This is a genomic window from Streptomyces sp. M2CJ-2 (genome assembly GCF_016757295.1).
Taxonomy (GTDB): domain Bacteria; phylum Actinomycetota; class Actinomycetes; order Streptomycetales; family Streptomycetaceae; genus Streptomyces.
The window spans coordinates 1-48,806 of record NZ_JAESIF010000052.1 but is presented as its reverse complement, the minus strand read 5'-3'; the positions used below and the strand labels follow the sequence as shown (position 1 = coordinate 48,806).

The following is a 48,806-nucleotide window of genomic DNA, read 5'->3' as shown; positions in this document are numbered from 1 at the left end:
GTCCTTCACCAGCCGGGCGCCGGTGATCCGGTTGTTCTTGTCGGCGCGCCTGCCGACCGGCAGGTCCCTGGTCCAACGGAAGTGGACCCGGCCCACCTTGGGGATGTTGACCATGCCCCAGCGGCGGTGCACGCGCACGATGTTCAAATCCCTGCTTTGCGGGATGTCCACGGACATCACCGTGCGGATGCGGGACTTGAAGTTCGGTGCGCCGGTCCGCCCCTCCCAGCAGTTCCTCCACGCCTGGAAGTAGGTCTTCAACACCGCCTGGGCGGCCTGGGCGGGCAGCACGACGCGCCGTGGCCGGCCGCCCTGGACGGCGCCGGGTCCCCGCTCGACGGACTGGCCCAGGTGTGCCGCAGCGCCGGCTGGTGGTGGCCGTTCGAGAAGGTGGCGGTGGTGTGCGAGCGTCCGGTCGCCCCGCACCGTGACGAGGCGGGTCGACTGGACCACGGCGACGGCCCGGCGCTGGAGTTCCCCGACGGGTTCGCCCTGTGCGCCTGGCGCGGCATGCCGGTGCCGCGTGCCTTTCTGAAGGAGCTGCGCACCCTCACGCCGGAGCGGATCCGGGCCGAGGAGAACGCCGAACTGCGCCGGGTGATGCTCGAGTACTACGGCTACGACCGCTGTCTGACCGACTCCGGGGCCGAGCCCGTGCACCGGGACGATACGGGCACGCTCTGGCGTGTCGAACTCGTCGGCGACGAGGCGGTCTTGATGGTGGAGGTCGTCAACTCCGCTCCGGAGCCCGACGGTACCCGTCGCACGTACTGGCTTCGGGTGCCGCCGACGACGCGGACCGCCCGGGAGGGGTGGCCTGGACCTTCGGGTTGGCCCCCGAGGTGTACGAACCGCTGAGGCAGACGTGAGCCCGTACGGGCGTTCGCGGGGCTGATTCCGCCCTCCGGGGGTAGGCGAGGAGAACAGGAACGCCGAGGACGGCAAGGGCGCAGGCCCGTGGAAAGGAGCCCTCATGCCCGGCATCGTGGAGCGCATCAAGCGGTTCGCCAGGAGCCCTCAGGGGCAGCGCGCGACCGAGCAGGTACGACGTGCCGCGGCCGACCCCCGGCGCCGCGCACAGGCGCAGCGCCTGCTGGGCAAGCTCCGCGGCCGTCGCCGTTGACCGTCTCCCCCGCACGTCGGCACGCGCCCACGGCGACGCCCGGCGGGCGGGAGCAGTGGCGGCGGAGCACTGAGCGGGACCCGTGCGTGCCGGGTCGGCCGGTCCGGCATACGATCGGCCGACCCCGATCCCGCAAGGAGCTCTGCCCGGTGACCGCCGTCCTCCCGCCGCCCCGCACCCCCGTCGGGCTGCTGCGCCCACGCTGCCTGACCCGTGTCGAGGACGGCGAACGACTGCACGCCCTGCTGTGGGTTCCGGGGCCGGGCCTGCGAATGATCAGCAGCGCGGTACTGGGCGGAGGTATCGGCGAGCGGGCCTGGGTCCTCAACGCCCAGGTTTCCCACGGTTATCGGCGTACCGACCCCGCCCGGCACCTCGCCGCCCTCGCCTCCGGTGCGGGCGCACGCGGTCCGGGGGTGGGACTGATGACGGCCGCGGACGTCTCGGCGTACGCCCACGCGCACGACGGCGGCGCGGAGGCGGTCGTCACGTCGGGCATCGAGGTACGCGGCTGGGCCGCCGCTCCGGCAGCGGGTACGGACGGCACAGCCGGCACAGACCGCACGGGCGTTCCGGGCACGATCAACATCGTCGTCGCCGTGCCGGTTCCGCTCAGCGACGCCGCCCTGGTCAACGCGGTGGCCACGGCCACGGAGGCAAAGGTGCAGGCCCTTCTGGAGGCGGGGCACGACTGCTCCGGGACCCCCACCGACGCGGTGTGCGTCGCCGCCCGCATCCCCTGCCCCGGCGAGGAGCCGCAAGTCTTCGCCGGGCCCCGCTCCCTGTGGGGTGCACGGTTGGCGCGGGCGGTCCACCGCGCCGTGCGGGAGGCCACGCCCGCACCCTGAGGCCGACGTCCCGGCCGGTCCAGGAGTCACCCGTTCCTCCGGGCGGCCACCCGGTCGGCCTCCCCACCGGCGCCCAGCAGACCCGTGTGCCGCATCGGGTCCTCGGCCTCCAGACGGGCCAGTTCGCGGCGGGCGACCCGCAGCACCACCGGCGGCAGCGCGGCACGCGTCGCCTGAGCCAGGCGCAGCCAGCGGGGCACGTACACGGCCGTACTGCGCCGCTCCACTGCCGCTGCCAGCCGGGCGGCGACCTGGTCCACCGGGTACACGCGCCGGGCTGGCAGCGGCATCCGGGCGCGCAGTTCCCGCAGCACGGGGTACCGGTCGGCGTCGCGGATCATGTCGGTGTCGGTCCAGTTCAGGTATCCGATGCCCACGGCCACGCCGTGGTGCGCCACTTCGGCCCGCAGCGCGTGGGCGAAGGCCTCCACCCCGGACTTGGAGGCGCAGTAGGCGCTCATCAAGGGGGCGGCGCCGATCGAGGCGAGCGAGGCGACCTGCTGGTAGTAGCCCCGGGTCGCCAGCAGATCGGGCAGGAAGGCGCGGGCGGTCGCCGCACTTCCGGTCAGGTTGACGTCGATGACCCGGCGCCAGTCGGCGGGGTCCGAGGTGGCGAACGGGCCGCCTTCCGCGACACCCGCGTTCGCCACGACGACGGACGGTGTGCCGAGGCGCGTCCGCACCAGTGCGGCGGCATCGCCGAGGGCGGCCTCGTCGGTGATGTCGACCTCGCAGACCAGCGTCGCCGTGGGCAGGCCGGCCGCCACCGCCGTCAGTGCCGCCTTCTCGTGGCCGAGCAGGGCGAGCCGGGCCCCTCGCCGGGACAGGTCGCGGGCCAGGGCCGCTCCGACTCCCCGCGCGGCGCCGGTCACCACGGCGGTGCGGCCGTGGAGCGGGTCGGCCTTCATGGCCGTTCCCTTCGGGATGCCCGGGTGCGGTCCGCGCGGTTGCGCTCCTCCGCCCGTGCCCCGGGCTCCAAGGTGGTGTCGGGACGGGCGGTGTGGTCGGGATGCCCGGCGGTACGGCGGGCTTCCTTCATCTCCGCCTCGTAGAGGTGGTCGTGTCCCTCGGCGAGTTCCTCGACGGCGGCGTGTTCGAATTCCCTGAACGGCTCGTAGTACGTGTGGTCGTAGGCCTCGACGATCTGGAACGTCCAGTGGCCGGGAATCACGTTCCGGCCCAGGACCTGTGTGCGCACCGTCTCGGCCCATTCCGGGTGCCCGGCCTCGCGAAGAAGTTCGACCGCCCGGTCCAGTTCGAGGTCGGCGGTGCCGGTGAGCTGGTGGAAGCTGTAGAGGTGGCCCCGGGCGCGCTCGGTGGTCTCCAGTGCCTTCGACAGCGACCCCAGGGCTTCCACGGTGATGCGGCTGACGCCTTCGGGGCGCTGATGCGCGCGGTCGGGACCGTCGTCGTGGCTGGTCATCGTCTCGCCTCCGCCTGTGGTCGTCGGTGTTGCGGTCATCCGCCGTCGGCTCGGTCGCCCGGATCGGGTTGCCTGCGGCCGGTGCGGTCTCGGCGGGCCAGCAGGCGTTGCACCCGTGCCGGACCCGGCGTCAGGTGCCGGCGCAGGGCCACGCGGGCGGCGTTGGCGCCCGGTGCACCGTGGACTCCGCCCCCCGGGTGTGCTCCCGCGGACGCCAGGTACAGACCCTTCACGGGCGTCTCCGGTCGTCCGGTGCCGGGCGTCGGGCGGAAAAAGAGCTGCTGGTGCATGGCCGTGGTGCCGCCGTTGATGGCGCCGCCGTGCAGATTCCGGTCGAGGGACTGGAGCGTCGGCGGAGCGAGCACGCGCCGGGCCCGGATCCGGGAGCGGAACCCGGGTGCGAACCGCTCGACCTGGCGCTCGACGCGGTCGGCCATGATCTCCTGTTCCTCGGCGTCCCAGGTACCGGTGAGTCCCTCGTCGCCCGCGTCGCCGGCGACGGTGTGGGGCACGTGGGTGTAGGCCCACGCGGACTCGGTGCCCCGGGGGGAGCGGGCGGGGTCGGATGTCGTCATCTGCCCGAACAGGCAGAAGGGGCGATCGGGGACCTGGCGCACGGCGAGCTGGGCCGCGAACCGGGTCAGTTCGTCGATGCCGTCCGAGAGGTGGACGGTGCCGGCGCCCGCGGCCTGCTCGGCCTGCCAGGGCACCGGGCCGTCGAGTGCCCAGTCCACCTTGAAGGTGGCGAAGTCCCACTGGAAGCGCCGCAGATCGGACACCAGCTGGGCGGGGAGGTGCACGGCGTCGACGAGTTCGCCGTACAGGGCCGGTACGGACACGTCGGCGAGGACGGCCCGCCTGGCGCCGATCGTCTCTCCGTCCGCGGTGCGCACCCCCACCGCCCGGCCCTCGCGCACGACGATGCGGTCGACCCGCCGGCCGCAGTGCAGCAGGCCACCGCGTGCGGCCAGGCGCCGGGAGAGTGCCTCGGTGAGGGCGCCGGAGCCGCCGACCGGCACGGGGAAGCCGTAGGTCTGTCCGAGCATCGACATCAGCCAGCCGAAGCCCCCGCTGCCCGCGGCCTCCGGTGCCAGGTCGGCGTGGAGCGCGTTGCCGGCCAGCAGCAGCCCGCCGCCCTCACCCCGGAACTCCTCCTCCCCCAGGCGGCGGACGGGCAGTACCAGGGTGCGGGCCATCCGCAGACCGCCCGCGCCGCGCAGCCGGACGACGGACCGGACGACGGAGCGGATCGGCGGGAACGGGGTGAAAAGTGAGTTCAGGAGACTTGGGCGAAGGTTCTGCCACGCGTCGTGCAGCCGCCGCCAGGAGGCTCCGTCGCCCGGCGCGAAGGCCTCCAGGGAGTCGACGGTGACATCGATCCGGCGGTCGAGCACCGCACACCTGCCGTCGCTCAGCGGGTGGGCCAGGACGTGCGGGGCATGGCTCCAGCGCAGCCCGTGGTCCTCCAGGCGGAGCCCTCCGAGCACCGGGGACGCGACGGCGAGCGGATAGAAGGAGCTGCAGAGGTCACTGACGAAGTCCGGGTGGACGCCCCGGTCGTGCCGTACCGCGCCGCCGGGCTCCGGTTGCTCTTCCAGCACTTCCACACTCCAGCCCGCGTCGGCCAGGAGGTTCGCCGCCACGAGTCCGTTGGGACCGGCCCCGATCACTACGGCGTCAGGCACGAGCGCCTCCCTGGCCGGACTCCGGCGACACGACCTGACCGAGGGGGCGGCGGCGCTCCTCCTCGGCGGCCTCTGCCTCGCAGAGCTTCGCCAGCCTGGCGAGCATGGCGCGGTGGCGGACCTGGAACAGGGCTTCCACGGCCGCGTTGTGCAGGCGACCGCCGACTCCGCGCAGTGGATGCTCGTCCACGAGCACCAGGCACTGGTCTCCCCACGGCCGCAGCTCGATGGCGATGCGCGCCGTACCGAGGGGGCCCGCGTCGGCTTCGAGTTCCAGGGCCTCGCCCTGCTCACAGCGTCGGACGATCGTTTCGTTGGACAGGCGGAGGGGCCCCAGCCGCACCTCGTAGCGGATCGCCGCGCCGAGCCGGGGCCACCGGCCCCGGGCCGGCTCCGAGGACGAGGTCCCCACCACCCACTGTGCGTAGCGACGGCCGTCGGCGAGGACGGCCCAGACCGTCTGCGGACTCGTACTGATCAGACGATGACGAACCGCCACTTCGACCTCCCGTGTCCGAACGGCACCAGCCAGCACTGAGTGCCCCGAATCGGATGTGTCAACCGGCGGCGACACCCTGCTCCGGCCCGGGCGGACGGCCACGCCGTCCGTGCTCCGCCCGGCCGGCGGGCGGGGCCAGCGCCCAGCGGATGCCCGCGGTGACGGCGGTGCCGAACGGACGGACGAGCATGCCTTCGGCCGGTGCCGCCCTGGGCAGCCACAGCGCGCGGGACGCCCAGTTCGGCAGCAGGGACACGGCGCCGGCGGCGAGGGCACCGTAGGGCAACCGGGCGAGGACCGGAACGGGCGGGTTGAGCAGCAGGAAACGCGCCGCGCCGCGTGCCTCGGGGGTCGACCGCAGTTCCCCGCGGTAGTCCGCCAGCCGGTCGGCGAGTTCGGCTCGGCTCCTCGGCGGGTCGGGCACGCCGAGCGCGGTGGCGATGTGCGCCATGTCCGCCACGTAACCGTCGCAGCCCTCGTCGTCCAGCGGGCGGGCACCGTAGTGCTGGTGGGCGCGCAGGAACATGTCGACCTCCGCGATGTGCACCCAGCACAGCAGGTGGGGGTCGGCGGCGTGGTACTCGTGGCCGTCCGCGGTCGTGCCGCGCACCGTCTCGTGCACGGCCCGTACCCGGTCGACGGCCTGCTGGGCGCCGTCGGCCGGGCCGTAGGTGGTCATGGCGAGGAAGGTGCTGGTCCGCTGCAGGCGGCCCCACGGGTCCCCGCGGAACCCGGAGTGCCCGGCGACGGCGGCCATGGCCAGCGGATGGAGCGACTGGAGCAGCAGGGCCGACAGTCCGCCGATGAACATCGAGGCATCCCCGTGCACCCGCCTGACGGGCCGTTCGGGACCGAACCAGCGCGGACCGGGCGTGCCGTGGATACGGGCACGGTTGTCGCGGCCGTCCGGTCCCGCCACCCGGGAGAAGATCGCGTCACCGATCCGGTCGCGCACCATCCAGCCGCCCTCCGAAAGGAGTCCCATGGCTCACTCCCGCCTCCTCACGCCCGCGCCGGCCGGCCGGCGCGGGCCGCGTGTTCAGGGAACATCACCCTTCCAGTCGAACACACGCCCGCCCCTGTCGCGGGGCACGTACAGGGCGCGGCCGCCCGCGCCGTAGCGGCCTATCTCGGTGGGCAGCCCGACGCCGCCCCGCAGTTCCGCCTCGGAGCGGTCCGTGATGTCCAGCAGGAGACCGTCCAGCGGCCCTCCTGCCAGCTCCGCGTACGACCGCCCGTCGCGCGGCCCCGGATCGTCGTGGTCCGCTCCGTAGACCCTGCCGCGCATGAACTCCAGCTCGTCCATACCGGCAGGGTGGCATCCACCACTGACAATCGCGTTCAGCTCGTGTCCGTCCAGCTGTGGGCGACGTCGATCACGAGACGGTCCGGGAGCTGCAGCACCCTGAACGGCAACCGGGCGCGCACCCCGAGCCCGATCTGGGTGTCGCCCTCGAAGCCGGCTGCGAACCGCGCGTCCCTGAAGGTGCGGTACCCGGTCAGGTCCACTCCCGGCAGGGGTTGTCCGGCACGGGCGGGGTAGGTGGGCCGGCCGGTCTCGGGGTCGTACGGCGGAGCGGCCACCCGCACTTCCAGGACGGCGCCGCCGGCGACGGAGACGGGCCGGCCGGAGCCGTCCTGGTACAGCCGGTCGACGTACCGGACCGTGTACCCGATACCGCTGCCGCCCGCTCCCGGCAGGTCGACGACCATCCGGTCGTAGCAGGTGTGGTGTCCGGTCCTGACGTCCCGGACCGGTGCCGTCGTGGCCGTGGGAGCGGTTTTGGCCAGGCTGCCCCAGCCGGTGGGGCACGCCGTGGACCGGGACGTCGCGGCCTGGAGGGCGACGGCGGGTGTGGCGGCAGCGGGGACCGCCGCCACACCCAGCGTGCCCCCCAAGAGCGCCAGAGTCATACAGATTGCTCTTGTTTTCATCATTTACGCCCCCAAGGGTCGCCTCCTGCTGATATCGGGTGAGACGACCGAGTTGGACAAAAGGTTGCACCGGGAGGAGGCGAGAGGGAGGAAGTCGCCGCCCGGGACGGAGCCGGGGTGACCGGCCGGACGACGAGGCGCTGCCGCTCACGGCGTTCCGTCGGGCGGCCGGGGCCTGGTCTCCGTGCCCTCGGCGTCGGGGGCATCGCCCCGCCCCTCGCCCGGTTCCGTGGCCCGCAGGAGGAGGACGGTGATGTCGTCGTCGGACTGGCCGGTGCGCTCCGCGGGGTGCAGGAGGCGGTCGATGAGCCGGTGCAGGTCCAGGTCGGCACCCGCCGCCAGACGTTCGGCGAGCCGCTCGGTGGCGTGGGTGGTGTCGGTGCCGGGAGCCTCCACCAGGCCGTCGGTGTAGAGGGCGAGGACGGCGCCCGGGGGAAGGCCGACGGTGGTGACCGGATAGTGGCCGCCGGTGTCGATGCCGAGCAGCGGTCCGGGGTCGAGGTGCACCACGTCGGCCCGTCCGGGGGCACGGCGCAGCAGCGGTGGGACGTGGCCGGCGTTGGTCAGGGTCACTTCGTGGCGTGCCAGGTCGATATGGGCGTAGAGGCAGGAGACGAGCAGCTCGGAGTCCAGGTCCGCGAGCAGCCGGTTGGTCCGGGTGAGGACCTTGTCCGGTGCCGCGCCGGCCGTGGCGTGCGCGTGGACGGCGAGACGGACCTGGCCCATGAGGGCCGCCGCGGTGACGCCGTGGCCCTCCACGTCCCCGATGACGGCGGCCACGGTGGTCTCGTCGAGGGGCAGTACGTCGTAGAAGTCGCCGCCGACGTCGAGGCCGTGCCCGGCGGGCAGGTATCGGACGGCGACGTCGAGGCCGGGCGCGGTGGGCAGGGCGCGTGGCAGCAGGGTGCGCTGCAGGGCGGTGACGAGGTGGTGCTGGGCGTCGTAGAGGCGGGCGCGGTCGAGGGCCTGGGCCATCAGGCCGGCCAGGGAGGTCAGGACGGCCCGTTCGTCGGCGGTGAAGGTGTGCGGCCGGTCGTAGGACAGGACGCAGCAGCCCACCGGTCGTCCCGAGATGGTCAGCGGGAGGAAGGCCCAGGCCGTCTTGTCGCTGAGGTGGACGGTGCTGGGATACCCGGCGGCGATCTCGTCCCGGCTGCCGAAGAAGGCGGCCGTGCCGCCGGCCAGGACATCACCCGCGGGGGTGAGTTCCGTGTCCAGGTCCAGGGCGTCGAGCCGTTCCACGACGTCGCCGGGGTAGCCGTGATGGCCGACGATCTGCAATCGGCCGGCCTCGGCCGAGGCGAGCATCAGGCCTTGGGCACCGAAGGCGGGCAGTATCTGGTGGGCGATCAGGTCCACGAGGTCCCGCACGGTCACCGTCTCGGTGAGCGCGGCGGCCAGATGGACCAGCTGGTGCAGGCGCCCCATGGGGGCCGGCTCGGGGCGCGGCACGTCCGCGGGCGTCGGCAGGACCGCGGTGTACCCCTTCCGGGGGGTGACACGGACGCTGATGCCGCTGCTGCCCGGGTGGAGTTCGAAGGTCAGCCACTGGTCCGGGGGGCGGCGGGCGGCATAGGTCACGGGTACCCGGCTGACCACCGCCGTGCGGTAGTGGTCCTCGTAGACCGGGTCGTCCAGCCAGGGCAGGGACTGCCAGGGCCTGGTGCCGAGGAGCTGTTCCGTACGACGGCCGAGCAGGCGGGCGGCGTCGGTGGTGAGGAAGGTGATCCGGCCCTCCAGATCGAGGGACACCGCCCCTTCGGGCAGCCGCTCGAGATAGTCGGAGGCGGCCAGCCCGGTCTGCGCCGGGCCGGCCACGGCGTCCGGGGTGACGATCCGCGGCCGGTCGTGGAGGGTGGGCGGCCGGGAGCCGTCCTCCAGGAGACGTGCGAGCTGACGCGCGCTGGTCGTGATGTTGTGCCGTTCACGGGCCGTGACGTGCTGCGGGTGGTCGGCGGGCCACATCAGGCCGACGGCGCCCCAGCACCGGCGGGCACCGGTCAGGGGCATCGCCGCCATCGCGAACGGGTACGGCAGGACCGCGGCGATCCGGGGGTATCTGCGCACCATCTCGTCCTGACCGCCGACCCAGACCAGCCGGTCCTCCCAGACGGCGTCGGTGACGGGCGTCGGCGAGATGGGGGACAGCCGCTGCCACGGGGTGCTGAAATCCTCCGGGATCCCGCTCAGCCATCCCAGGCGCAGCACCCCGTCCGCCGCGTCCAGCAGGTAGAGGGCGCCGACCGAGGCTCCGGTGCGCCGCACCGTGGCGGCCAGGCCCGCACCCAGGGCGTCGTCCAGCGACGCGGCGCCCAGGAGCGGCTCGTTCATCCTGGACATCACGGCCTCCGGTCCCGCGGCAGGAGGGCTGCCCGCCCGTCGGAGAGGGTGCGCAGGTGCCCGCTGTTCCCTCAGGGACGTACACGTTCCACACCCCGGACGGTACGCCCGACCCGCTCCGCGAGCATGTCCTCGCGGCCCGCCCCGCTCGGGGCCGGCGGGACGGGCACGCCCGGGCACCGGGCCGCCACCGGCTGTGGCCACCGTCGCGCAGTCCGAGATGCCGGGGTGATCCCCGCCGCATGTAATGGAGGCGAGGCCAGGACCGGCTCGGCCTCGGCACAGGAAGGGGCGGAGAGCCGGGGCAGAGGAGAACACGCCCATGCCTGCTGAGCACGGAGGAGACGAGGCACGGGGCGGACGCAGGCCGGGGATGCTGCGGCGGCTGGGCGAGTGGTGTGCGCGGCACTTCGTGATCGTCGTCGTTGCCTGGCTGGTGGCCCTGGTGGCGCTGCAGGTGACGAGCCGTTCCTTCGGGGGGACGTACTCCGACGACTTCACGCTGCCGGACGCCCAGTCCCAGCAGGGCATCGAGGTCCTCCGACGACACGATCCACAGGCCGGCGGCTACGGCAGCCAGATCGTGCTGCACGACGAACAGCGGCCACTGACCGCGTTCGGTTCGCAGATCTCCACCGCGGTGGCCGAGCTGGAGAAACTGCCGCATGTGCTGTCGGCACAGAATCCGCTGTCCGCCGCCGGGTCGTCCACCGGCCGGTCGCAGCCCGACGTCGGTCCGCTCTCCTCCGACGGGAAGACGGGCTACATCACGGTCCGCTTCGACGTCCAGCCCTCCACCCTGGGCGACGACTACCTGGACGGGGTGGACGACGCCGTCCAGCCGCTGCGGGCGGCCGGGGCGCAGGTCGAGTACGGCGGGCCGCTCGGTGAGCTGGCCAGGCCCGCGCCCAACGACCGGGTGAGCGAGCTGATCGGTTTCGGCGTGGCGATCGTCGTCCTGCTGATCGGGTTCGGCAGTGTGCTCGCCGCCGGCATTCCCCTGCTGACGGCGCTGATCGCGGTCGTCGGCGGTCTCGCCGTGCTCGGGCTGCTGGCGGCCGCGTTCACCTTCGCGACGGTCTCGCCGACACTGGCGACGATGATCGGCCTCGGCGTCGGCATCGACTACGCCCTCTTCCTGCTCACCCGCTACCGGCAGGACGTCATGGACGGCGAGGACCCGGTACGGGCCGCCGGTCACGCCACCTCGACCAGTGGACGGGCCGTCGTCGTCTCCGGCTGCACGGTGATCATCGCCCTCGCCGGTCTGTCCGCGTCCGGTGTCTCCTTCATCGCCAAGCTGGGGCTCGCCGCCGCCGTCACGGTCGTCTCCGCCGTCATCGGCGCGCTGACCCTGGTTCCCGCCCTGCTGGGGCTGATCGGCCGGCACATCGACCGCTACCGGGTGCGCCGCCCGGTGGCCGAGACCGACGCCGAGCCGGGTGCCGAACCGCAGGGCACCTGGCACCGCTACGCCCGGCGGGTGGAACGCAGGCCCTGGCGGTATCTGGCGGCGGGCGTCGCCACGATCGCCGTCCTGGCGACCCCGGTGTTCTCCCTCCAGCTCGGCCACATCGGCGACGGCGCCGACCCCACCTCCTTCACCGACCGCCGGGCCTACGACCTGATGACCGACGCCTTCGGGCCCGGCTCCAACGGCCCGCTCACCGTCGTCATCGACCAGTCCCCGGTACCGGACTCCGACCGGTCCGGCCTCGCCTCACAGGCCCAGAAGACCCTGGACGCGGTCGGTGACACCGCCGCCGTCACACCACTGACCGCCACGCAGGACGGTGACGTCCTGGTCGGCACCGTGTACTCGACGGCCTCCCCGCAGAGCGCCACGACGACGGACCTCACCAACCGCCTGGTGGACGACACCCTGCCGGACGCCGTGCGGGGCACGGAGGCCAAGACCTACGTCACCGGTACGACGGCGGCCCAGGTCGACTTCCGCGACCTCATCGCCGACCGGCTGCCGCTGATCATCGGCGTGGTGGTGGCGCTGGCCTTCCTGGTCATCCTGGTGGTGTTCCGGGGACCGCTCGTCGCCCTCAAGACGGCCGTCCTCAACGTCCTGTCCATCACCGCCTCCTACGGCGTCGTCGTCGCCGTCTTCCAGTGGGGCTGGGGCGGGCCCGCGCTCGGCGTCTCCGGCACGGTGCCGATCGAGAGCTACGTACCGATGATGATGTTCGCCATCATCTTCGGCCTCAGCATGGACTACGAGATCTTCCTGCTCTCCCGCGTCCACGAGGCCTGGCTGCGCACCGGCGACGCCAAGGACTCGGTCGCCCACGCCCTGGAGATCACCGCGCGGGTCATCACCTGCGCCGCGCTGATCATGGTGAGCGTGTTCGCGGCGTTCATCATCAGCGAGAACATCGTGGTCAAGATGCTGGGTCTGGGCCTCGCCGTCAGCGTCCTCATCGACGCCACCGTCGTACGCCTGCTGATGGTGCCGGCCGTCATGACCCTGCTCGGCCGCCACGCCTGGTGGACACCGCGATGGCTGGACCGGATCCTGCCCCACATCGACACGGAGGGCGAGGGCGCGCCGGGGCCTTCGGGAAGGCCCGGATAGCGGGACGTACGCACGACGGCGGCAGGCCCCGCGCGGGGCCTGCCGCCGTCGTGCGTACCCGCGCCTCGCCGCGCGGGACGTTCGGGTCAGGTGCGGCGCACCCGGCGCAGCAGCACGAAACCGGCGATGACCAGGACCGCGCCCGCGGCCGCCGGCCAGAGCTGGGCGCCCGTCTCGGCCAGACCGCCGCTCACGGTCTGCGGCTCGGTGGCGTCGGCCGCCGCGGCCTGCCGGCCGGCGTCGTCGGTCGCCGTGCCGATGCCCGGCGTCTCCTGGCCGACGGCGTCGCCCTGCTGGTTGCCCGCGCCTGCCGCGCCGTCACCCTTGGGCGCGGCCGAGGCGCGGACCTCGGGCTGCTTGTCGCCGGGCGGGGTGGTGGCGTCGTCACCCGCGGGCTCCTCGGTGGCCGGGGCGTCGGCCGGGGGCTCCGAGGGGTTCTCCTGGCTTCCGTCACCGGCGCCGGGCTTGTCGCCCTTGCCTCCCTTGTCACCCGGCTGGGCGGCGCCGTCACCGGGCTGCTCGGCGCCGTTGCCGCCGTTGCCTCCCCCGCCGGGAGCCTCGGTGGGCTCCTCCTTCGGGTCCTCACCCGGCTGTTCACCGCCGTCGCCGGCGCCGACACCGCAGGTGCGGCCGCTGTTGATGCAGTCGACCATCTCCTGCATCAGGTCCTCGTCGAAGACGTTGATGAAGTCTCCGTGGTCGGTGCCCGGCTTGTGCAGCTGCTCCGGGAAGGAGTCCACGGCGAACAGCGGGGTCGTCGCACCGCCGTCGTTCAGGCTCGGCGCGTCGACGTCGTAGACGATGCGCTGGACCAGCTGCGGCACGGGCGTGAAGCCGGACGGGCAGTTGCCCCGGGCGTCCATGAACGCCATGTGCGTGCGGTGGTTGGCGCTGTCGGTGTTGCGGCCGTCCCAGCAGCTCTGGAAGTCGAAGGTGCGGACCACGTCACTGCCCTGCGGGCACAGCGGGTACTTGTCCTCGAGCTGCCGGTCCTCGAAGCCGGTGCAGCTCCAGGACGCGTTGGCGTTGGCGGGGCCGTTGACGAACGACTTGGCGTCACCGGTGATGATGCGCAGCAGCCGCGGCATGGCCGTGACCTCGCCCTGCGGGTTGCCCACGAACGTCAGCGTGACCTCCTTGGGGGTCACGATCTCACCGACGTTGCCCTCGATGCCGCCGCCGGGGGAGTTGGCGTCCTGCTCCTCGGTGCCGTTCTGCAGCCGCAGCACGGGCCAGTAGTACGACGACTTGTCGCCCTGGTCCTCACAGCTGGTGTCGGCCGCCGCCAACTGGTCGTCGCTGGAGAAGGCGTTGGTGGCCTGGTTGCCGATGTAGTCGTGGAAGTGGTGCGCGCCGTTGGCGACACCGGGGGCCGCGATCACGTTGTCCGAGTTGAACAGACCGTTCTCGTTGACTCCGCAACTGCTGACGAAGGTGCCCTTCGAGGCGTCCGCCGTCGGGTCGGGCTTGACCACGTTGGGCTGGACGCTCTGGATGTCCACGAAGTCCGCGGCGACGGGCCCGTTGCCCGCCTGTCCGCCGTTTCCGCCGCCCTGGTCCTGGCCGTCGCCGCCGTTCTCGCCCCCTTCGCCCCCTTCGCCCTGGTCGCCGGCCTGACTGTTCCCGTCCTGGCCGTCTCCCGGCTGGGCGGACGCGTTTCCGGAGTCACGGACGGAGCAGTCGGCGAGTTCACCGAGGCCCTCGGGGCGGTCTCCCTCCTCCTCCATGGCGGCCGCGATGCGTTCGAGGGTCGCGGAGCGCTCCTCCTCGAGCGGGTCGATGACCTTGTCGTCGGCGACGCCGGGGTCCTGCTGAATGGCCTGCGCGGACTCCCCCAGCCGCTGATAGGCCTGGGCGATCTGCTCGTCCAGCGCGGCCAGTTCCTTGTCGACGTCCGGCCGCGCCTTCTCGGGGACCGTGGTCAGGTTGGTCGCCACGTCGGGGCAGTCGATGGTGGCGCCGCCGAGGACGCGCGCCTGACCGGCCCCGCCGACGGCGTCGTCCTCCGTCGCGGAAGCGTAGACGTTGGCCGCCATCAACCCCCCTCCGCCCAGGATCAGCGCGACCGCGGCGAAGGTCGCGCGCTGTGGACCTCGTGGGCGTCTGCGTGTGTTGCGTGCCAAGGCGGTACTCCTACGCTTTTGTCGCGGGGGGGCGGGCATGGAATTCCCACGCCCCATACGTAGGTGCGTCGCGGTGTGTTCAGCGCCTCACGGTTTCTTCGAGAAATCTCAGGAACCGCGCCGGGAACCGCAGGGCACCCGAGCCCCCGCGGTTCCCGCCCGACTCGGCGTGCACGGCGGGGACTTCGGGGGCCGGGCAGATGAAGCGACCACCGTTCAGCGGAAGTTCACGTCCGCCGTCGGTCGGCACACGGGGTCCTCAGAGCCGGTCGTGGTCCCGCGTCGAGCGCCCGAGGCAGGTGACGGAATCGTCGAGGAGCACCTCGATCTCGTGGAAGCCCATCCGGTCGCAGAAGGCTCTGGCGGAGCTGTTGGCCTTCGCCATCACGAGGTGGACCGAGGGCACCCCGCGGTCGTGCAGCGCCTTGAGGAACGTCCGCATCAACTCCCGGCCGTACCCGCACCCCTGCCACCAGGGCAGCAGGTCGATGTGCAGGTGGGCGGGGTAGGCCGCCGGTTCGGGGACGGACATCCGCTCGGGGTGGTGCAGGAGCCAGGCCATCTCCTCGTCCGGCGTCCCGGGCAGCCCGTCCGGCTCGGGGTGACGATCGGCGACCAGCGGCAGCCACGCGGCACGGAAGTGCCGCGCGAAGCGGGACGTGTCGGCGGTACCGAGGACGTAACCGACCGCGCGCCCCTTCCCGTCGTCCAGGACGAAGGCGAGTTCGGGCTCCAGGTGGACGTAGGGGGCGGCGAAGACCGCCGGGAGGATGCCGGGGTCACGGTAGTGGGGCCGGGCGTCCCGACCGTTGTGCGCGGTGCGGACACAGATGTCGTCGAGGGCCGGCCGGTCCCCGCGGCGGTACGGACGGATCACGGGAGAGGAGATCATGCCCGGCATCCTGCACGCTTTGGGAGCGCTCCCACAATCTTGTTCCGCTCCCGCGGCCGCCCGCGCACGGAGTGATTTCCCGTTCCGTGGTTACTCGGGGGCCATGAAACTGAATGTCCCGGGACGCCACAGGCGGTCCGACGGTGACGCCCCGGACCCGAAGCGCTCAGGCCCCGGCCCGGAGCACTCAGGCCGGGAACCGGTGGAGCAAGGACCGAGCGACGAGGTGGAGCGGTCGGCACCGGACGCACCGGCCGAACTCCCGAAAGGGGCCTGGGGCGCCGCGCTGAAGGGTGCGCTGCGCGAGTTCAAGGACGACGAGCTGACCGACCGGGCCGCCGCGCTCACGTACTACGGCGTGCTGGCGCTGTTCCCGGCACTGCTGGTCCTGGTTTCGCTGCTGGGTATCACGGGCCGCTCGACCACGGACAAGGTCATGGAGAACGTCCAGCAACTCGCCCCCGGGGCGGCCCGCGACATCATCACCCGGGCCGTCGACCAGCTCCAGGGCAACGCGAGCACCGGCTCGGTCATGGCGATCGTCGGTCTCGTGCTCGCCCTGTGGTCGGCGTCGGGCTACGTGGCGGCGTTCATCCGCTCGGCCAACGCGGTCTACGACATCCCCGAGGGGCGCCCGGTGTGGAAGGTGCTGCCGGTGCGGCTCGGGATGACGGTCGTGCTGATGGTGCTGGCCGTGGTCAGTGCGCTCATCGTCGTCTTCACCGGTGGTCTGGCCCGTCAGGTGGGCGGCACCCTCGGCATCGGGGACGCCGCGCTGACGGTGTGGTCCATCGCCAAATGGCCGGTGCTGGTCGTCCTGGTGACGATCATGATCGCGCTGCTGTACTGGGCCGCTCCGAACACCCGGGTCAGGGGGTTCCGATGGATCACCCCTGGCAGCTTCCTGGCCCTGCTGATCTGGCTGGCCGCCTCCGGCGGGTTCGCGTTCTACGTCGCCAACTTCGCCTCGTACAACAAGACGTACGGCACGATGGCCGGTGTCATCGTCTTCCTGGTCTGGTTGTGGATCACCAATCTGGCGATTCTGCTGGGTCTGGAGTTCGACGCGGAGATCGCCCGGCAGCGGGCCATCGCCGGCGGTCACCCGCCGGAGGCCGAGCCGTACACCCAGCCCCGGGACACCCGCGCCTGGGACGAGCAGGACCGGCGCCGGGTGGGGGGAGGGAGCTGATCCCGCCACCCCCTCCCCCGGGGGACGGGCGGGTCAGTCCGTCAGCCCGGCGGCGAGCGTGGCGCCCAGTTCCCAGCACCGCTCGACGGCGGCCTTGTCGGGTTCGCCGGTGACGGTCACCGCGTCCGCGGCGCGCCGCCAGCCGAGGCCCTTCGTGATGGACTCGATGCCCCGCACCGCCCCGGTGACGTCGCTGCCGCCGTGCACGTAGTAACCGAACGGCCGGCCCCGGGTGGTGTCGAGGCACGGGTAGTAGACCTGGTCGAAGAAGTGCTTGAGCGCCCCTGACATGTAGCCGAGGTTCGCCGGGGTGCCGAGCAGATAGCCGTCGGCGTCCAGGACGTCGCCGGCCGTGGCGGAGAGCGCCGCCCGCCGGACGACCCGGACGCCCTCGATCTCCGGGGCGCCGGCCCCGGACAGGACCGCTTCGAACATCGTCTGGCAGTTGGGCGAGGGCGTGTGATGGATGATCAGCAGAGTCGGCACACCCCGACCCTGCCGTGTCGGCCGGGGCCTTCGCAAGCCGGTCCGGCGTGCGGGGAGGAGCGTCGGAAGGAACGCCGAAGGGAGCAGCGGGGAACGGTTGTGAGGGCGGCTCGGGGATGGCACGATGCCCGGCATCGATACGCGGAGACGGGGTGCGTCTTGGTCGACGGGAATCGCAGGTCACCGGCAGCGGCGGTGTTCGACGCGCTGGGCAGCGACTACGAGAAGGCGTTCGCCGCCTCCGAGGCGCACCGGGCTTCGCTGGCGTGGCTGCTCGAACGGCTCCCGCCCGGCAGCCGGGTGCTGGACGTGGGCAGCGGGACGGGCCGGCCCACGGCCGCCACGCTCGCCGCGGCCGGTCACCGGGTGCTGGGTGTCGACGTGTCGCCGGTGATGGTGGAGATCGCGTCCCGGCAGGTGCCCGAGGCCGAGTTCCGCTGCGGCGACATCCGTGAGCTGCCGCTCGAGGACGGTTCCTTCAATGCCGTCTGTGTGTACTTCGCCCTGCTCCAGATGTCCCGTGCGGAGCAGGCGGACCTGGTGCGGCGGCTGGCCCCGGCCCTGCGCCCCGGCGGCCTGTTCGCGCTGGCCACCGTGCCCCTGGACGTCGAGGGCTTCGACGGTGTCTTCATGGGGCAGGACGTGCGGGTCACCAGCTTCGCCGCCCAGGCCGTGACCGCGTTGGTGCGCGGGGCGGGGCTGACGGTGCTGTCGGAGAAGAGCGTGATGTTCGTCCCGGCCCACCCCGACGCCACGCCGGAGCCCCAGCTCTTCCTGCACGGCCGTCGCGAGGGCGAGGAGGCGGCCCCGGCGGGCTGACGCCGGCCCGCGGGGCAGGGCCTAAGGAAGCGGTTTCGTCTCGCCCCTGAGGTCGGCGAGCAGTTCGGCCTGGCCGGCCAGCACTCCGGACAGGATGGTGCGGGCCACCCGGAGCAGTTCCGCCACGTGCGGGCTGGTCAGCGAGTAGTACACGGTCGAGCCCTCCTTGCGGCTGACCACGAGGTTCGCCCGGCGCAGCACCGCCAGTTGCTGGGAGAGGTGAGCCGGTTCGATACCCACCTGGGGCAGCATCTCCGCGACGGCGTGCTCGCGCTCGCTGAGGAGTTCCAGGACCCGGATGCGGGCGGGGTGGCCCAGGGTCTTGAAGAACTCAGCCTTCAGTTGGTACAGCGGCATGGTCATCGTGCCGTCCCCTCTCCGGTTTCCGGTTCCCGGTTTCCGGCGCGCCGCCCCGGTCCCGTCGTCCGGTCCGAGGTCCCTCGCCCCACCTGTGCGTCGTCGGCACCCGACCTCGCCGTTCTCTGAGCTTTCCGACATTAGCAACTTCGTACATTCCTGTGTTCCGGTGGCTGTGCCGGCCGATCCCCTGGTCGGTCAGGGCCTGTTCGACGGTCCGGTGGGCTCGGCGGTCGGCTGCGGGGCCCTGGGCGCGGGCAGGACGCCGGTGAGCTCCAGGTGCTCGCGGGCCGCGCGGATCGCCTCCGGCGTCGCGGCGTACTCCCGGCCCTCGTGCCGCAGCATCTCCAGCGCGCCGACGGAGTCGAGGACCTTGCGGTGGTCGGGCCGGATGCCGGAGACCATGACGACGGTGCCGCGGCGCCGCAGTTTCGCCACCGCGTCCTTGAGCACCAGGGCGCCGGTGGCGTCGATGACGCTCACGTGGGAGAGGCGCAGGATGATCACGCGCACGTCGGCGAGTTCGGTCAGTTCCAGCAGGAAGCGGTGGGCGGCCGCGAAGAACAGCGGGCCGTCGACGCGATAGGCGACGATGTGCTCGGCCAGCAGTTCGCGTTCCTCCTCCGTGTGGTCGCCCTGGTCGAGCGGGAGCGGGGCGAGGTGCGCCTGCCGGGCGACGGCGCTCAGCGCGAGGAGGCCCGCGACGGCCAGCCCGATGATCACGGCGAGGACGAGGTCGAGGGCGAGGGTGGCGACGGCCGTGAGGACGAGGACCAGCCCGTCGGAGCGGGTGGCGCGGGCCATCGCACGCAGCGAACCGACCTCGACCATGCGGACGGCGGTGGCCAGGAGGACGCCCGCCAGCGCGGCGAGCGGGATCTTCGACACCAGCGGGGCGGCCGCGAAGACGATCCCGGCGAGGACCGCCGCGTGCGCGAGGGAGGCCAGTCGCGAGGTGGCTCCGGTGCGGACGTTGACCGCGGTGCGGGCGATCGCGCCGGTCGCGGGGACGCCGCCGAAGAGCGGCGACGCGATGTTCGCCAGGCCCTGGCCGAACAGTTCGCGGTCCGGGTCGTGCCGTTGGCCGACGGTCATGCCGTCGGCCACGGAGGCGGACAGCAGCGACTCCAGCGCGGCCAGTGCCGCCACGGCCACGGCGGGTGCGACCAGTTCGGCCAGTGCGCCGGTGTCGAGGAAGGAGAGCGAGGGGGTGGGCAGGCCGGAGGGCAGGTCGCCGATGGGGCGTACCCCGTCCAGTCCGGCGACCTGGACCACGAGCGTGGCCGCGATCACGGCCAGGATGGAGAACGGGACGGTCGGCCGCAGGCGCGCCCCGATCAGCATCACGGCGGCCACCGAGAGCGCCAGGGCGACCGCGGTCCAGTCGGGTGTGCGCGCGAACTCCTCGAACGCCCGCCAGGCCACCACCAGCACCCGGTCGCCCTCGGGCATGGGGACACCGAGGGCGTTGGGTACCTGCTGCAGTCCGATCACGCACGCGATGCCGAGTGTGAAGCCCTCCACCACGGGTGCGGGCACGTACCGCATGCTCCCTCCGGCCCGCAGCAGCGCCAGCACGACCAGGATCACGCCCGCCATCAGCCCGACCGTGAGCACGCCCGACGCGCCGTGGTCGGCGACGATGGGGACGAGCACCACGGTCATCGCCCCGGTCGGGCCCGAGACCTGGAGGTTGGAGCCGCCGAACACGGCGGCCAGCGCACCGGCGACCACGGCGGTGGCCAGCCCCGCCTCCGCGCCGAGCCCGGAGGAGACGCCGAATCCGAGGGCGAGGGGCAGTGCGACGACGGCGACGGTCAGTCCGGCGAGCAGGTCGCGGCGCGGATCGCGCCGCATCTGGTCGAGGTCGCCCCGGGTGGGCAGCAGCGACGTGATCCGGGCCCAGGCCCCGGCGAGCAGCAACGGTACCGACACAACCCCTCGACTTCCCGGTGGCTACGGCGCTCCGTCGTACGGCGTGCCCCGGAGGCCACGACGACGGGCATATCAGTCAAGGATGTAGGCAATTGCCAATTTTTGCAATTCAGCAGATGGTCAATACAGCACATGGTCCATGCGCACCCCACTCGGACCGTGCGTCCGTCAGCCCGTCATGCGCTTCCGCCACGTCGGCTCGACCAGCCGCCACTCGGCCTCCCACGCCACCGCGCGCCGCCGCTGGAGCCGCCCCCGGACGAGCCGGCCGCCGAGCAGGACCAGTCCCCCGCTCGCGGCTGCGACCGTGAGGCCCGCCATGACGGCCTGGAACTCGGCGTCCACTCCACCGGGCGGTTCGGAGACCATGCGCCCCTCCCCGTCCGTCCACACGGTGACCACGCTGCCGGCCCTGCTCCCGGGGTCGACCTCCGCCCGGCCCGTGCGGACGGTGCCGTCGGGGGCGGTCCACCGGACCTTGGCCCACACATGACCGCTGCCGTCACCGTTCTCGGCCACCGGCGCGGGCAGTGCGTGTGCCGCGTCCCCGACCAGTGCGGCCGGGACCGTGCGGGCCTGGGCTCGGCGCTCCGCGAGGGACCCGTCCACCGCGCCCGCCGCCTCCAGGCCGGTGAACACCCCGGCCAGGAGGGTCAGGACGAGGGTGGCGAGCAGCAGCCAGGCTTCGATCAGATCGCTGCGGCGCCGCAGCGGGTTCTTGCGCCAGCGCCACAACCACACCCTGCGTGGCCGCGCACCACGCGTCCGCGCCATGGGACGTCACCTCCTCGCGCGGGTGCCGGAGGCCACGACGTGCCGCGCCGGTGTGTCGGACCGGTTGGTTCGTCGGGGCCGCGGCGCCTCCTCTCCAGGGTCCGTCACCGGGGCCGTTCGGCGCATGGGCCGAACGGCCCCGTGCCGGGTTCGGACCGGCCCGGAAACGGCCCACGCACCGAACGGCCCAGGGCGCAGCCTGCGCCCGACCGCGTCGGCGGATCTCCCGAAGGGTTCCGGGGCCACCCTGCTCTTCCAGTCTGAGCGCACCCGGAAAGTTCCGCTCGGGCCGCTGCCGTCCCGGCCGGTGGTCGCTTCCTCCGGGACGAGAGCCCCTACGCCACCACCGGCCGCGCGATGCCGCTGTGCAGCAGGTGCCGGGCCTGCTGGGCGTCGGCCCCCAGGCGCAGGGCGAGACGGGAGAGCAGCTCGTACAGGCGTCGGACCGCCTCCAGGCGCTCCAGGCGCGGTGCGAGCGCCGAGAGGGCGATGGCCAGCGTCACTCCCGTCAGGGCCACGGGGCCCAGCGGGGTGCAGCCGAAGAAGTGGCTGACGCCGGGGGTCTGGACGAGGGCGGCGAGCACCGCGGCGGAGCCCAGGGCCGTCGTCCACACCAGGAGGCTGTGCCGGCGGCCGGAGAGGGTCTGCACGAGTTGGGCGCCGACCACGCCGCACAGGGCCATGGTGGTGGAACGGCGGTTGCTGCCGGGGGTGAGGCGGCCGATCAGGTACGCGGTGACCGCGCCGAGGCAGGTGGTCACGCCCCGGCGCCGGATGGCGCGCAGCAGGGGGGCGCCGAGGACGTCGAGGCCCATCGGGCCGGTTTCGGCATGGGCCGCCGTCGAGGGATCGTCGCTCGGGGTCACCGCCACCGCCATCGCCGGGAACATGTCCGTGAGCAGGTTGACCAGCAGCAGCTGACGAGTCGACAGCGGTGAGGAACCGGCGAGCAGGGTGCCCAGCACGCTGAAGCCGACCTCGCCCGCGTTGCCGCCGATGAGGATGCTCACCGCGTCGGCGACGCTGCGCCACAGCGCGCGGCCCTCGCGGACCGCGTCGACCAGGACCGACAGGTCGCCGGTGGTGAGGACGAGGTCGGCGGCGTTGCGGGCGGCGGCCGAGCCGCGCGCCTCGATGCCGACGCCCACGTCGGCGGCGCGGATCGCCGCGGCGTCGTTGGCGCCGTCGCCGGCCATGGCCACCACCCGGCCCGCCTGTTGCAGCGCCTCCACCACATGGAGTTTCTGCTCGGGCGCGACCCTGGCGACGACTCCGGCGCCGTGCAGGGCGCGGACCCGGTCTCGGCGGCCCATGGCGACCAGTTCGTCGCCGGTGACCACCTCGGTCGCCTCCGGCCAGCCCAGTTGCAGGGCGATCGCGCGGGCGGTCTCCGGGTGGTCGCCGGTGAGCATGACGGGCAGGATGCCGGAGCGGCGCAGCTCCGTGAGGAGGGCCTGCGAGGTGTCGCGCGGGACGTCCGCCAGGGCGATCAGGCCGACGAACTCCAGATCCGCGAGGCCGGCTTCGAGTTCGGCGGTGGCGTCCGGGCCCCGGCACGGCCGCCGGGCGACGGCGAGAACGCGCAGCCCCTGCCCCGCGAGGGTGTGGGCCGTTTCGGTCGTGTCGTCGGGCAGGTCGCGGCAGGCCGGGAGGACCGTCTCGGGGGCGCCCTTGACCACGAGGAGGTCACCGGCGTCCGGGCGGGCGCCGCCGTTGTCCCGGCCGACGGCCGCGGCATAGCCCCGGCTGGCCTCGAAGGCGAGTTCGCCGCTGGGCGCCCAGGACCCGTCGGGCGGTGCGGCGTCGAGGACCGCCTCGTCGGTGGCGTGCGCGACCCGGCGGCCCTCACCCGTCTCCACCTGCGGGCAGGCGCGGGCGGCCAGTCGTACCACCGGCACGGCGGACTCGGCGTCCGGGGCGAGGACGGTGCCGTCGGCGGTGGCGACCCGGACCAGGCGCAGCCGGTTCTCGGTGAGGGTGCCGGTCTTGTCGAAGCAGACGGTGTCGACCCGGCCGAGCGCCTCCAGGGTGCGGGGCGTGCGCACCAGGACGCCGCGCCGGGACAGGCGGCGGGCCGCCGCCATCTGGGCGACGGTCGCGACGAGCGGCAGTCCTTCGGGGACGGCGGCGACGGCCACCGCGACCCCGCCGCTGACGGCCTGCCGCAGTGGGCTGCCGCGCAGCAGCGACAACCCGGTCACCAGTGCGCCGCCGGTGAGCGTCACCGGCAGTGCCTTGCGGGTCAGTTCCTGCAGCCTCGCCTGGACGCCGGCGGGCGGTGGGGTGCGGGCGGCGAGCGCGACGGCGCGGCCCGCCTCGGTGCGGTCGCCGGTGTCCACCACCAGCGCGACGGACCGGCCGGCCACGACGGTGGTGCCCTCGAAGACCATGCAGGTCCGCCCGCTCACCGGCGCGCCGGGAGTGGCGTCGACGTCCTTGGCCACGGGCAGGGACTCGCCGGTGAGCGCCGACTCGTCGACCTCCAGCCCGTCCACCTCCAGCAGCCGTGCGTCGGCCGGTACGACATCGCCGGCGGCGAGGCTGATCCGGTCGCCGGGCCGCAGCCGGGCCGCGTCGACGGTGATCGTGCGCCTGCGGGTGTCCTGCCGGCGTGCCTTGGGCTGCTGGCGGGCGGCCAGCCGGGCGAGCGCCTGTTCCGCGCGCAGCCGCTGGAGTCCGCCCGCCACGGCGTTGAGGTCCATTGCGCCGACGACGAGCAGCGCGTCGACGAGCGAGCCGAGCAGGGCGGAGGCGACCGCCCCGGTGGCCAGGACGGGCGTGAGGGGGTCGTCGAGTTCCCGGCGGACGGCACCGGCCGCCTGCCAGGTCCAGCGGGCCGGGGCCGCCACGGGGGTACGGGCGAGCCGGGCCGCCCGCCGGCGGGACCGGTCGGCGAGCAGGGCGAGACCGCGGGGTTCGGCGTCGGTCGCGGGGCTGCTCAGCCGGTCGCGCGCCTCGTGCGGCTCCAGCGCGTGCCAGGGCACGTGCAGCCGTGGTTCGGGCGGCGTGGCGCGGGCCACGCCCACGGCCTCGGCCCAGCCGGAGAGCAGGGCGCCCGCCGCGGCGATGTTCACCGGGGCGTGCCGGGTGAGCCGCCGCCAGGCGCGGCCGCCGGGTGTGCCGCCGCGGGCCACCATGAGCCCCGACAGGGCGGCGCCCGCGCGGGCCAGGACCTGCGAGCGGCGGCCGACCCGGCGGACCGCCGGAATGGCCGTCAGCAGCCGCCACACGTCGGCCGTTCCGCCCGGGGCGAGCACGTCGGCCCCCCAGGTGACCGCCGACCGCGCGTCGGTGAGGGCGACGGCCACGTCACCGGCGGGCAGCCCGTCCGCCACCTCGCCGTCACCGCGTTCGGCCACCCGGGCGACGCTCACCACGATGTGCCCGTCGTTCTGCAGCGCCCGGATGACGTCACCGAACGGCATGTCCGCCGGGGCCGCCTCGTCCGCGAGCCGGGTGATGTCCTTCAGGTCGGAGCCGCCCGTGATCACGACGTACAGCCCGGCCCGGCGGGCCGCGTCGAGGACGGCTTCGGCGAACGGGTCGACCGGGTCGTCGAACGCGGCGGTCCCGCCGTCGGCGTCCGGGGTGTCCGGGGTGTCCGGCGGGCGGCTGCGCAGGGCGTCGGCGTGCAGGACGAGGGAGTCGGCGATCTCCAGCTGGCGCAACCGCTCCCCGCTGCGTACGAGCATCCCGGACCGGGCGAGGAAGGTGCCGAGGGCCGCTTGGAAGGCGGCCGGGCCGTAGCGTGCCGCCTTGGGGGATCCGGCGAGGACGGCTTCTGCTGCCTCCTGGGTCTCGTGTGTGACGAGGAGGGCGGCGGCGGCGCCGGCCAGGCTGCCGGTGCCGGCGTTGGCCGCGTAGGCCTGGGCGGGGGTGACCCGCAGCGGTGGGCGGCTGTCGGTGGGGCTGGGGACGCCGGCGCGTTCCTCGGTGCAGAGGTCGTCGTGCAGCGCCTCGAAGGCCGCGGCCCGGGCCACCGCCTCGGTCAGCTGGCCGGTCCGCAGCAGCCCGTCGAGGACCAGGGACATCGGGGACTGTCCGGCTCCGTGGGCGGCGGCGTTGGCGGCGGCGAGGACGAGTTCCATGCCGTCCCAGCCGAACCGCTGCCGCAGCAGGGCGCGGAAGCGGGGGTTCTCACGCAGCAGCGTGACGGCGGCGGTGACCGTTCTCGGGGTCCGCGGCAGGCCCAGCGAGCGCCCGGCGAGGGCCCCGGCCGCACCGGCGGCGTCCAGCAGCAGCGCGGCGGCGCTGACCCGTACCTCGCGGGGGTCGCCGGGGTGAGGGGTCTCGTCCTCCTCCGGATCGGCGCTCTCGCTCAGTCCGAGGCGGGCGGCGAGCGCGACGGCCCGCTCGGTCACCCGGTCGCCGGCCGCGTCCTCCGCCGCCGTCACGACGAGGCGGGTCAGTCCCTCGTCCCAGTACGCCGTCAGCACGTCGGGGTGGTCGAGGAGTTCGTCGGCCACTTTGCGGGCGAGCGGGCCGGCGTCGCCGCCGGGAGCCCGCAGCGCCAGGTGGACGCGGTGTCCGGCCCGCCAGTGCCGGCCGCCGCCCAGGGCGTTGCGGGCGACGTTGCCGATGCGGCGCGTCGTGTCGTGGACGGACGTCATGCCCTGGGCGGTGCTGCGGGCGGCGCCTGCGGCGGCCCCCGCCACGGCCCCGGCGAGGGGGGCGACATCGAAGCCTGTGAGCATCTGAGGGTGTCCCGTGGTCCTGGATCAGCCGGTCTGCGGGTCGTGTGAGCCGTCCCGGCCCGGGTGACGGGCGGTGTGCGGTTCGTGGTGCGCGGTGGCTTCGGCGACCTGCTTGAGCGCGGACGCCGTCGCGGTGTCGCCCACCTTGGCGGGCTGTTCGTGCACGTGGGGTTCCGCCGGTTCGTGCCGGTGGCGGGAGAGGTCCAGCCGGTCGCCGGGGCCCTGGTCGGTGGGCGGTCCGGGCGCGGGCTCCGGTTCCGTTCCGGTTTCCGGACGGTGCGCCCCGTGTCCGCCGGACGGTGCCGCGCCGTTCGGCGACTCCGTCTCCGGCGGCCGGGCCGGACGCTGCTGGGTGAGCCAGGCGACGGCCGCGCCGGTCAACGCCACCGGCCACTCGACGACACCGGCCACACCGAGCACGCCGGCCCCGGCGTAGACGGCCATGCGGCGACCGCGCGGGGACACCGCCCCGATCGCGTCCAGCGCGCCGCCGGCCGCCTTCCCGACCTGTTCCGCGCCCGGCACATGCCGCAGACCCGACGCCACGGCCCGCAGGGGCTGTGGAAGATCCGACGAACGAGACGTGTCTGGGCTCATGTCGGTCATGTCGTTCATGTCGGCCTCCAAAGCGCATCCCCCAGGGGCATCCATCGGCTTCCCCGCCCTGTCGCCCATATTCAGCCGTGAACGGCCGGAGCGCTTTTCCTGTTCACCCGAGGTGGTCCCGTCGCCGCCCCGCCGCACGCACAGCGGTCCCCACGCCCCGCATCTCCGCCGGTGTCGGACCGGGCGCCCCGGGTACCCAGTGCGGACACGGCGGCCGACCCGTCCCCGGGGCAGGGACGTGGGGCCGCGGCCGTGCGGATCGTCCGGTCGGGCGAGGGGAGAGGACATGACGGAGAACGGCGACGACGCCCCGCGCGTCCGGCGTCCGGGGGTCCCCGGCGTCCGGCCGGCCACGGACGCGCCCGGCCGGACGCCGGCACGCGCCGGGGAGGAGAACACCGCGCTTCCCCGCGACCGCAACCAGGCCATCCTGGAGGCGGCCAAACAGGTCGGGGCGATCCTCAAACGGAACGGGCACCGTTTCGCACTGGCCGGCAGCGTCGCCGTCCACGCCCACGGCGGCAGCGGGAACCTCCAGCACGACGTCGACTTCTGCGTCCGCCCCGAGGACGCCGAGCCGGTGGCCGCCACACTCCACGAGGCCGGGCTGACGGTGTACACGCCACCGGAGGACTGGCTGATCAAGGCCACGTGTTTCGGCCAGGACGTCGACATCATCTTCGAGCTGGCGCACCGGCCCGTCTCCATGGAGATGCTCGACCGGGCGGAGGAACTCCCGGTGGAGTCGGTGCGCATGCCCGTCCTGGCACCGACCGACCTGCTGTGGAGTCTGATCGCCGCCTTCTCCGAGCACCACGTCGACTTCGGCGCGGTCCTGCCCATCGCCCGGGCCCTGCGCGAGAAGGTCGACTGGGACCGGGTACGGCGCGACTGCGGGGACGAGCCCATGCCGGCCGCCTTCTTCTTCCTGTTGGAACGTCTGGACGTCATCCGGACGCCCCACCCCCCGGACGCCCCGTCGTCCGGGGAAACCGTCGTCCGTGAGCCCGCGGAAGGAGCATCCCCATGAGCAGCCGAGGTGCCGGACCGGCGGGTGGCGTGCCCCCGGCGCAGAGCCGGGAGTACCGCGTCGCCCATCTCCAGGACCGTCTCGCCGCCGGGGAGCTCGGTGAACTCGGCGTGCGGATCGAGGTCCGCGGCGAGGCCGTGCTGGTCACGGGGACCGTTCCCTCGGCCCCCGCCCGCGAGGAGGTCCTGCGCGTCGTGCGCGAGGAGCTCGCCGGGCTTCCGGTGCACTGCGATGTCGTGGTCAACGAGACGTCGTCGCCCGACCAGGCGGAGGAGCTGACATGATCCGGATCGCCGCTGTCGGGGACATCCACATGGGGCCGGACAGCCAGGGGCTGCTCCGTCCCGCGTTCGACACCCTGCCCGACTGCGCCGACCTGCTGCTGCTGGCCGGCGATCTCACCCGGCACGGCACCCCGGGGGAGGCTCGCGTGGTGGCCGAGGAGATCCGGGACCTCGCCGTCCCGGTGGTCGCCGTGCTCGGCAACCACGACCACCACGACGACCACCCGGACGAGGTCACGGCCATCCTGCGGGACGCCGGGGCCCGGGTCCTGGAAGGCGAGGGGACGGTCGTGCGCAGTGGCGGCACGCGCGTCGGGGTGGCCGGCACCAAGGGGTTCGGGGGCGGGTTCGTCGGGCGCAGCGCCGGGGAGTTCGGCGAGCCGGTGATGAAGGAGTTCGTCCGGCACTCGCGCCGGTGCGCCGACGGGCTGCGGGCGTCCCTGGAACGGCTGGACGCGGAGGGCTGCGACCTCCGGATCGCCCTCACCCACTTCTCCCCCGTGCCGGAGACCCTGGCCGGGGAGCCGCTGGAGATCTATCCGTTCCTGGGCAGCTACCTGCTGGCCGAGGCGATCGACACGGCCGGCGCCGACCTCGCCGTGCACGGGCACGCGCACGCCGGCACGGAGCACGGCATGACCGGCGGAGGCGTCAAGGTGCGCAATGTCGCCCAGCCGGTCATCGGTCGCGCCTTCCACGTCTACCATCTGCCGGTCCCGGAACGCGTGAGCACGTCAGCCGGTACCGAAGCGTCCGGCTGAACACAGCCGCGCACCCCGCTCGTCCCAGCGCCGTCGGCCCGTTGCCGGCGGCGCTTCCCGTCCCACCACGCCCGGCGCCTGCCGTCGCGTCCTGGTACTGCACCTGGCGCATTCGCCTCACCAAAGCGCGAAATTGGCGCGCTCCTGACATCGCAGCGGGCGCCACGGGCAAGACCTGGGTCCTGTCCGGCGTTTCAGCCGGACCGGTCTGCGGGGTCCGGCGCTGGGGATGCCTCCCACGCCCTTCAGGCAGTGGGGAGCGTCGCGGGGCGGAAGGCCGTCCTCGTACGGGACGTACGCGGGCGGGCCCGGCAGCGCGGCGGAGTGCGGCAGCGGGCCCGGCAAAAACCGCCGGCCGGGCCCCGGGGCTCGCGGCGGCCGGCCCCCGAACGAAGGAGACGTACCGAATGGCCCTCAGACATGCCCGGACCACGCGCCGAGCGGCCCTGGCCGCGCTCGGCGGGCTCGTCCTCACCGGCCTCCCCTCCGTCGCGGCGGCCGGGCTCCCGCCCACGGCGGGACCCGCGCCCGTCACCGCCCGGCCGCTGGGCGCCGACGCCGACCGGCCGTCGGCGCAGTTGTTCGGCGCCCTGCGGCGCGATCTGGGGCTGTCTGAGGCCCAGGCGTCCGAACGGCTGGCCAACGAGGCGGAGGCGGGCACCCGCGCGGGCCGTCTGCGCATCGCCCTGGGCGAGCGGTTCGCCGGCGCCTGGGTGCACGGCACGGCCTCCGAGAACCTCACGGTCGCGACCGTCGACGCCGGGGACGTCCCCGCCATCGAGGCCCAGGGTGCGACGGCCTCGGTCGTCCGGCGGACGCTGTCCGACCTCGTGGCGGCCAAGGCGAAGCTGGACGCGGCGGCCGCCCGGGTCCGGACCCTGGACACGCCCGTGTGGTACGTCGACGTGCCGAACAACCGCGTCATGGTGCAGGCGAGGAGCCAGGCGGCCGGCGCAGCCTTCGTCGAGGCGGCGGGGCTCCAGGGCTCGGACGTCGGCATCCGCACGACGACGGACTCGCCGCGCCTGATGCGGGACATCACCGGCGGCGACGCCTTCTACATCAACGGCACCGCCCGCTGCTCCGTCGGATTCTCCGTCACCGGGGACGAGCAGCAGGGCTTCGTCACCGCGGGCCACTGCGGCGCGCCCGGCGCGGTGACGACCGGCTACGACCGCACCGCCCAGGGCACCTTCCAGGCATCGACGTTCCCCGGCAAGGACATGGCGTGGGTGGCCACCAACGACCGGTGGACGGCCACGCCCGGCGTCAAGGCGCAGGACGGTCAGGAGGTGCAGGTCACCGGATCGGTGCAGGCGCTCGTCGGTGCCGCGGTGTGCCGGTCCGGTTCGACCACCGGATGGCACTGCGGGACGATCCAGCAGCATGACACGAGTGTCGCCTACCCCCAGGGCACGGTCGGCGGGCTGACCCGGACCACGGTGTGTGTCGAGCCGGGCGACTCCGGTGGGCCGTTCGTCGCGGGCGTCCAGGCGCAGGGCGTCACCTCCGGCGGCTCCGGGAACTGCACCAGCGGTGGCACGACGTTCTACCAGCCGGTCAACCCGATCCTCAGCGACTTCGGCCTCGTCCTCATCACCACCGCCCAGGCCACGACACCGGCCCCGCAGGACGGCGCCACCCAGGAGTGGACCGAGGGCCGTGTGTACGAGGCCGGGGCCGTGGTGACCCGCGACGGCGTGCGCTACCGGTGTCTGCAGGACCACCAGGCCCAGGGCGCGTGGGCACCGGCCGAGACCCCGGCCCTGTGGCAGCGCAGGTGACCGCTTCACATGGGCCGCGGTGAAGCTCCGGGCGGCTGAGTACGTCCATGGCCGCCTGGTGCCCTGCCGACGCGTCCGGACACCGCGGGGCAAACGGGCGGCCCCGGCCGGTGTGGCCTAGGCCACGCCCCGGAGGAGACCGAGGCCATATCCGGCCGGGTATGCCGGAAGCTACCGTTTCCGGGCAGATGTCCTTGACCCCACCAGCTCGGACGGCCCGGCAGTGAAAGCAGACCTCTCCCCCGTCATCGCGGCGACCACGCAGTGGCTGACCCGTTCCTTCCCCGCCTCCGGCGGGGCTCTCGCCTCCGCCTTGTGCGAGGTGCAGGCGCGGCAGGCGGTGACGGTCGCCGCGTGGCTCCGGTATCCGACGGCGATGGACGCCGCTCTGGTCGGCCTGGCGGGCCCGGGCGGTTCGGCACGGCTCGACGGGGTCACCGGAGTCGACAGTGGCACTGACCCCGACCTGGACGCCCCGGACGACACGGACGCCTGGCGCACCTGGGTGGACGAGGTCGTGACCAGCTGGGCGGCCTGCCTGCTCGCCGACCCGGACATGGCCTCCCGCGCCGTGACCGCGCTCGCCGGGGGAACTCACACCACCGGTGCGCCGGCCGAGTTCCGGCGGCTGCTCGCACCCGACGAGACCGACCGGAGGGCAGCGGCGCTGCTGCGCCACCCCGACCTGCTGGCGCCCGTGGCCGAACTGCACCGCTCCCACTTGCTCGACCGTCTCCGTCCGGACCACACGCTCACCGCCTGACGCAGGGCCCCGTACGCGCCCTCCACCCGAACCTCTTGCGCGGCCCGGGCAGGTCCACGGACGGCGTCAGTCGAGCTTGCCGCGACCGCTCAGCGCGTCGCGGAGCCGGTCGACCAGGCCGGCGCCCGGTGCCAGCAGCTTGTTGGCCGGGGGCTTGTCCGGGGCGGCGGGGTGCGGCCGGGTCGGGGCCGTCTTCTTGGCCTGCCGGACCTTGTCACCGAGCTGGTCTAGCTGTTCCGGGGAGCAGGACGCGCGCAGCTTGGGGAACAGGTTCTGCTCCTCGTCGGCGATGTGCTCGCGGATCTCGCCCATCAGCATGCCGACGAGCCGGTCGAACTCGGCGTCCCCCGCGTCGCGGCTCTCCAGGTCCTTCATGACCTGCTCGGCCTTGGCGTGGTCCGCGAGTTCCCTGTCGGCCAGGGTGTTCCCGTTCTCCACGTGCTCGCGCACGGCCGGGTAGAGATAGGCCTCCTCCGCCACCGAGTGCCGGACGAGCTCGATCGTCGCCTGGTCCGCGTACACCTTGCGGTCCTTGTGGCCGGGCGGCAGGTCCTCGATCTTGCCGAAGAGATCCTCGACTTCCCGGTGGTCGGTCATCAGTTCGTCGATGACGTTGCCTCCGTGTCCCATGTTCTTCACCTCCGGATCGTGGTGGCACCCGGCCGGGGCCACCCGCCTCTGGGTTCCCCGGGCTCCGGGGGGCTAACGCGATTCGGACCCCCGTCGGCTCCCTCACCGACGGGTCCCGGGTCAGCGGGGCAGCTTGGACCGGACGCGGGCGGCCGCCGCGGCGGGGCGGGCTCCCGCCCGGGCGGCGTGCCGCACCAGGCGGGCATCGCGCCGCAGTTCGCGGGCCGTGTGACGGCCGCGCCACAGCAGCGAGGGGGCGGCTCCGGTGTCGTCGGCGGCGATCAGCAGACCGCCGAGCATGGCCAGGTTCTTGAGGAAGTGGATGCGCTGCTGGACACGCTGGGCGGTGTCGTCCTCCTCCCAGAAGCGGTGCCCGGCGAGCGTCGTGGGCACGAGCGTGACCGCGAGTGCGAGCGCGGCGGTGCGCGGGACGCGTCCGGCGGCCAGCAGCAGTCCGGCCACGACCTGTACGGCGCCGTTGAGCCGTACGGTCTGCTCGGTGCGGTCCGGGAGCACGGCGACGCGTTCGGCGACGGGCCGGACGACGGGCTCGGCGACCGGGACGACGGCCTCGGGGTGGCGAACGGATTCCAGGCCGCCCGCGACGAACATCGATGCCAGCATCGGGCGGCCGACGGCGCGCAGCAGACTCATGGCCTTCTCCTGGTGGGTGTCGGGGGTCTCGGGAGTATCAGGGTGCTGTCGGTGGGGTCCGTGGTGCGGCTCGCCGGGTTCCCCCGCGGGAACGGGCCATGCGGCGACACCCGCTGTGGTGACGGCGGACGGTGTCTCACCAGAACCGGTTCGTGAGCGCGGGCCGGCGGACCGCCTGGGCGGCGTCGCGCAGGCTCAGGGCGACACTGATGGTGGCGCGCAGCGCCGACGGCCGTACCGTCTGGGCGGTCTCGGTGGCCAGGACGAGCAGGCAGGCCGCGGCCTGTTCCACCACGGAGACCGGGAGGGTGTAGTCGCTGTCGGCGGCCGTGCGGAACGCCTTCAACGGGATCCCGGCCCCGTCGACGGTCCGTTTGGCGGCCTGCTCCAGGTGCTGTGCGGCCTGGTCGCACACGGAGGCGGGCAGGGTGAGGGTGCGTTGGAACGATGCGCTTGTCATGACTCGATTGGTCCCCGGAACCGGTCCGTTCGATCGGCGGGCAGCGCGTTTTCACCGTCCTGCGTGACGAGTTGTGACAAGTCGGGGTGCGAGTGCCGGGCGCGAAGGGGCGCGCGACGCGAACACCCCGGGTCGGCCCCGTGGCGGGGCCGGCCCGGGGGCCGGTGACCTGTTCAGCGGTTCACCACGTGCCGTTCGTCGGGGACGCAGTGGGTCATCGTCAGTCCCCGCACGTCACGCGGCGGGTTGTCGCCCAGGTTGGCCAGCCGCTTGCGGTCCTCGTCGGTGAGGTCCTGGCCGACCAGGGGTTCCAGACCGGCGACGTCCCCCGGAGAGATGCCGAGTCCGTCGCCGACCCGGCGGCCGAGTTCGTTCTCGACCAGCAGGAAGTGCCACACCATGCGCTCCTGCACCGGCCGGTCGCACTGGGAGATCAGGTCGACGAAGTTCTTCACCAGGTCGTCGCGCTCCCAGTCCTCCATGAGCAGGTAGCGCTGGCCCGCCTGGAGGTAGTCGTTGGTGCGGGGGATGCGCTTGCGGGTGAGGTAGCCCCGGATCTCCGGGCCCTGCTCGTCGTGCGACGGCTCCTTGGCCTCACGCAGGCCGCCGGTGATCGACGGTTCGTAGTTGACCTGGGGGTTCTCCCCTGTCTGGCCCACGAGGTAGGTCATCTGGCCATCGCGTTGGTTGGTGTTCACCTCGGCGGCCTTGGCCTGGTTGACGGGGAGCTGGAGGTAGTTCGGGCCGACCCGGTGGCGCTGGGTGTCGCTGTAGGAGAAGGTCCGGCCGACGAGCATCTTGTCGTCGGAGAAGTCCAGACCGTCGACGAGGACACCGGTGCCGAAGGAGATCTGCTCGTTCTCGGCGAAGTAGTTCTCCGGCATCCGGTCGAGCACCATCCGGCCCACCGGCTTCGGCGGGAAGTCCTGCTCGGGCCAGGTCTTGGTGTCGTCGAGCGGGTCGAAGTCCAGCTCCGGGTGCTCGTGATCGTCCATCATCTGGACGAGCAGTTCCCACTCCGGGTAGTCACCGCGCCCCACCGCCCCGTAGAGGTCCTTGGTGGCGTGGCCGAGGGAGTCGGCCTGGACGTTCGCGGCGTCCTCCTCGGTCATGGAGCGGACGCCCGCCTTGGGCATCCAGTGGTACTTGACGAGCTTGGTCTCGCCCTCGGTGTTCACCCATTTGTAGGTGTTCACGCCGAAGCCCTGCATGTGACGGTAGTCCGCGGGGATGCCGCGCGGACTGAACAGGTTGACCAGCATGTGCATGCACTCGGGCGTCTGCGACATGAAGTCGAAGATGCGCCGCGGCTGCTGCTCGAAGGTGACGGGGTCGGGCTTGAGGGCGTGGATGACGTCCGGGAACTTGATCGCGTCCCGGATGAAGAAGACGCCGAGGTTGTTGCCGACGAGGTCCCAGTTGCCGTCCTCGGTGTAGAACTTCACGGCGAAGCCGCGCGGGTCGCGGGCGGCCTCGGAGGAGTCGCGTCCGCCGATGACGGTGGAGAACCGGACGGCCACGTCCGTACGCTTGCCGCGCTCCTGGAACAGCAGGGCCCGGGTGTAACGGCTGACCGGCTCGTCGCCCCAGGTGCCGTAGGCCTCGAAGTGACCGTACGCGGTCACTCCCCGGGCGTGCACGACACGCTCGGGGATGCGCTCCCGGTCGAAGTGGCTGATCTTCTCCAGGAACTGGTAGTTCTCCAGCGTGGCGGGCCCGCGGGCGCCGACCGTGCGCTGGTTCTGGTTGTCGTGGACCGGATGGCCCTGCCGGTTGGTGAGTACCTTGCGGTCGTCGCCCGGGGCAGGACCCCGGCTCGAAACGTCCGTCATGTTCGTGGACTCCTTCGGCTGCTCATGACTGGTGGCGGGCCGGGACACGGTGGTGTGTGGCCGTGGGCCGGCCGTCGCGGCCGGCCCGGGTGATGTGTTCCTCCGGTGCCCCGGGCTCGCGGGCCCCGGAAACCGGGGCCCGCTCACGGAACCTCCCACCGCCGGACGGCCTGGCCGCGCGCGTCTTGCCGGTGGCGTGCGTACGAGGGCCATGCTGCCGTGCATCGCGGAGAGCGGCGACTCGGAGCGACGGCGCGCACACCCGCGACGCGCGGGTCGGTGCGAGAACGGCGGGGCAGTCCGCGGCCGCCACGGCTGTCATGAGATGGGCCGGCGACGGGTCCTGGGGGGAAGGACACGCGGGAGCGCGACCGGTCCCCCGTTCCGGTCGTGCTCCCGCGGCAGGGACGAACCTATGTGAACGGCGACGCGGGTGTGTATCGCACCGATGCCTGCTGCGACGGCCGCAGGACTCAGCCGTGCACAAGCGAGTCCGATAAAACCCGTTTCACCCCGCGCGCGGTCGGCCACCGAACCGTCGAGAATCCGGTCCGGTCCGTCGTTCAACCGGACGAGGGTGCCGGTGCGGGACCCGTGAACGCCGGGTGCTCGAGGTCTCCCAGCGCCAGATGGGCCAGCACGACCTCGTACAGGTCCGTCCCGGCGGCCAGCAACTGGCGTTCCAGGACCGGCTCGGAGCTGCGGACGTGCTCGCGCACGGTCTGTGCGTGGACGCCCAGGACCTGTGCGGCCCGCTCGGCGTTGACGCCGGCGGCGATCCAGGTACGCAGCGTGCGCCGCAGGGGGCGGGCGTCCCGGTCCAGCCGTTCGAGCAGCTCTTTGGCCCAGGAGCGTACGGCGGGCCCGGACACCAAAGGCGTGAGCCTTGAGGCGGGTGTCGCGCAGGTGCCGCCGGCCTGTCCGTCCTGGAGGTTGATCTGGGTGTGCAGCGCCAGGTGCACGACGGCACGGGCGGTGACGTCGTCGAAGTCGGTGCCCAGCATGGTCTCGACGCGTTCCATGCGGGCGCGCACCGTGTTGCGGCTCACGCCGAGGATCTTGGCCGTGTTGACGGCGGTGAACTCCAGGCCGAGGCGGGTGGTGGCGAGGAGCTCGGCGCGGGTGTGGTGCGGGACGGCGTCCAGTGGACGCAGCAGCCGGGCCGCCCAGCCGCGCAGGGCCGCAGGGTCCATCAGCCGCTCGGGATGGGTGCGCTCGGCGTACACCGCCGTCTTGTCCGGGCGGAAGCGCGCCACGGCGAGGGCGCTGACGGCCTGCCCGTACGCGGTGGCGGTCCGGGCCAGGCTCTGCCAGACGCTGCCCCCGAGGAAGGTGTCCGGGTGCCGTTCGACCAGGGACTTCAGTTCGCCGGCGGTGGCCTCGCGGGGGCTGACGACGATCACGTGCCCGTCCATGGCCGGGCACCGCACGACCAGGGCCTCCTCCTCCGTGGTGTCCAGACACTCCTCCGCGAGGCGGTCGCGGTGGGCGGGCTCGGACTCGACGACGTAGACGCATGCCGTGTCGGCGTCGAGCAGGCCCGGCCAGAGTCCCGCGGCCACCCGACGGGCGGCGACGGTGTCCTCGACCATGAGGAGTTGCAGGATCGCCAGCCGCAGGTCGGCGCTGGCCCGCCGCAGCCGCTGCCCGGCCGCGGCGGTCTCGCGGGCGGTCAGCAACAGCTCAACGACCTGGGCGGTGTGCGCGACGATGTCGGCACTGCGCCGGTCGAAGGGGGCGTCTCGGGAGACTGCCAGTGCCCAGACCTCAAAGGGGTGCCCGACCTTCACCAGGCGCAGGTGGTGCTCGCCGTCCTCCCAGGCCGCGGAGGCGATCCGGCCCGAGGTGACAGCGGCGACGAGGTCCTCGTCCAGCGGCAGCCCGGTCCCGGCGACGAGGGCGCCGGAGGCGTTCCGGAGAGCCACCGACGCGTGCACGGTGCCGGCGAGCCAGTCGACGATCCTGCGGACGTCACGGCCCGTCGGCCGCAGGTGCTCCAGTAGTTCCTGCGCCCAACCGGGTTGCTCCGATCGCTCCCCTGCCGTCGGCTCCGGCCGCCGGATTCCGTCCTTACGGGCTGTCACCTCGGTCTTCCCCTCGTTCCGCCGGGCGTCCTCCGCACGGCCCCGGACGTTACCCCACCGATGCGTCGAGCTCACCATGGGCGGACACAGCGTCCAGGGTGCCCTGCGCCCGGCCGGGGCGCGGGCGGGCACCGGCCGGGGTGTGCGGTCCTGCCACCCGGGCGGCATAAGCTCGGTGAATGGCGAAGTACTTCGACGTGCACCCCGACAACCCCCAGCCGCGCACCATCGCCCAGGTCGCCGGCAGCATCCGCGCCGACGCCCTGGTCGCGTACCCCACGGACTCCTGCTACGCGCTCGGCTGCCGACTGGGCAGCCGGGAGGGCATCGACCGGATCCGTACCATCCGCAAGCTGGACGACCGCCACCACTTCACTCTGGTGTGCCGGGATTTCGCGCAGCTCGGCCAGTTCGTACGGATCGACAACGACGTGTTCCGCGCGGTCAAGGCGTCCACGCCGGGCAGCTACACGTTCATCCTGCCCGCGACGAAGGAGGTGCCGCGCATGCTGCAGCATCCGAAGAAGAAAACCGTCGGCGTGCGCATCCCCGATCACGTCGTCACCCAGGCGCTGCTGGCGGAGCTCGGCGAGCCCCTGCTGTCCAGCACCCTGCTGTTGCCCGGTGAGGACGAGCCGATGACCCAGGGCTGGGAGATCAAGGACCGGCTCGACCACCAGGTGGACGCGGTGCTCGACTCCGGGGACTGCGGCACCGAGCCGACCACGGTGATCGACTTCTCGGGCGGGGAGGCGGAGATCGTACGGCGGGGCGCGGGCGACACCTCACGGTTCGAATAGGGGTGGTCGGCTGACCGGTCGGTCACCAGCGTCCCGGGGCGGTTCCGGTGATCGGCTTTGAGGGACGGCCGTCGACACCCACCGGCACGTCACCGGTCAGCATCACCCGGTGCATGATCCGCGGGTGGCCCAGGTGGGCGGCGTCGCTCGGAGCCAGGTGGATGGTGGCACGGTTGTCCCAGAACGCCACGCTGCCCGGCTCCCACCGGAAGCGCACCGTGTACTCGGGCCGGGTCGCCTGCTCCAGCAGCATCTCCAGGACGGCCTGGCTCTCCGGCCGGGACAGGCCGGAGATCTGCTCGACGTAGTAGCCGTTGACGAACAGCACCCGCTCCCCCGTCTCCGGATGGACCCGCACCACGGGGTGCTCGGAGGCGGTCTGATGGTCCAGCAGGTGCCGCAGATACGCGTCGCCTCCGGGCCGGGGCTGGTAGCCGACACCCAGCCGGTGCTCGGCGCGCAGCCGGTCGGCGAACTCCCGTACCGGAGCGGACAGTCCGGCGTAGGCGGCGGCCAGATTCGACCAGGTGGTGTCGCCTCCGTAGGGCGGGACGGTCTCCGCGCGCAGGATCGTCGCGGCGGGCGGATCGACACGGGCGCCGTGGTCGCAGTGCCAGCCGCGCAGCAGGGTGTGGCGGCGACGCCGCAGCCATTCGTCGTGCTCCATGCCGAACCGTCCGCCGAGCTCCAGCCGGTCGGCGGTCGTCTCGATCTCGGGGAAGCCGGGCGGCGAGGCCTTCCCGCGCCGGGGCAGGACGACCGGCTCACCGAACCGCCGCGCCAGCGCCACGTGTCCGGCGTGGTCCAGGCGCTGTCCGCGGAAGAACACCACCTTCCAGCGCAGCACCGCCGCCCGGACGGCGGCGATCACGGCGTCGCCGGGCTCGTCCGCGAGGTCGACGCCGGTGATCTCGGCGCCGATGTGCCCGGCGGCCGGACGCACCTCGACGCCCGCGTTCTCCTTGACGTCCTCCCCACCGCCCGCCCCGCTCTCCGCGCTCCCTCCGCCCGCCCCGCCCGCACCGCTTCCACCCGTCGTCATGTGCGCCCTCTCCGTCGATCCGTGTCGATCCGTACGGACTCCTGCCGATTCATGCGAGTGCGTGTCATCCGTCCGGCCCGCCCGTCAGGTTGATCATTGGCCGTCCGGTCGGTGAGGCTGGAGGGTGACGACACTGTCCATGGGAGGGTCCCCTAGTGATCAGCATCCCGAACCACGCACTCAACGACGGCACGACGATCCCCGCCCTCGGCCTGGGCACCTGGCCGATGGACGACGCACAGGCGGAGCAGTCGGTGACGGCGGCCCTGGAGATGGGCTACCGCCTCGTCGACACGGCGACGAACTACCGCAACGAGACCGGTGTCGGCCGTGCCGTGGCCCGCGCCGACGTCCCGCGCGAGGAGGTCGTCGTGACGACGAAACTCCCCGGCCGCCACCACGGCTACGAGGAGACCCTCGCCTCCTTCGAGGAGTCACGCGCACGTCTCGGGCTGGAGTACGTCGACCTGTACCTCATCCACTGGCCGCTCCCCCGGGTCGACAAGTACGTCGACTCCTGGAAGGCCATGATCAAACTGCGTGAGGACGGGCTCGTACGCTCGATCGGGGTCTCCAACTTCACCCCCGCCCACATCGAACGGCTGGAGAAGGAGACCGGGGTGCTGCCGTCGGTCAACCAGGTCGAGCTGCACCCGTTCTTCCCCCAGGAGGAACTGCGCTCCTACCACGCGGACAAGGGCGTGCTCGTCGAGAGCTGGAGCCCGCTGGGCCGGGGTTCACAGGTGCTGGACGACCTGACCGTGGCCTCGGTGGCCGAGGCCCACGGGGTCACACCGGCCCAGGCGGTGCTGCGCTGGCACATCCAGCTCGGCGCACTGCCCGTGCCCAAGTCGGCCGATCCGGGACGGCAGCGCGCCAACCTCGACGTCTTCGGCTTCGAACTGGACGCCGCCCAGATGCGGGCCATCGCCGACCGGTCCCACCGGCGCATCGGTGGGGACCCGGAGGTGCACGAGGAGTTCTGACCTCCCCGCCCCGCCGGCGAACTCCGCCCGCCGGCCCATGTCGTCACCACTGCCGCGGTCGCCCGCTCACCACCGGCCCTTTGCACCCTTGGCGACTCCGCGCGCCCACAGCACCGGTGGCACCTGCGGGGGCAGCCGTCCCCGGGTCGCGACCCGCTGCGGTGCGGGGCGGCGGCTCCGGTCGACGGCCATCGCCACACGGGCGGGGAGCACTCCGGCGAAGAAGGCGGCCGTGGCCGGCGCGGCGGCCTTGCGGGTCTGCGGCAGTGCCACTCCGGCGGTCGGCGCGAGTTCCGCGGCGCCGCTCGCGTAGGTCCAGACCCGGGGCGAGCGATCGGACCGGGGCGCGGTCCCTCCTCCGACGTCCCGCCACGCGGCGTTACCGGCCAGTGAGCATGCAGGGGGAACCGGGCTTCCCGTTCGCGCCGGGGTCGGCGCGAACAGGACCGGGCGGCGCATGCCGAAACCGTCAGGCCGCGCGCCCCGTCCGGACCTCACGCCCGAGAAAGCGGCCGTCGGCATTCCGGACGGAGGGGAACGGTCCGGTAACGGCTCGTCGAGTGTTGGGCAGCGCTTCACCATCGGTACGCCCGTGGCCCCTTGGCACGGAAGTGCACAGCCGGGATGCTGAACTCCCTTGCCCCCCACAGCCGTTGGGCTGCGCCCGGACCATGAGGAGGACGCAGTGTCGTCGAGCACGTTCCGAACGCACCGCAGGAGATGGCTGACCGGTCTCGCCGGTGCCGTCGCTCTCGTCGTCGCCTTCCCCGCCACCGCCTTCGCCGCCCCGCCGCCGGCCCTGCCGGCGAACGCGGACAGCCTCGACCGGACCTTCCAGCCCGCCTACGACTACGACACCGACGGGTGCTACCCCACACCCGCGATCGGCCCGGACGGAGCGATCAACCCCGGGCTCAACCCGACCGGCGCCCTCAACGGCAACTGTCGTGACGCCCCCGACCTGGACAGCACCAACGGCTACTCGCGCTCGAAGTGCAACAACGGCTGGTGCGCCATCGTCTACGCCCTGTACTTCGAGAAGGACCAGGCGCTGCCGGGTGTCAGTCTCGGCGGCCACCGCCACGACTGGGAGCATGTCGTGGTGTGGGTGCAGAACGACACGGCTCAGTACGTCTCGACGTCCAACCACGGCTCGTTCTCGATCCACGCCCGGTCGGCGGTCCGCTTCGACGGGACGCATCCGAAGATCGTGTACCACAAGGACGGCATCAGCACGCACTGCTTCCGGCTCGCCGGTTCGGGTGACGAACCGCCGGAGAACCACAAGGGCAGCTGGCAGTTCCCGCCGCTGGTCGGCTGGAACGGCTATCCGGCCGGGCTGCGCGAAAAACTCGTCGCCCACAACTTCGGCAGTGCGAACTTCGGCCTCAAGGACGGGAGTTTCGCCTCCCATCTGGCCGCGGCGAAGCCGTCGGGCATACCGTTCGACCCGAACGCCTGATACCGGCTTCCGGACAGCTGACCGCCTGTCACCGGGAGTCCGGACGGATCCCCCGTTCGGCCTCCCAACCGGTCCGTCCTGCAGGGGGATTCGAGCGGAGAGGTCTATCGTGTCGCCATGTCGGTCCCCGAACTGATCCGAATCGTCTCCCGCGACTCACCCATGGCGCTCGCCCAAGTAGGGCGTGTCCAGGCCGAGTTGGCGGTCGCCCTGCCCGGTGTACGCACCGAGGTCGTCCCCGTGCGGACCACCGGGGACAAGTGGCTGGGCGACCTGTCGCAGGTGGAGGGCAAGGGTGCGTTCACCAAGGAGGTGGACGCCGCGCTGCTGGCCGGGGAGGCGGACGTCGCGGTGCACTGCGTCAAGGACGTGCCCGCCGACCGCCCGCTTCCGGCGGGCACCGTTTTCGCCGCGTTCCTGAAACGGGATGACGTCCGTGACGCACTCGTGCACCCGGGCGGACTCACTCTGGACGAACTCCCGGTCGGGGCCAGGGTCGGTACCTCCGCGGTACGCCGGGTCGCGCAGCTGGCGGCCACCCATCCGCACCTCCGGTGCGTGCCGTTCCGCGGCAACGCCAACCGGCGGCTGGCGAAGCTCGCCGCCGGTGAGGCGGACGCGCTACTGCTCGCGGTCTCCGGCCTGGAACGCATCGGCCGGGGTGACGTGATCAGCGAGGTCCTCTCCCCCGAGACGATGATGCCGCCCATCGGCGCGGGCGTCCTCGCCCTGCAGTGCCGTGAGGGCGACACCGGTCTCATCGACGCGGTCAGCGCCCTCGGTCACCCGGACACCCATCGGGAGGCCACCGCCGAGCGCATGTTCCTGCATGTGTTGCAGGGGCACTGCAACAGCCCGATCGCCGGGTACGCACGAGTCGACCGGAGCGGCGAACTGTCGCTGCGGGCCTGCGTCTTCACGCCGGACGGCAAGGTGCGGCTGAACGCCCACGAGTGGGCGGGCCGACTGGATCCGGCGACGCTCGGCACCTCCGTCGCCGTGGCCCTGCTGCGCCAGGGCGCCCGCGAGATCATCGACGGGATCGCCCACTGACGGCGGATCAGGCGGTACCCTCCTCCGCCTGGTCCCGGAGGAACGCGCTCAGCTGGTGCGCGAGGCCCTCCCTGGCCCCGCCCCCCTGGGCCCCGGCGGTCCCGTCGTGCACGGCGATGGCCCCCGACCACAGGCGCCGGCCGGTCCACTCCTCGTCGGCCCGGAGCTGGACCTGGACGTCGACATGGCTCAGGGACGTCTCGGGGGCTGCCGCGTAGAGCACGGCGGTGGCGCGGCGCAGCGGATAGACGTCGAATCCCTCGATGAACTGTGAGTTGCGCCAGTCGATGAACGCGCTCTCCCCGTCGGGCCCTGTCCGTACGTCGACCTGACCGTCCTCGAGATGAATCCCGAATTTCCGCTCACCGCGGTTCTCGACGGTCACACGGACGCTGAAGTACGTCAGTCCTTGGGCGGCGTCGTCCCGTCCCCGGGGCGGTTCGCCCGATTCCAGACGGTGGACGCTGACCCGCAGACCGGCATGCTCGTCGTACTCCTGCCAGTCCCCGACCACGTTCGGCTCGTACACGGTTCACCTTTCCACTTCCGTCGCTGCTTCCTATCCGTGGGCTCCCGGCACTGTCAAATACGCGGAATGCGTCGTGGTCAGGTGGTTCATCCCCTCTGATCATTGATCAAGCGCTGTGCTGGAACAATCCGCCGGACCGGCCGTCCGGCCCGGACCACGGCGTGCCGCACATCACGTCCGGTGTCGCGATCACATCGGCGGGCCCGGAGGCGGGCCGCGCCACCGGCGGCCGGGACGCGAACCCGCCCGCGTCCCGGCCGCCGACCGGCTCCCCCGAGCCTTCCGGAACTTCACACAATGAATTCCCGCGATTTCGCAGCGTATGTTTCCTGCGTATTCCCTCGTATTCCCGCGCATTCCCGCCCCGGAAATTCGGGAAGCAGTTTCACCGGCGCGGCGCGGGGGAATGAAAGGGCCAGTGCTTCGGACCGGAGGCACGACCGTGGGAACCGGCTCGCCGCCCCCGGGGTCTCCTCCGTGCGGTCCGAGCCCGCGCTCCCACGGTGCCCGTCCACCCGGCACCTGCTCAGGGAGGTGCGCGTCATGCGTATCGCCGGCAGCACCACGAAGCCGCATCCCCACCACGACGCACCCGACACCGCCGAGGACTTCCTCCGCCTCGCCCGGCTGCCCGAGGGCCCCGAGCGCAAGGCGCTGCGGGACCAGCTCGTCCGTTCCTGGCTGCCCATGGCCGAGCGGATCGCCGTCCGCTTCCGGGGGCGCGGTGAGGCCCTGGAGGATCTGTACCAGGTGGCGGCCCTGGGCCTGGTCAAGGCGGTCGACCACTACGATCCGGCGCGCGGCAACGCTTTCGAGGCGTACGCCGTGCCGACCGTCACCGGCGAGATCAAGCGTCACTTCCGGGACCACATGTGGACCCTGCACGTCCCCCGCCGGGTCCAGGACCTGCGCAACCGGGTGCGGCACGCCGTGAAGGAACTGGCGCAGACCACTCCCGGCCGGGCCCCGACGACCGCCGAGATCGCCGCGTACGCGCAGCTGACCGAGGACGAGGTGCGCACCGGCGCGGAGGCCCTCGAGTGCTTCTCCGCGCTGTCGCTGGAGGCGGAGATGCCCGGTACGGACGGCTACGCGCTCGGGGACTCGCTCGGCGGCCCGGACCCCGCCTACGACACCGTCGTCGACCGGGTGGCGGTCCGGCCCTGTCTCGAGGCCCTTCCGGAGCGCGAGCGGCTCATCCTCTATCTGCGGTTCTTCCGGGGCATGACGCAGAGCAGCATCGCCGAGCTGCTCGGCATCTCGCAGATGCACGTGTCCCGGCTGCTCAGCAGCTGTTTCGCCCAGGTACGTGAGGAGCTGCGGACGGAGGCCGGCTGATCCGGTCCAGGACCTTCTCCAGCTCAGCGCCTGTCTCCGGCGGCAGCACACCGGTGCTTCCCCAGCCGACGATCGTCCCGGCGATGTCGCGGAGTTTGACGTTGGTGTGCTGGGAGACCTCCTTCAGCACCGTCCACCCCTGATCGGGTGACACCCGCCCGATCGCGACGATCACACCGATCGCCTGGTCCACCACCGCGTGCGAGACGACCGCTTCCTTCAGCTGCTGCACCTCTTCCTCCAGCCGGAGGATCCGGTCCGCGTCCGCGTCCCCGTCCGTGGGCATGGTCACCTCCGGGTCCGGTGTGCCGCTCTCGTGGTGTCCTCACCCGGTGCTCGGGTGCCTTCACCCAGGGTCCTGCCCCTCCATCGTCGTCACTCGCCCCGTCCGGTGCCACCCGGACGTCGCGGAGATGTCCTGGTCACCGTTTCGGCGCCCTCACCGGGGTACTCGGCAGGCGCCCGGAGCGGTACAGGCCGGACACTGGAGTCCTGCAGATGGCTGCCAGGCCGACGAGATCAGGACGCGACTGCCATGAACCACGACACGCCCTCCACCCTCGGTACGACGGACGTCTTCTCCACCCAATCCGTGTACGGGACACCATGCTGGGTGAGCCTGACCAGTCGCGACATCGGGTCGACCGAGGATTTCTACACGGCCGTGCTGGGCTGGCGATGGCGCCCTGCGCGGCTGGGCGAGCGGTTCAGGATCGCCCTGGTGGACGGCGCGCCGGTGGCCGGCCTCGCCGGGGTGGCCGACATGTGGCGGATGGCCGTGGCCTGGACGCCGTACTTCGCCGTGCGCAGCGCGGACGAGGCCGTGTCGCGGGTGCAGGAACGCGGCGGCACCCTGGCGGTCGGTCCCCTCTCCCTGCCTCCGGGGCGCGCGGCGCTGCTGGCCGACCGGGACGGCGCGACCTTCGGTGTCTGGGAGGGCGAACTGTTCACCCACTGGCTCAGCTGGCGCCGGTCACAGCCCGCCTTCGTCAGGCTGCACACCCGTGACGCCTTCGACGCCGCGATCTTCTACGGCGAGGTGTTCGACTGGGGTGCGGCGGGGTCCGGTCGCACCGAGGTCGTCTACGAGGGCGACGAGGTGGTGCTGCGCAGTGAAGGGCATGTGGTCGCCTGCATCGAGTCGGGGGCGCTGGGGTCGGCTCCCGATCCTGCGATCCGGCCGCGCTGGCAGGTCCACTTCACCGTGGCGGATGTGGCCGCCTGTGTCCGCGCCGCCGAGCGGCACGGCGGCAGTGTGCTGGCCCTGCGGGAGGACGAGGCCGTGCTGCGCGACAACGAGGGCGCCCAGTTCACGGTGACCGCGCGCCGCGGCCGCTGATCCGGGCCTGCCGGGCGGTGTGCCCGGCAGGCCCGCCCGTGTCTCATTTCGCGGTGAGTGACGGCCTGGACAGCAGTACCAGGCTGCGTGGTCCGACCGTCAGCCGGGTGCCCGCCTTGTGCTCCGACTCGTCGGGGAGGCCGTCCGGGTCGGTGGTGTCGATCAGCGCCGTCCAGCGTTCGCCGTAGGCGGCCGCCGGGAGGCGGAATTCCACCGGTTCCCAGTGGCTGTTGAGCAGGAGCAGGAAGGAGTCGTCGACCAGGCGCCGGCCGCGCGGATCGGGTTCGGCGATGGCGTCGCCGTTGAGGAAGACGCCGACGCTGTGGGCGTCGGAGCGCTGCCAGTCATCGTCGGTCATCTCCTCGGCGTCCGGCAGCAGCCACACCAGGTCGGGCAGGTGCCGGCCCGCGCGGCGCGCGCTCTCGCCGCGGAAGAAGCGGCGCCGCCGCAGCACGGGGTGGGCGGCCCGCAGTGCGATGACCCGCCGGGTGAAGTCCAGCAGGGCGCGCTGCTCGTCGGTCGGCCGCCAGTCTGTCCAGGAGATCTCGTTGTCCTGGCAGTAGGCGTTGTTGTTGCCGCGCTGGCTGCGCCCCACTTCGTCACCGTGGGAGAGCATCGGGATGCCCTGCGAAAGGAACAGGGTGGCAAGGAAGTTGCGCTGGCGGCGGGCCCGGAGTTCGAGTACGTCCGGGTCGTCGGTGTCGCCCTCGGCGCCGCTGTTCCAGGACCGGTTGTGGCTCTCGCCGTCCCGGTTGCCCTCGCCGTTGGCCATGTTGTGCTTGTCGTTGTACGAGACGAGGTCGCGCAGGGTGAAACCGTCGTGCGCGGTGACGAAGTTGACGCTGGCGCGGGGCCGCCGCCTGCTGTGCGCGTACAGGTCGGAGGAGCCGGTGAGCCGGGAGGCGAACTCGCCGAGTGTGTGCGGTTCGGCGCGCCAGAAGTCCCTTACGGCGTCCCGGTACTTGCCGTTCCACTCGGACCACAGCTGCGGGAAGTTGCCCACCTGGTAGCCGCCCTCGCCGACGTCCCAGGGCTCGGCGATGAGCTTGACGCGGCTGATCACCGGGTCCTGCTGGATGAGGTCGAAGAACGCCGACAGCCGGTCCACCTCGTGGAACTGGCGGGCCAGGGTGGCCGCGAGGTCGAAGCGGAACCCGTCGACGTGCATCTCGGTGACCCAGTACCGCAGCGAATCCATGATCAGCTGGAGTACGTAGGGGTGGCGCATCAGCAGGCTGTTGCCGGTGCCGGTGGTGTCGTAGTAGTGCGACCAGTCACCGTCCACCAGGCGGTAGTACGAGGAGTTGTCGATGCCGCGGAACGAGAGGGTAGGGCCCTTCTCGTTGCCCTCGGCGGTGTGGTTGTAGACGACGTCCAGGATCACTTCGAGCCCTGCCGCGTGCAGGGTCCGCACCATCGTCTTGAACTCGGTGACCTGTTGGCCGCGGGTGCCGTGGGCGGCGTAGGCGTTGTGCGGGGCGAAGAAGCCGATGGTGTTGTAGCCCCAGTAGTTGGCCAGGCCGCGGCTCTGCAGCACGCCGTCCTGGACGAACTGGTGGACCGGCATGAGCTCCACCGCGGTGACCCCCAGCGAGGTCAGGTGGTCCACCACCGCCGGGTGCGCCAGTCCGGCGTAGGTGCCGCGCAGTTCGGCGGGGACGCCGGGGTGGGCGCGGGTCATGCCCTTGACGTGGGCCTCGTAGATCACCGTGTCGGCATACGACCGACCGGGCCGGCTGTCGTCACCCCAGTCGAACGCCGGGTCGGTCACCACACCCAGCATGGTGTGTCCGGCGCTGTCGGCCCGGTCGGGGCCGTCGGGCCGGCGCTCGTAGAGCGAGGGGTGGTTGTCGATCTGTCCGTCGACGGCCGTGGCGTACGGGTCGAGCAGCAGCTTCGCCGGGTTGCAGCGGTGTCCGGCCGCCGGTGCCCACGGCCCGTGCACCCGGTAGCCGTAGCGCTGGCCGGGCCCGACACCGGGCAGGTAGCCGTGCCACACCGACCCGTCGACCTCGGTCAGCGGGACGCCCGTGTGCCGGCCGGCGTCGTCCACCAGGACGAGTTCGACGTGTTCGGCGACCTCGCTGAACAACGCGAAGTTGGTGCCCTCGCCGTCGGGGACCGCACCCAGCGGGTAGGGGCGCCCGCTCCACGCGGGCGCCCCTTTCCGGTTGTTCCGTCGGGTCACCGGGCCGCCTCCAGAAGGCCGGCCGGGGTGCGCACCAGTCCGGTCAGCTGGGCGACGCTGATCACGCGGGGCAGGTCCAGGCCCTCGCTGGCCCTCGGATCGGGCGCGGTCGGCACCAGCGGGACGCGTTCGCCGGCCCGGGCCCGCCGTGAGAACCAGATGACCCTGCTGCCGGTCCCGGTGGCACAGCAGCCCCAGCCGTCGCTGCTGGCCGCGATGTGCTCCAGACAGCCGCGCAGCTCCTGGTCGGGCCGCAGTGCGCGGTCGTGGTCCCCGATGGCCGTGATGAGGTGCTGGCCGTTCCACCACATCTCGATCGACGTGTTCTTGTCGGTGGCGTGCTCGTCGATGGCGTGCAGCAGCATCTCGGTGCCGCGGCAGACGGACTCCATCAGGTTCTCCAGGTCCCAGTGCCGGAGGTGGGCGGCCAGAATGCGGCTGACCTGCCCCACCCGCTCCGGGGTCACTTCCACGTCGAGGTGGTAGTAGCAGGGCACTGTCGTCTTCATCGTCATTGGCTCCTCACCGCGAAGCTCCCGATTCCCCTCGCCCCTGCGGGACGAGCCCCGAACACGAAACGTGAGCGGTTGGCGCTTCTGAGTCACCATCAGCGTGACCCGGTTGGTCCATCCGTGCAACACGAGCGCACGGCCGAGCTCCCCGGGGCGACAGCCGCGCATGACGCGACCCGCCCCGGGCCCCACCGTCGAGCCGTAGCCGGTCCGAGCCCGACCCGCATCCCGGCTCTTAATGATTGAAAAACCAACAAGACGCGAAGTTACCGGGCATGCACCATGTGTGAACACCCTCGATCGCCGTCACGGGTCCGTGCCGCCGTACGCACGACCGTCACCCCGCCGTCGGGAGTACGTACCCCATCGAGCCACGGAAAGGTGAACGGCGCCATGCTGCTACCCGCCAGAGCCGAAGTCGCCCGGCAGTTGCGTCGCTACCGGGCCTGGGAACGCGTGATGCTCGCCGCCCCGACGGATCGCACGGTCCGCACCACGTTCGAGGACTCGGGATACACCCTCTGTGTGCTGATGGGCAAGCGCTGCGCGCGGGAGGCGGCCGACGCCGCCGAACGGTACCTGCGTACCAGTCTCGTCACCTACCTGCAGGAACAGAACGAGTGGACTCGTCCGGCCGCGAACGCGTGGCCCGGTCCGGCGGCGAACGACAGGCCTCGTCCGACCGCCCCGCCGAGACGGGTCCCGCCGTCGATCGAGCGGCGCTCCCCGGCGGGAAGGTGACGGACCTTCCCGCCTCAGTTTGGTCCCCACGACCGGGCGCCGGCCCGGCGTCGAGCACGGCGGAGGTACAGACCCATGAAGACGACGCGGACCATCGGACGTATCCCCGTACGGGACGTCCGGCCGGCCGTCGAATGCGGCAGACGGCCGGCGAAGGCCGTCGTCGGTGAGACGTTCGAGGTGACGGCCACCGTGTTCCGTGAGGGGCACGAGGCGGTG

Annotated in this window: 45 protein-coding genes and 2 pseudogenes; 19 read left to right on the top strand and 28 right to left on the bottom strand. The window is 72.7% G+C overall.

All coding sequences use genetic code 11. From position 1 onward, the window contains the following. A pseudogene (locus tag JL475_RS28925) lies at positions 1-291 on the bottom strand (RNA-guided endonuclease TnpB family protein); the annotation flags it as partial. Between JL475_RS28925 and JL475_RS28920 the strand changes: the two are divergent. From JL475_RS28920 to JL475_RS28910, 3 genes and pseudogenes are all read left to right on the top strand, one after another. Beyond that, positions 277-869, top strand: a pseudogene (locus JL475_RS28920) (DUF6745 domain-containing protein); the annotation flags it as partial. The pseudogenes JL475_RS28925 and JL475_RS28920 overlap by 15 nt on opposite strands. Before the next feature lie 104 nt (positions 870-973). Continuing rightward, on the top strand, positions 974-1,123 hold the full coding sequence (locus JL475_RS28915) for a hypothetical protein (RefSeq protein ID WP_202280913.1): 150 nt from the start codon (positions 974-976) through the stop codon (positions 1,121-1,123). A 149-nt stretch (positions 1,124-1,272) separates the two neighbouring features. Further along, on the top strand, positions 1,273-1,971 hold the full coding sequence (locus tag JL475_RS28910) for an adenosylcobinamide amidohydrolase (RefSeq protein ID WP_202280912.1): 699 nt from the start codon (positions 1,273-1,275) through the stop codon (positions 1,969-1,971). A 26-nt stretch (positions 1,972-1,997) separates the two neighbouring features. Here JL475_RS28910 and JL475_RS28905 read toward each other — a convergent pair whose 3' ends face one another. The 8 genes from JL475_RS28905 to JL475_RS28870 form a co-directional block, all read right to left on the bottom strand. Continuing rightward, positions 1,998-2,879 carry an SDR family oxidoreductase gene (locus tag JL475_RS28905; protein WP_202280911.1) on the bottom strand — a complete coding sequence of 294 codons (882 nt, stop codon included), beginning with the start codon at positions 2,877-2,879 and terminating at the stop codon, positions 1,998-2,000. Continuing rightward, positions 2,876-3,394: a hypothetical protein gene (locus tag JL475_RS28900; RefSeq protein ID WP_202280910.1), complete on the bottom strand. Its 519-nt coding sequence runs from the start codon at positions 3,392-3,394 to the stop codon at positions 2,876-2,878. Before JL475_RS28900 ends, JL475_RS28905 begins: the two co-directional genes overlap by 4 nt. Before the next feature lie 35 nt (positions 3,395-3,429). Then, complete coding sequence (locus tag JL475_RS28895) at positions 3,430-5,079, bottom strand: NAD(P)/FAD-dependent oxidoreductase (RefSeq protein WP_202280909.1); 1,650 nt, start codon at positions 5,077-5,079, stop codon at positions 3,430-3,432. Continuing rightward, the gene (locus JL475_RS28890) at positions 5,072-5,578 is read right to left on the bottom strand and encodes an SRPBCC family protein (protein ID WP_202280908.1); all 507 of its coding nucleotides are present in this window, start codon (positions 5,576-5,578) and stop codon (positions 5,072-5,074) included. Before JL475_RS28890 ends, JL475_RS28895 begins: the two co-directional genes overlap by 8 nt. A gap of 58 nt (positions 5,579-5,636) precedes the next feature. Next, positions 5,637-6,563 carry an oxygenase MpaB family protein gene (locus tag JL475_RS28885; protein ID WP_202280907.1) on the bottom strand — a complete coding sequence of 309 codons (927 nt, stop codon included), beginning with the start codon at positions 6,561-6,563 and terminating at the stop codon, positions 5,637-5,639. 54 nt (positions 6,564-6,617) lie between these two features. Beyond that, positions 6,618-6,884: a hypothetical protein gene (locus JL475_RS28880; RefSeq protein WP_202280906.1), complete on the bottom strand. Its 267-nt coding sequence runs from the start codon at positions 6,882-6,884 to the stop codon at positions 6,618-6,620. 35 nt (positions 6,885-6,919) lie between these two features. Then, a complete protein-coding gene (locus JL475_RS28875; protein WP_237408569.1) occupies positions 6,920-7,492 on the bottom strand; it encodes a hypothetical protein in 573 nt (190 codons plus the stop codon). Positions 7,493-7,660: 168 nt separating this feature from the next. Further along, entirely contained in the window at positions 7,661-9,853 is a 2,193-nt protein-coding gene (locus JL475_RS28870) for a SpoIIE family protein phosphatase (protein ID WP_202280904.1), read from the bottom strand. A gap of 322 nt (positions 9,854-10,175) precedes the next feature. Here JL475_RS28870 and JL475_RS28865 point away from each other — a divergent pair, with 322 nt between their 5' ends. Beyond that, positions 10,176-12,437, top strand: coding sequence for an MMPL family transporter (locus tag JL475_RS28865; RefSeq protein WP_202280903.1), 2,262 nt, complete (start codon positions 10,176-10,178; stop codon positions 12,435-12,437). A gap of 86 nt (positions 12,438-12,523) precedes the next feature. On the opposite strand, the gene JL475_RS28860 is transcribed toward JL475_RS28865, so the two are convergent. Then, positions 12,524-14,473 (bottom strand): DUF1996 domain-containing protein, encoded by a 1,950-nt coding sequence (locus JL475_RS28860; RefSeq protein WP_202280918.1) that lies wholly within the window; start codon positions 14,471-14,473, stop codon positions 12,524-12,526. Positions 14,474-14,819: 346 nt separating this feature from the next. Beyond that, entirely contained in the window at positions 14,820-15,452 is a 633-nt protein-coding gene (locus JL475_RS28855) for a GNAT family N-acetyltransferase (RefSeq protein ID WP_202280902.1), read from the bottom strand. 103 nt (positions 15,453-15,555) lie between these two features. Between JL475_RS28855 and JL475_RS28850 the strand changes: the two genes are divergently transcribed. Beyond that, entirely contained in the window at positions 15,556-16,644 is a 1,089-nt protein-coding gene (locus tag JL475_RS28850; protein ID WP_202280901.1) for a YihY/virulence factor BrkB family protein, read from the top strand. 33 nt (positions 16,645-16,677) lie between these two features. Here JL475_RS28850 and JL475_RS28845 read toward each other — a convergent pair whose 3' ends face one another. Next, positions 16,678-17,130, bottom strand: coding sequence for a flavodoxin family protein (locus JL475_RS28845; protein WP_202280900.1), 453 nt, complete (start codon positions 17,128-17,130; stop codon positions 16,678-16,680). A gap of 159 nt (positions 17,131-17,289) precedes the next feature. Between JL475_RS28845 and JL475_RS28840 the strand changes: the two genes are divergently transcribed. Continuing rightward, positions 17,290-17,949, top strand: a complete 660-nt coding sequence (locus JL475_RS28840; protein WP_202280899.1) for a bifunctional 2-polyprenyl-6-hydroxyphenol methylase/3-demethylubiquinol 3-O-methyltransferase UbiG — start codon at positions 17,290-17,292, stop codon at positions 17,947-17,949. A 21-nt stretch (positions 17,950-17,970) separates the two neighbouring features. Here the strand turns inward: JL475_RS28840 and JL475_RS28835 are convergent, their stop codons facing one another. The 5 genes from JL475_RS28835 to JL475_RS28815 form a co-directional block, all read right to left on the bottom strand. Continuing rightward, the gene (locus JL475_RS28835; protein ID WP_109377945.1) at positions 17,971-18,312 is read right to left on the bottom strand and encodes a metalloregulator ArsR/SmtB family transcription factor; all 342 of its coding nucleotides are present in this window, start codon (positions 18,310-18,312) and stop codon (positions 17,971-17,973) included. A gap of 192 nt (positions 18,313-18,504) precedes the next feature. Beyond that, on the bottom strand, positions 18,505-20,241 hold the full coding sequence (locus tag JL475_RS28830) for a SulP family inorganic anion transporter (protein WP_307825189.1): 1,737 nt from the start codon (positions 20,239-20,241) through the stop codon (positions 18,505-18,507). A gap of 168 nt (positions 20,242-20,409) precedes the next feature. Then, positions 20,410-21,015: a hypothetical protein gene (locus JL475_RS28825; protein WP_202280898.1), complete on the bottom strand. Its 606-nt coding sequence runs from the start codon at positions 21,013-21,015 to the stop codon at positions 20,410-20,412. A gap of 335 nt (positions 21,016-21,350) precedes the next feature. Further along, positions 21,351-25,709 (bottom strand): cation-translocating P-type ATPase, encoded by a 4,359-nt coding sequence (locus JL475_RS28820; protein WP_202280897.1) that lies wholly within the window; start codon positions 25,707-25,709, stop codon positions 21,351-21,353. Between the two features lie 24 nt (positions 25,710-25,733). Beyond that, a complete protein-coding gene (locus JL475_RS28815; RefSeq protein ID WP_237408568.1) occupies positions 25,734-26,324 on the bottom strand; it encodes a hypothetical protein in 591 nt (196 codons plus the stop codon). A gap of 277 nt (positions 26,325-26,601) precedes the next feature. Here JL475_RS28815 and JL475_RS28810 point away from each other — a divergent pair, with 277 nt between their 5' ends. The 5 genes from JL475_RS28810 (at position 26,602) to JL475_RS28790 (ending at position 30,937) form a co-directional block, all read left to right on the top strand. Next, complete coding sequence (locus tag JL475_RS28810) at positions 26,602-27,345, top strand: nucleotidyltransferase family protein (RefSeq protein ID WP_202280896.1); 744 nt, start codon at positions 26,602-26,604, stop codon at positions 27,343-27,345. Next, on the top strand, positions 27,342-27,629 hold the full coding sequence (locus tag JL475_RS28805; RefSeq protein ID WP_202280895.1) for a hypothetical protein: 288 nt from the start codon (positions 27,342-27,344) through the stop codon (positions 27,627-27,629). Before JL475_RS28810 ends, JL475_RS28805 begins: the two co-directional genes overlap by 4 nt. After that, the gene (locus JL475_RS28800; protein ID WP_202280894.1) at positions 27,626-28,390 is read left to right on the top strand and encodes a metallophosphoesterase; all 765 of its coding nucleotides are present in this window, start codon (positions 27,626-27,628) and stop codon (positions 28,388-28,390) included. The genes JL475_RS28805 and JL475_RS28800 overlap by 4 nt, the downstream gene beginning before the upstream one ends. Positions 28,391-28,797: 407 nt before the next feature. Beyond that, positions 28,798-30,174: an alpha-lytic protease prodomain-containing protein gene (locus JL475_RS28795; protein ID WP_202280893.1), complete on the top strand. Its 1,377-nt coding sequence runs from the start codon at positions 28,798-28,800 to the stop codon at positions 30,172-30,174. 223 nt (positions 30,175-30,397) lie between these two features. After that, positions 30,398-30,937 carry a hypothetical protein gene (locus tag JL475_RS28790; RefSeq protein WP_202280892.1) on the top strand — a complete coding sequence of 180 codons (540 nt, stop codon included), beginning with the start codon at positions 30,398-30,400 and terminating at the stop codon, positions 30,935-30,937. A gap of 66 nt (positions 30,938-31,003) precedes the next feature. On the opposite strand, the gene JL475_RS28785 is transcribed toward JL475_RS28790, so the two are convergent. From JL475_RS28785 to JL475_RS28765, 5 genes are all read right to left on the bottom strand, one after another. After that, positions 31,004-31,567 carry a hemerythrin domain-containing protein gene (locus tag JL475_RS28785; RefSeq protein WP_202280891.1) on the bottom strand — a complete coding sequence of 188 codons (564 nt, stop codon included), beginning with the start codon at positions 31,565-31,567 and terminating at the stop codon, positions 31,004-31,006. Between the two features lie 120 nt (positions 31,568-31,687). Further along, entirely contained in the window at positions 31,688-32,221 is a 534-nt protein-coding gene (locus JL475_RS28780) for a DoxX family protein (protein ID WP_202280890.1), read from the bottom strand. Positions 32,222-32,357: 136 nt separating this feature from the next. Then, positions 32,358-32,681, bottom strand: a complete 324-nt coding sequence (locus JL475_RS28775) for a hypothetical protein (RefSeq protein WP_202280889.1) — start codon at positions 32,679-32,681, stop codon at positions 32,358-32,360. 173 nt (positions 32,682-32,854) lie between these two features. Continuing rightward, positions 32,855-34,513, bottom strand: coding sequence for a catalase (locus JL475_RS28770; RefSeq protein ID WP_202280888.1), 1,659 nt, complete (start codon positions 34,511-34,513; stop codon positions 32,855-32,857). Positions 34,514-35,076: 563 nt separating this feature from the next. Further along, positions 35,077-36,597: a helix-turn-helix domain-containing protein gene (locus JL475_RS28765; RefSeq protein WP_307825188.1), complete on the bottom strand. Its 1,521-nt coding sequence runs from the start codon at positions 36,595-36,597 to the stop codon at positions 35,077-35,079. Positions 36,598-36,776: 179 nt separating this feature from the next. Here JL475_RS28765 and JL475_RS28760 point away from each other — a divergent pair, with 179 nt between their 5' ends. Further along, the gene (locus JL475_RS28760; protein ID WP_202280886.1) at positions 36,777-37,397 is read left to right on the top strand and encodes an L-threonylcarbamoyladenylate synthase; all 621 of its coding nucleotides are present in this window, start codon (positions 36,777-36,779) and stop codon (positions 37,395-37,397) included. A 22-nt stretch (positions 37,398-37,419) separates the two neighbouring features. Here the strand turns inward: JL475_RS28760 and JL475_RS28755 are convergent, their stop codons facing one another. Beyond that, positions 37,420-38,439 carry a TauD/TfdA family dioxygenase gene (locus JL475_RS28755; RefSeq protein ID WP_237408567.1) on the bottom strand — a complete coding sequence of 340 codons (1,020 nt, stop codon included), beginning with the start codon at positions 38,437-38,439 and terminating at the stop codon, positions 37,420-37,422. Between the two features lie 155 nt (positions 38,440-38,594). Here JL475_RS28755 and JL475_RS28750 point away from each other — a divergent pair, with 155 nt between their 5' ends. Further along, complete coding sequence (locus tag JL475_RS28750) at positions 38,595-39,425, top strand: aldo/keto reductase (protein WP_202280885.1); 831 nt, start codon at positions 38,595-38,597, stop codon at positions 39,423-39,425. Between the two features lie 66 nt (positions 39,426-39,491). Here the strand turns inward: JL475_RS28750 and JL475_RS28745 are convergent, their stop codons facing one another. After that, the gene (locus tag JL475_RS28745) at positions 39,492-39,884 is read right to left on the bottom strand and encodes a hypothetical protein (protein ID WP_237408566.1); all 393 of its coding nucleotides are present in this window, start codon (positions 39,882-39,884) and stop codon (positions 39,492-39,494) included. Between the two features lie 226 nt (positions 39,885-40,110). Here JL475_RS28745 and JL475_RS28740 point away from each other — a divergent pair, with 226 nt between their 5' ends. Then, positions 40,111-40,887, top strand: a complete 777-nt coding sequence (locus tag JL475_RS28740; RefSeq protein WP_202280884.1) for an NPP1 family protein — start codon at positions 40,111-40,113, stop codon at positions 40,885-40,887. Positions 40,888-41,004: 117 nt separating this feature from the next. Further along, positions 41,005-41,940, top strand: a complete 936-nt coding sequence (gene hemC / locus JL475_RS28735) for a hydroxymethylbilane synthase (RefSeq protein ID WP_202280883.1) — start codon at positions 41,005-41,007, stop codon at positions 41,938-41,940. Positions 41,941-41,947: 7 nt separating this feature from the next. Here hemC and JL475_RS28730 read toward each other — a convergent pair whose 3' ends face one another. Beyond that, a complete protein-coding gene (locus tag JL475_RS28730; protein ID WP_202280882.1) occupies positions 41,948-42,469 on the bottom strand; it encodes a hypothetical protein in 522 nt (173 codons plus the stop codon). A 543-nt stretch (positions 42,470-43,012) separates the two neighbouring features. Between JL475_RS28730 and JL475_RS28725 the strand changes: the two genes are divergently transcribed. Further along, a complete protein-coding gene (locus JL475_RS28725; protein ID WP_202280881.1) occupies positions 43,013-43,807 on the top strand; it encodes an RNA polymerase sigma factor SigF in 795 nt (264 codons plus the stop codon). On the opposite strand, the gene JL475_RS28720 is transcribed toward JL475_RS28725, so the two are convergent. After that, on the bottom strand, positions 43,755-44,093 hold the full coding sequence (locus JL475_RS28720; RefSeq protein WP_202280880.1) for an ANTAR domain-containing protein: 339 nt from the start codon (positions 44,091-44,093) through the stop codon (positions 43,755-43,757). The genes JL475_RS28725 and JL475_RS28720 overlap by 53 nt on opposite strands. A 249-nt stretch (positions 44,094-44,342) precedes the next feature. On the opposite strand from JL475_RS28720, the gene JL475_RS28715 reads away from it, so the two are divergent. Further along, complete coding sequence (locus tag JL475_RS28715) at positions 44,343-45,146, top strand: VOC family protein (RefSeq protein ID WP_202280879.1); 804 nt, start codon at positions 44,343-44,345, stop codon at positions 45,144-45,146. Positions 45,147-45,189: 43 nt separating this feature from the next. Here the strand turns inward: JL475_RS28715 and glgX are convergent, their stop codons facing one another. Beyond that, a complete protein-coding gene (gene glgX / locus JL475_RS28710) occupies positions 45,190-47,334 on the bottom strand; it encodes a glycogen debranching protein GlgX (protein WP_202280878.1) in 2,145 nt (714 codons plus the stop codon). Then, on the bottom strand, positions 47,331-47,843 hold the full coding sequence (locus JL475_RS28705) for a pep a2 (protein ID WP_202280877.1): 513 nt from the start codon (positions 47,841-47,843) through the stop codon (positions 47,331-47,333). The genes glgX and JL475_RS28705 overlap by 4 nt, the downstream gene beginning before the upstream one ends. Before the next feature lie 396 nt (positions 47,844-48,239). Between JL475_RS28705 and JL475_RS28700 the strand changes: the two genes are divergently transcribed. Together JL475_RS28700 and JL475_RS28695 are read left to right on the top strand one after the other, a co-directional pair. After that, positions 48,240-48,587, top strand: a complete 348-nt coding sequence (locus JL475_RS28700) for a DUF5133 domain-containing protein (RefSeq protein WP_202280876.1) — start codon at positions 48,240-48,242, stop codon at positions 48,585-48,587. A gap of 75 nt (positions 48,588-48,662) precedes the next feature. Next, positions 48,663-48,806 (top strand): maltotransferase domain-containing protein (locus JL475_RS28695; RefSeq protein WP_202280875.1); only part of this gene is annotated, 144 nt, incomplete at its 3' end.

Coding starts and splice junctions, on each gene's coding strand:
- JL475_RS28705 (WP_202280877.1), bottom strand. CDS start 47,843: ATGAAGACGACAGTGCCCTGCTACTACCACCTCGACGTGGAAGTGACC.
- JL475_RS28795 (WP_202280893.1), top strand. CDS start 28,798: ATGGCCCTCAGACATGCCCGGACCACGCGCCGAGCGGCCCTGGCCGCG.
- JL475_RS28885 (WP_202280907.1), bottom strand. CDS start 6,563: ATGGGACTCCTTTCGGAGGGCGGCTGGATGGTGCGCGACCGGATCGGT.
- JL475_RS28835 (WP_109377945.1), bottom strand. CDS start 18,312: ATGACCATGCCGCTGTACCAACTGAAGGCTGAGTTCTTCAAGACCCTG.
- JL475_RS28755 (WP_237408567.1), bottom strand. CDS start 38,439: ATGACGACGGGTGGAAGCGGTGCGGGCGGGGCGGGCGGAGGGAGCGCG.
- JL475_RS28810 (WP_202280896.1), top strand. CDS start 26,602: ATGACGGAGAACGGCGACGACGCCCCGCGCGTCCGGCGTCCGGGGGTC.
- JL475_RS28905 (WP_202280911.1), bottom strand. CDS start 2,879: ATGAAGGCCGACCCGCTCCACGGCCGCACCGCCGTGGTGACCGGCGCC.
- JL475_RS28720 (WP_202280880.1), bottom strand. CDS start 44,093: ATGCCCACGGACGGGGACGCGGACGCGGACCGGATCCTCCGGCTGGAG.
- JL475_RS28800 (WP_202280894.1), top strand. CDS start 27,626: ATGATCCGGATCGCCGCTGTCGGGGACATCCACATGGGGCCGGACAGC.
- hemC (WP_202280883.1), top strand. CDS start 41,005: ATGTCGGTCCCCGAACTGATCCGAATCGTCTCCCGCGACTCACCCATG.
- JL475_RS28775 (WP_202280889.1), bottom strand. CDS start 32,681: ATGACAAGCGCATCGTTCCAACGCACCCTCACCCTGCCCGCCTCCGTG.
- JL475_RS28870 (WP_202280904.1), bottom strand. CDS start 9,853: ATGTCCAGGATGAACGAGCCGCTCCTGGGCGCCGCGTCGCTGGACGAC.
- JL475_RS28850 (WP_202280901.1), top strand. CDS start 15,556: ATGAAACTGAATGTCCCGGGACGCCACAGGCGGTCCGACGGTGACGCC.
- JL475_RS28785 (WP_202280891.1), bottom strand. CDS start 31,567: ATGGGACACGGAGGCAACGTCATCGACGAACTGATGACCGACCACCGG.
- JL475_RS28880 (WP_202280906.1), bottom strand. CDS start 6,884: ATGGACGAGCTGGAGTTCATGCGCGGCAGGGTCTACGGAGCGGACCAC.
- JL475_RS28820 (WP_202280897.1), bottom strand. CDS start 25,709: ATGCTCACAGGCTTCGATGTCGCCCCCCTCGCCGGGGCCGTGGCGGGG.
- JL475_RS28865 (WP_202280903.1), top strand. CDS start 10,176: ATGCCTGCTGAGCACGGAGGAGACGAGGCACGGGGCGGACGCAGGCCG.
- JL475_RS28715 (WP_202280879.1), top strand. CDS start 44,343: ATGAACCACGACACGCCCTCCACCCTCGGTACGACGGACGTCTTCTCC.
- JL475_RS28725 (WP_202280881.1), top strand. CDS start 43,013: ATGCGTATCGCCGGCAGCACCACGAAGCCGCATCCCCACCACGACGCA.
- JL475_RS28875 (WP_237408569.1), bottom strand. CDS start 7,492: ATGACTCTGGCGCTCTTGGGGGGCACGCTGGGTGTGGCGGCGGTCCCC.
- JL475_RS28855 (WP_202280902.1), bottom strand. CDS start 15,452: ATGATCTCCTCTCCCGTGATCCGTCCGTACCGCCGCGGGGACCGGCCG.
- JL475_RS28900 (WP_202280910.1), bottom strand. CDS start 3,394: ATGACCAGCCACGACGACGGTCCCGACCGCGCGCATCAGCGCCCCGAA.
- JL475_RS28815 (WP_237408568.1), bottom strand. CDS start 26,324: ATGAACGACATGACCGACATGAGCCCAGACACGTCTCGTTCGTCGGAT.
- JL475_RS28915 (WP_202280913.1), top strand. CDS start 974: ATGCCCGGCATCGTGGAGCGCATCAAGCGGTTCGCCAGGAGCCCTCAG.
- JL475_RS28700 (WP_202280876.1), top strand. CDS start 48,240: ATGCTGCTACCCGCCAGAGCCGAAGTCGCCCGGCAGTTGCGTCGCTAC.
- JL475_RS28825 (WP_202280898.1), bottom strand. CDS start 21,015: ATGGCGCGGACGCGTGGTGCGCGGCCACGCAGGGTGTGGTTGTGGCGC.
- JL475_RS28860 (WP_202280918.1), bottom strand. CDS start 14,473: ATGGCGGCCAACGTCTACGCTTCCGCGACGGAGGACGACGCCGTCGGC.
- JL475_RS28760 (WP_202280886.1), top strand. CDS start 36,777: ATGGCGAAGTACTTCGACGTGCACCCCGACAACCCCCAGCCGCGCACC.
- JL475_RS28780 (WP_202280890.1), bottom strand. CDS start 32,221: ATGAGTCTGCTGCGCGCCGTCGGCCGCCCGATGCTGGCATCGATGTTC.
- JL475_RS28805 (WP_202280895.1), top strand. CDS start 27,342: ATGAGCAGCCGAGGTGCCGGACCGGCGGGTGGCGTGCCCCCGGCGCAG.
- JL475_RS28745 (WP_237408566.1), bottom strand. CDS start 39,884: ATGCGCCGCCCGGTCCTGTTCGCGCCGACCCCGGCGCGAACGGGAAGC.
- JL475_RS28770 (WP_202280888.1), bottom strand. CDS start 34,513: ATGACGGACGTTTCGAGCCGGGGTCCTGCCCCGGGCGACGACCGCAAG.